The sequence below is a fragment of the Pseudomonas sp. Nvir genome (assembly GCF_963778085.1).
GTDB classification, from domain to species: domain Bacteria; phylum Pseudomonadota; class Gammaproteobacteria; order Pseudomonadales; family Pseudomonadaceae; genus Aquipseudomonas; species Aquipseudomonas juntendi.
Genome location: NZ_OY970405.1, coordinates 976773 through 1034443 on the forward strand (window position 1 = coordinate 976773; position 57671 = coordinate 1034443).

Below are 57671 nucleotides of genomic sequence, written 5' to 3' on the forward strand. Positions count from 1 at the left end.
GCGCACAGCGCTTACGAGAAAGCCAAGGCTGCGTTGTCCGATGACGCCGCAGTCGGTGGCCTGCAATTGAAGCTGGATGACCTGGCTAAAGGGGACGCGTAAGTGATCGGTTGGAAACATGCAGCAGTGCTGACCCTGGCCGTACTGGCCGCAGGTTGCAGCAGCAACAGCAAGAAGGAACTGCCCCCGGCCGAGCTGACCAAGTTCACCGAGGAAGTGGTGCTGAAGAAGCAGTGGAGCCGTTCGATCGGTGACGGCCAGGGTGAAACCTACAACACCCTGGTACCGGCCATCGAGAACGACCGCATCTACGCCTCCGACGTTCACGGTGACGTCTATGCCCTTGATCGCATCACCGGCGACGTGGTCTGGAACAAGGACCTGGAGCTGCCGGTTTCCGGCGCAGTGGGCGTGGGTTATGGCCTGGTCATGCTCGGCACCCTCAAGGGTGAAGTCATTGCCCTGGATTCCAGCACCGGTGAAGAGCGCTGGCGATCCCGCGTGACCAGCGAAGTGCTGGCCCCGCCTGCCAACAACGGTGACGTGGTCGTGGTGCAGACCCAGGACGACCGCCTGATTGGCCTGGACGCCGCTACCGGCGACCGCCGCTGGATCTACGAAAACACTCCGGCCGTACTGACCCTGCGTGGCACCGGTGCGCCGATCGTCACCAACCGCCTGGCCATTGCCGGTCTGTCGACCGGCAAGGTGGTGGCGGTGGACATCAACAACGGCGTGCCGGTGTGGGAAAGTCGCGTGGCCATTCCCCAGGGCCGTTCCGAGCTGGAGCGCGTGGTCGATATCGATGGCGGCCTGCTGCTGTCTGGTAAAACCCTGTATGTCAGCACTTACCAGGGCCGCGTAGCGGGCCTGGACCTGGAAAGCGGCCGTGTGCTGTGGCAGCGTGATGCCTCCAGCTACGTGGGTGTCGCCCAGGGCTTCGGTAACGTTTACGTCAGCGAAGCTTCAGGCACTGTCGAAAGTGTCGACGAGCGCACTTCCAGCGCCCTGTGGTCCAACGACAGCATGGCCCGTCGCCAGCTCTCTGCGCCGGAAGTGTATTCCAGCTACGTGGCCGTGGGCGACTTCGAAGGTTACCTGCACCTGCTGAGCCAGGTCGATGGGCGCTTCGTGGGCCGTGAGCGTATCGACAGCGATGGCCTGCGCGCCCGCCCACTTGTGGTCGGTGACACCATCTATGTCTTCGGCAACAGCGGCAAGCTCGAGGCACTGACCATCCGCTGAAGCTATGCTTGAAGCCTTGGCGGGCTTCAAGCCGCGGCGCAGGAAGCGCCGCCCGTACTCCGGCCGCTGCCTTGCAGCGGCCTTTGCATTTTCAAGAATTCGAGAGTGGAGAGCCGATGGTTCCCGTAATTGCCCTGGTGGGCCGCCCGAACGTCGGCAAATCCACCATGTTCAACCGCCTGACCAAGACCCGCGATGCCATCGTCGGTGACCTGTCGGGCCTGACCCGTGACCGCCAGTATGGTGATGCCAGCTGGCAGGGTCGTTCCTTCATCCTGATCGACACCGGCGGTATCACCGGTGACGAAGTGGGCATGGACGAGAAAATGGCCGAGCAGTCGCTCATGGCCATTGAAGAGGCCGACTACGTCCTGTTCCTGGTCGATGCCCGCGCCGGCATGACCGCCGCCGACCAGATGATTGCCGAGCACCTGCGCAAGCGCAACAAAGAGGCGATTCTGGTCGCCAACAAAATCGACAACATCGACGCCGACGTGGCTCGCGCCGAGTTCTCACCGCTGGGCATGGGCAACGCCATTCCGGTAGCCGGTTCCCAGGGCCGCGGTATCAACGCGCTGATGGAGGCCGTACTCGGCCACCTGCCGCGCGACCAGGTCGAGGAAGCCCTGGACGCCGATGTCGCCGAAGGCGAAGAGGCTGTGCGCATTCCGGGCCCGAGCGAAAAGGATGGCATCAAGATCGCCATCATCGGCCGCCCGAACGTCGGCAAGTCGACCCTGGTCAACCGCATGCTCGGTGAAGAGCGTGTGGTGGTGTACGACCAGCCGGGCACCACCCGCGACAGTATCTATATTCCGTTCGAGCGCGATGGCGAGAAGTACACGTTCATCGACACTGCCGGCGTGCGCAAGCGTGGCAAGATTCACGAGGAAGTCGAAAAGTTCTCGGTGGTGAAGACGCTGCAGGCGATCAAGGACGCCAACGTGGTGATCTTCGTCATGGACGCCCGCGAAGGTGTGGTCGACCACGACTTGAATCTGCTGGGCTTTGCCCTGGAAGCCGGGCGCGCGATCGTCATTGCCCTGAACAAGTGGGACGGCATGCAGCCGGGCGAGCGTGACTACGTCAAGACCGAGCTGGAGCGCCGGCTGTTCTTCGTCGACTTCGCCGACATCCACTTCATTTCCGCCTTGCATGGCACTGGCGTGGGCAACCTGTACAAGTCGGTGCAGGCTGCCTTCAAGTCGGCGGTCACCCGCTGGCCGACCAGCCGCCTGACGCAAATCCTCGAAGATGCGGTGAGCGAGCACCAGCCGCCGCTGGTCAACGGTCGTCGCATCAAGCTGCGCTATGCCCACCTCGGCGGGGCCAACCCGCCGCTGATCGTGATCCACGGCAACCAGACCGAGAAGATTCCGAAGTCGTACTCGCGCTACCTGGAAAACACCTACCGCCGTGTGCTGAAGCTGGTCGGCACGCCGATCCGCATCGAATACAAGGGCGGTGAGAACCCGTACGAGGGCAAGAAGAACACCCTCACAGACCGCCAGGTCAACAAGAAGCGCCGGCTGATGTCGCACCACAAGAAGGCCGAGAAGAAGCGCCGCGACAAGCGCTGAATGCGCGTCGACTGCTTCGCGGGCTTGCCCGCTCCCACAGGTACAGCGCTGGCTTCAAGGGTCGCTATCTGTGTGGAGCGGGTTCACCCGCGAAGAGGTCTTTTAATCCAAAGCCTCCCTTAGTGTTCAACCTGTTCCTGATGGCGCGATCCGCTACGCTACAGCACTACAGTTTTCTCACGGCCATAGCCAAGTGCTGTTACTCGCCCTGCCTGGTAAAAATGCCAGTTGTCGCTTGCTGTGAGACTTGAAAGACTCGTGCTCAATTGAGTCGTCTGTCGCTCAGGAGTCGAACGTGAAAATTCAGCGTGAGTCTATGAAGCTTTTCTACAAAGGCGGTTACATCCATACGAGCCTTTGCACTCAAGGCAGTCGCACTGTGTTTCGGGGCGCAGGGCAATTATTAGCCGAGCTGAGAGTAGGGCGTGTAAAATGCGTCGGCCTGTTGTCGGTTGATTATGCTGGCTCTGTCCTTGGCGTGGCACAGGAGCGTAAGCGGGAGCAGTATGCTTATACTACTTATGGCCATTGTTCATCTCTCCCTTCGGGGCACTCTTTGCTGGGGTTCAATGGTGAGCATCTTGATGATCTGTCCCAAGGCTATCTGCTGGGAAATGGCTACAGATTATACAAGACTATGAGATTCAATTCCCCAGACAGTTTTGCACCTTTCAGGGTGGTGAACGCATATGGTTATTGCAATGGAGATCCGATTAACTACACCGACTCAAGCGGTCACATGCGAAAAAATTGGTTCCAACGGTATGCCTCTTCAAACAGAACGCTGGGTGTGGTCCGTAAAGTGATAGCGAGTTTTGAAGCAGAGATTGATGCTAGCTACCACCCGATAATGGGGGATCCTAGAGAACTGAAAAGCACCTATCGTACTAAGTTACAGGACACCAAAAGAAAAGTCAGTTTAGAATTGTCATATATTGATGAGACTATAGGAAACCATTCCAGAGGTTTCGGGCGCGTGATAAAAAAACGGAATGAGCTCAGTCAGCATGCGAACGAGGTATATTCGAATTTCGATTCAAAAATGAAATCTAAATTTGAAGGTGCGCTGGAAAAGTATGAAGAATGGTCGAAAGTTGATGAGCAGCGTAAAATAATCACAGATCGTAATATATTATTAGAAAAACAGGCCGTTGCTCTAGAGGAGGAAAGTCAAAGCGCGCTTGACCAATTCCTTCGTGCCAACAATATCTGGCACAGATTACAATATTCCAACGAAATGTCTTATCTGCGGCGACAAGTTGTTGAATTTCGTAGTGGCATAACGCCCTTGTCAGAGTACCCACAGTACCCAAAGTACCCAAAGTAGAAGCTCTGCACTGCGGCCCGTGTAGCGCCTCAATTTGATCTGATGCTCTGCTCAGGTTGGTGCAATGAACCAATGAGCGGGCAATCAGACAGTTAAAATAGGCGAGCGCTGGTCAAGGCCGCGCTGAGGTTTTCTGGCTGGATATCAACAGCCGTGCCTGCCGCTTCATCGTGTCGCGGGGCGCTTTTAATGCCTTGCTGCTTGAAAGTATCGTTACGTGAGTCCAAGCCCGCGGCCCCGTCGCGCCTTTTGATCCAGCGCATCCCCTCATGGTTTCAACCTTTTTCCTGACCGCTCGATCCGCTATGCTCGGATTCCACCCCGTGCCGGATACACCCCAGGAAAGAGGGCTCCATGATCCGCAGCAAGCTGCCGAATGTCGGCACGACCATCTTCACCACCATGTCCCAGCTCGCCGTGCAAACTGGCGCGTTGAACCTGTCGCAGGGGTTTCCCGATTTCAATGGCCCACAGGCACTGCTCGATGCAGTAGGCCGGCATGTGGCCGCCGGGCATAACCAGTACTCGCCGATGACCGGCCTGCCGGCGCTGCGCCAGCAAGTGGCGGCCAAGGTGGAGCGCTTGTACGGGGCGAAGGTGGATGCCGACCAGGAAGTGACCATCACCCCCGGCGCTACCGAGGCGATCTTCTGCGCCATCCAGGCGGTGGTGCATGCCGGTGACGAGGTGATCGTCTTCGATCCGTGCTACGACAGCTACGAGCCTTCGGTGGAACTGGCCGGTGGCCGTTGCGTGCATGTGCAATTGAGCGATGGCGACTTCCGTATTGACTGGCAGAAGTTCAGCGATGCCCTGAGCCCGCGCACGCGCATGGTCATCCTTAATTCACCGCACAACCCCAGCGGCGCCCTGATCACCCGCGAGGACCTCGACCATCTGGCGCAGCTGATCGCCGACCGGGATATTTACCTGGTCAGCGACGAGGTCTACGAGCACCTGGTCTACGATGGGGTACGCCACGCCAGCGTGCTGGCCCATGCACAGCTGTACCCGCGCGCCTTCGTGGTCAGTTCGTTCGGCAAGACCTACCACGTCACCGGCTGGAAGACCGGTTACGTGATCGCCCCGCCGGCGCTGAGCGCCGAACTGCGAAAGGTGCACCAGTACGTCAACTTTTGCGGCGTCACCCCGCTGCAGTGCGCGTTGGCCGACTTCATGGCCGAGCACCCGGAGCACATCGATGAGTTACCGGCCTTTTACCAGGCTAAGCGCGACCTGTTCTGCGGCTTGCTGGAGGGTTCGCGATTGCGCTTTACCCGCACGGCGGGCACTTATTTCCAGCTGGTGGACTATTCGCACATACGCCCGGACCTGAATGATGTCGACATGGCGCTGTGGCTGACCCGTGAGCACGGCGTAGCGACCATTCCGGTTTCGGTGTTCTACCAGCAACCCATCCCCGAGCAACGCCTTGTGCGCCTGTGCTTTGCCAAACGAGAGGAGACGCTGCGCCAGGCAGCGGAAAAACTATGCGCGATCTGAGCACATTGCCGAACCTGAAAATCGCCCTGGTGCAGACTACCCTTGCCTGGCATGACCGCGAGGCCAATTACGCGCACTTCGAGGTACTGCTTGAGCAGGCCGGTGAAGTGGACCTGGTGATCCTGCCAGAGATGTTCACCACGGGGTTTTCCATGCAATCGGAAAGCCTGTGCGAGCCTGAGAATGGCCCCACCTACAAATGGCTCAAGGCGCAGGCGAAAAAACACAACGCGGTGATTACCGGAAGCGTGATCGTGCAGGCGGCCGATGGCAGCCACCGCAACCGGCTGCTGTGGGCGCGCCCGGATGGCGAGATTCTGCACTACGACAAGCGCCATCTGTTCCGCATGGCGGGCGAGCACAAGCATTACACCCCGGGCGAGCGCCAGGTGCAGTTCGAGCTCAAGGGCTGGCGGATTCGCCCGCTGATCTGCTACGACCTGCGCTTCCCGGTATGGAGCCGCGACGCCCAGGACACCGACCTGCTGCTGTACACCGCCAACTGGCCGGCCGCTCGCCGCCAGCACTGGAACCGCCTGTTGCCGGCGCGGGGCATCGAGAACCTGTGCTACGTGGCGGCGGTGAACCGGGTGGGTACGGACGGCAAGGGCTTTGCCTATTCCGGTGACAGCCAGGTGCTGGACTTCCAGGGTGAGAGCCTGCTGAGTGCCGGCGAGGCGGACGGGGTGTTTACCGTGGTGCTGAGTGCGGCGGAACTGGCGGCGTACCGCACCAAGTTCCCAGCCAACCTGGATGCCGATACCTTCGAGCTGCATTGATTGCAAGACCGGCCCTATCGCCGGCGAGCCAGCTCCCACCTGTGGGAGATTCTATGGTTCCTGGCAAGGGTAGCCGGAGCATCTTCAGCGCCTGTGAGATCGAGCGCCGCCCGCGCGGCGCAATCGCGAGCTGCGCTCGCTCCTACGTTTGTTTCGGGCCAGTAACCCCTGTGCCAGATGCGCGCGGACGCCTTGTTAGTACGACGCGATTTTGAGGCATGCGCCAAGGCGTTCGCGCGCAAATCCCCCAGGAATAATTGGCCCGAAACAAACGTAGGAGCGAGCGCAGCTCGCGATGCGCCGCGCGGGCGGCGCTCGCTCCAACAGGCGCTGCATACCTTGTGGCAAACACCTGTCAGCCCTGATGCGATCCCCGTGGGAGCTGGCTTGCCAGCGATAGGGCCCGTGCCGGCTACATCAAAGGCTGATCAGTACACATCCCGCCGATACCGCCCATCCTCGATCAGCTGCTGCACAGCGGCCTCCCCAAGAATGCCATTGAGCGCGGCATCCACCCCCGCAGCCATGCCTTGCAGGCTGCCGCAGACATACACACACGCACCCTCTGCCAGCCAACGCTTGAACGCCTCGGCCTGCTGCAGCAACACATCCTGCACATACACCTTTTCGGCTTGATCGCGAGAGAACGCCAGGTCCAGCCGTGCCAGGTCGCCGTTGGCCAGCCAGCCTTGCAGCTCTTCACCACACAACAGGTCATGGGTGCGGTTACGCTCACCGAACAGCAGCCAGTTGCGCTGCTCCCCCGCATTCACCCGCGCCCGTATCAGGCTGCGCAGGCCGGCCAAGCCAGTGCCGTTGCCGATCAGGATCATGGGTGCGGCGTGGCCCGGCAGGTGGAAGCTGCTGTTGCGGCGCAGGCGCAGGCTCAGCGTGCCATTGAGCGGCAGGTATTCGGTCAACCAGCCGGAACCCAGGCCCAGCTGCCCATCGGCGTGGCGCTCCTGGCGTACGATCAACTCGAGCACGCCATCGCTGGCAATCGAGGCGATGGAGTATTCACGGCTGCCAATCGGCACCAGGGCATCGACCAGCGCCTGCGGCTGCAGGCCGATCAGGTGATCACGGCGCGTGGGCAACTGGCGACCGGCCAGCGCCTGGGCCAGGGTTTCACTCAGGCCATTGACCTGCACCGCTGTGGTTGCATCGACCGCCATGCCCTTGAGGAACGCGGCGACCCGCGGTGGACCATTGAGTGGCAGCACTTCCACCAGGTCGCCAGCCTCCCAACTGACCGGGGTTTGCGGTTGCAAGCCGAGCAGGTAGACCGGCCGGCCCTGGCTGCCGGGGTTGAGCAGCTTGCGCTGCGTCAGTGTCCAGTTGGCGAAACTTGGCGGTTGCCAGGCGGCCACCGGCTGGGCCCCGGTCAGCTGCGCCAGCGCTTGCTGCCACTGCTGCAGGGCAGCCTGGTCGGCATTGTCCACTTCCACCGGGCTGAACGCGCTGTTGGCCCCGCGCTCGGCGAGCCACGCTTGCAGGCGGCGGGCGAAACCGCAGAAGTGCGGGTACTGGCGATCGCCAAGGGCGAGCAGGGCGTAGCTGAGGTTGTTCAGCGCCCAGGGCTGCCCGAGCACTTTGCGCTCGAAGGCGCGCGCGCTGTCGGGGGCTTCACCGTCGCCGAAGGTGCTGACCACAAACAGTGCGCGGCGGGCCTGGCACAAGTCTTCCTCACCCAGTTCGGCCAGGGCGCGGACCTGCACCGGCAGGCCGGCTGCCTGCAACTGGCCGGCGCTCTGCCAGGCCAGTTGCTCGGCCAGGCCGCTCTGGCTGGCGAAACCGATCAGCCAGCTGTCGCCGTTGCCACTGTTGGCGGCAACGCTGCCGCGAGCGGCGCGCACCTGGCGCTTCTTGCGGCGGCGGTCGAGGTACAGCAGCCAGCCGGTGACGAAGAACAGCGGCATGGTCAGGCTGGCGATGGTGACGATGATGCGGCCCGGCAGGCCAAAGTATTCACCCACATGCAGGGCGTAGACGCTTTGCAGCAGTTGGGCCTTGAAGGATTTGTCGGTATAGCGCTCCTGGCGCCTGACCTGGCCGGTGGCCGGGTCCAGCACCAGGGTGTTGAAGGCCCGTGGGTGGTCGGCGCTGTCCAGCAAGTAGAACAGGTTGGCCGGCTGACCGCCTGCCGCTGGCAGGCGCAGGTTGTACGCCGCAAGGCCGGGCCCGGCAGCCTGTTTGAGGCTGGCCCAGATGGCATCGTAGTCGACCACCCGTGGCGGCGCATTGGGGTCGACCTTTTGCGGCCCGTGGCGGCCGCGGCCCTCACCGCGTTTGTGCTGCTGGGCAGCGGCCGGGGCGTCGGCCAGCAGCCTGTTCAGGCCTTCGCGGTACCACTCGTAGGACCAGAACAGCCCGGTCAGGGCAAACAGCAGGTAGAACAGCAGGCACCAGGTGCCGGCCACGGCGTGCAGGTCCCAGTTGAAGGCGCGGCCCTTCTTGGCCCAGTCCAAGGTCAGCCATGTGCGCCAGTTCAGCGCCTTGCGCGGCCAGCGCAGGTACAGGCCGGACAGGCAGAAAAACACCAGCAGCAGGGTGCAAGCGCCCGTGATCTGCCGGCCGGTATCACCCATCGCCAGGAAGCGGTGCAGCGTGAGCATGAGGTTGAAGAAGCCCTGCCCGGCCACTTCGCCCTTGAGCTCGCCGGTGTACGGGTCGGCGTAGCGCAGCAGGCCACGGCGTTCGCCCGGTGCGGGCATGAAGAAGATACGCGCGGCATTGCCTTCGCGCACATCCACCCACAGCATCGATACCTTCTCGTGTTGCTGGTCTTCGACCCGTTGCACCAGCTCGGCTGGCGGCAGTACGCCTTCGGCGCGCACCTCGACCTTCAGCACGTCGGCATTGAAGGCGCGCAGCAGTTCTTCCTGGAACGAGTACAGCGCTCCGGTAATGCCCATCAAGGCCAGCACCAGGCCAGCGGTGATGCCAAAGAACCAGTGCAATTGGAACAGCGTCTTCTTCACCACATCATCACCTTGTGTTTCTGCCGCATGCTGCGCGGCGTGCATTATGCCTTGATACGCAAAAGCCCCGCTCACGGAGATGAACGGGGCCGGGGTGGGTGGTTTTTAGCGTGTTGCGTTTTACCAGCGCCGCCCGGTCAACCCAACCCCTGTCAGAAGTGCACGCTGGTGGTCAGCAATGCCGTGCGCCCAGCCGCCTGGTTGGCGAAGTGGGTGGAGAAGGTCTTGTCGTAGTAAACCTCGTTGGTCAGGTTCTGCACGTTCAATTGCAGGTCGATGTTCTTGGTCAGCTTGTAGGCAGCCATGGCGTCGTAGCGTACGTAGCTGTCGACCATGGTGGTGTTGGCTACGCTGCCGTACACGTCATCCACGTAGAACGCACCGCCGCCCACGGTCAGCTTTGGTGTAATCGCGTAGGTGGTCCACACGCTGGCGCTGTTGTTCGGGGTGTTCGGCAACTGGTTGCCGTCGTTGGCCTTGCCCAGCGGGCCGCCGTCGATCTGGCGGGCCTGCATGTAGGTGTAGCCAGCGAACACTTGCCATTTTGCGGTGATCTTGCCGCTGGCCGACAGTTCGATACCCTGCACGCGGGTTTCGCCGACGTTCTCGTAGCTTGTGGTATCGACCTGAACGCGCGCGTTTTCCTTCTCGGTGCGGAACAGCGCGGCGGTCAGCGACAGGCGCTGGTCGAGCAGGTCCCACTTGGTGCCGATTTCGTAGTTGGTGGTTTCTTCCGGCTCCATGTCGCTGCTCAACAGGTTGCCGGCACGGTCGGTGGTGTTGCCCAGTGGGTTGGCCTCCATGCCTTCGCCCAGCATTGCCCCCGGTGGGGTAGCAGAGGTGGCGTAGGACACGTAGACGCTGCCGTTGTCGGCCGGTTTCCATACCAGGCCCAGCTGGCCGGTGACGAACTCGCTGGTATCCTTGCCTTTGGCGGCTACGCCCTTGGCATTGACCACGGTGGCGCCAGCAGCGTCATAGGTGCGGTACTGGGTATCGAAGTGGTCGTAACGCAGGCCCATGTTCACCAGCCATGCAGGCGACAACTCAAGGGTGTTGAATACATACAGGGCGCGGGTGTCGCTCTTGGTGTCGGTGCCGGCGTAGTTGCGGGCGATGCTGCCGTTCCACGGGTCATCCGGGTTCGGGTTGCTCAGCGAGGTGCAGTTGTAGCCGCTGTTGGCGCCGATCAGGCCGGGGTTGCACACGGATGCGTTCAGCCCGGTGTTGGTGTTGACGGTGTAGCTGGAGCGGTCGCTTTCTTCGCGGCTCAGCTCGATGCCGGTGGAGAAGCTGTTCTTCATGCCGCCCAGGTAGAACTCGCCAAACAGGTCGGTCTGGTTGGTGGTGGTGGCGGTGTTGCCAACGCGGGTGTTGGCCCGGCGCCAGACGCTGCCGTTGTTGACGTTGCCCTTGCTGTCGTCCGGTTGGGTGAGGATGTAGTCCTGCATGCTGTTGCCGTGGCGCAGGGTGTTCTTCACGGTCAGCGCGTCGGTCAGGTCGTGTTCGATGGCGAAGGTGGCGATATCCACCCGGCTCTTGCGGAAGTCGCGACCGCTCAGGCCATAGAAGTTGTCGCTGTCGCCGCCATCATCCGGCTTGCTCGGGTGGGCCGAAGTACGGGCGGCGCTGCCAGCCAACGGGATGCTGTACGGGATGCCCGAATCCGGCAGGTCGTCGCTTTCCAGGTGGTAGTAGTCGAGGTTGACGCGGGTCGGCGTGCCCAGGCCGAAGGCCAGCGACGGGGCGATGCCCCAGCGGTCGTAGTTCACCTTGTCGCGGCCGGCAACGTTGCTTTCATGGGTCATCAGGTTCAGGCGGCCGGCCACGGTATCGCTGAATTGGTAGTTACCGTCGAAGGTATAGCGTTGGGTCTGGTCGCTGCCCCAGGTCCAGGCACCGTCCAGCGAGTTGCCCAGGTGCGCGCGCTTGCTCACCAGGTTGATGGTACCGCCCGCTGCCCCGCGGCCACCTACGGCGGAGTTCGGGCCCTTGGCCACTTCAACCGACTCGATGGCGAAGATTTCGCGGGTTTGTGCGCCAGTGTCGCGCACGCCGTCCAGGTAGGTGTCGCCCTGGGCGTCGAAACCGCGAATGAACGGGCGGTCGCCTTGCGGGTTGCCACCTTCGCCGGCGCCGAAGGTAATGCCTGGCACGGTGCGCAGCGCGTCTTGCAGGGTCAGGGCGTTGGTATCCTTGATCACCTGTTGCGGGATCACCGTGACCGAGCGCGGGGTGTCCACCAACGGTGCAGTGTACTTCTGCGAAGCAGCGCGCTCGGTTTTGTAGTCGCTGCTGGCCTGCTCAGCCTTGCCGTTCACGCTGGTGGCATCCAGGGTGATGGCACTGCTGGCAGCCGGGTCGGCGGCGTAGGCCGACGATGCGCCAAGCGCGATGCCTATGGCGCTAACGATCAGACGCGGTGAGCTTACTGCAGATGGTACGGACTGGCGCATTGCTGGAAACCTTCCCCAAGGTGGTGAGGCGGCGGATACTAATGTAAGCGATTGTGACTAACAATTGAGATTCGTTACCATTCGTGAAGAATTTACAATCTTTACAATTTGCCCTTAAGTTTCCAATCGGCTGAAACGTCGTAAGCGGCGAAAAGGCTTGTGTAGCGCAAAAGGGAATCAATATCATTGGGCCTTTACAGTTCCCGACGGTAACCTTGCCATGCTGCTGCACATCCCAGGCCTGTTCGCCGCTGACGAACTGGCCCGTATTCGCGAGGCCCTGGAGCAGGCTGACTGGGCCGATGGCAAGGTGACTGCCGGCTACCAGTCGGCCAAGGCCAAGCACAACCTGCAACTGCCAGAAGGGCACCCGCTGGCCAAGGAAATCGGCACCGCGCTGATCGACCGCCTGTGGAAGACCCCGCGCTTCCTGTCGGCGGCGTTGCCGCACAAGGTGTTCCCGCCACTGATCAATTGCTACCGCGAGGGCGGCAATTTCGGCTTTCACATCGACAATGCCCTGCGCCAGCCCAAGGGCAGCCCGGAGCGCGTGCGTACCGACCTGTCGTCCACGCTGTTTCTCAGCGACCCGGGCAGCTACGACGGGGGGGAACTGGTCATTCAGGACACCTATGGTGAGCAGCAGGTCAAGCTGGCGGCCGGAGACCTGGTGCTGTACCCCGGCACCAGCCTGCACAAGGTCAACCCGGTCACCCGCGGGCAGCGCTATGCCGCCTTCTTCTGGACCCAGAGCCTGGTGCGTGAGGACAGCCAGCGCGCGCTGCTGTTCGAAATGGACAATGCCATCCAGCAACTGACGGCCGATGTGCCAGAACACCCTGCGTTGCTGCAATTGACGGGCACCTACCACAACCTGCTGCGCCGCTGGGCCGAGGTCTGACCGTGGGCTATCAGTTGCGGCGTGAGGAAGTGCTGGACGTGGCCGGGTTGCGGGCCATGCTTGAGCAAAGCCCGGGCAAGGCGGCGCAGGCCATCCTGGCAGCGGCGGGGCAGGGCGTTGTCGAAGCGCAGTTGCTGCTCGGGCAGATCCTGCTCGATGGGCGCGGGATAGAAGCCGACGCCGAGGTTGCCCGGCGCTGGTTTGCCATTGCCGCGCAAGGTGGCAACGCCATGGCGCATAACATGCTCGGGCGTTGCCTGGAGCATGGCTGGGGCGGTGCGGTAAACCTGGCTCAAGCCGCCGTGCACTATGCCCGCGCCGCCGATGCCGGGCTTGCCTGGGGGCTGTACAACCTGGGTAACCTGCTGGCGACCGGGCGTGGTGTGCCGGCCAACCAGGCGCAGGCGCTGATGTGCTACGAGAAGGCCGCACAGCAGGGGCATGCCAAGTCGATGAACCTGTACGGGCGCTATCTGGAGCAGGGCATTGCCACCGCGCCCAGCCCCGCGCGTGCGGTGCGCTGGTATCGCCGGTCGGCCGAGGCAGGGGATTTTCGCGGCATGTTCAGCCTGGGGCTGGTGCTGGTCGAGCGTGGCCAGGTAGCCGAGGCTGCGCCTTGGCTGGAGCGTGCGCGGGTCGAGGGTAACCTGAATTTCCTGCGTGCAGCGCTGGTGACCCTGCAGGGCGCGGGGCCGGTGCTCATGGCGTTTGCCGCGCGCTATGCCGAGGAAATCGAACGGCGCGAAGCTTGAAGTTGCCTGTGCTGGCCCAATCGCCGGCAAGCCGGCTCCCACCTCGACAGCGCTGATCTCGGCATCTGCACACATGAAAACGGGGCCTCGCGGCCCCGTTGTGCATTACAGGTAGTAGGCCTTCAGCGGCGGGAAGCCGTTGAATTCCACTGCGCTGTAGCTGGTGGTGTAGGCACCGGTCGACAGCCAGTACAGGCGGTCACCAATGGCCAGGTTCAGCGGCAGGCCGTACTTGTAGTTCTCGTACATGATGTCGGCGCTGTCGCAGGTAGGGCCGGCGATGACCACTTCTTCGGTTTCGCCTTTCTTCTCGGTCCAGATCGGGAACTTGATGGCTTCGTCCATGGTTTCGATCAGGCCGGAGAACTTGCCCACGTCGGTGTAGATCCAGCGCTCGACGGCGGTACGCGACTTGCGTGCAACCAGCACCACTTCGCTGACCAGGATGCCGGCGTTGGCGATCAGCGAACGGCCAGGCTCGAGGATGATTTCCGGCAGCTCGTCACCGAAGTCTTCCTTGAGGAAGCGAATGATTTCTTCGGCGTAGGTTTCCAGGCTGTTAGTACGGGTGATGTAGTTGGCCGGGAAGCCACCGCCCATGTTGATCAGCTTCAGTTCGATGCCGTCTTCTTCCTTCAGGCGCTCGAAGATCACCTTGACCTTGGCGATGGCAGCGTCCCACACGCTGATGTCGCGCTGTTGCGAACCGACGTGGAAGGAGATGCCGTAGGGCACCAGGCCCAGGTCGCGGGCCAGGATCAGCAGGTCCATGGCCATGTCGGTCTGGCAGCCGAATTTGCGCGACAGCGGCCAGTCGGCAGTGGTCGAGCCTTCGGTGAGGATACGTACGTACACTTTCGAGCCCGGGGCGGCCTTGGCGATGTTGCGCAGGTCGGCTTCGGAGTCGGTGGCATACAGGCGCACGCCCTTCTCGTAGAAGTAGCGGATGTCCTTGGACTTCTTGATGGTGTTGCCATAGCTGATGCGGTCAGCGCTGACGCCGCGGCCCAACACCTTGTCCAGCTCGTAGATCGAGGCGATGTCGAAGCTCGAACCTTTCTCCTTGAGCAGGTCGATGATCTCGACAGCCGGGTTGGCCTTCACCGCATAGTAGACCTTGGCGAATTCGAAACCCGCGCGCAGGTCGTCGTAAGCCTGGCTGATCATCTGGGTATCGATGAGTACGAACGGGGTTTCCTGCTTGTCGGCGAACGCCTTCATTTTCTGGAAGGTATCACGCGCGAAATAGTCTTCGACCTGGATCGACATGCTCAGGGACTCCATGGGCAAACTGAAAGATTAAGTGGCTGCAAACTGAACGTCCTCCGTATCCCCACTTTGGTTCGCCTACTCAGTACTTGAGCCGGATGGATCGTTTCCAGCATGGACGTTCGGCGCGCACTTTAGGGCGTGAAGAATGCAGAATCAACAGGCAATCCTGGCGTGATCGGCGTTGATCGGCCACCTGTCGTTTGAATAAACGACTCATATGACCGGCTGATGTTCCCGGTGGTGTTTCAAGCGTAAAAAATTGTGGAATGGACCACGCCGGCCCATGTGCGGGTGAGGCCGCTGCTACAGGGTTTTGACCTACCCTGTGGCAGCAGCTTGATGCCCGATGGCACTGGAGGTGTTCATATTTATGGCCACGCTTTTCTGGTACCCACGTACCGAAAATCGCGCATAAATTTTTTGTTACCGACCAACGGATGCGACGTTTCAGGTGCGGGAAACCCGTATCCGCACCTTGCTGCGCATCACTGGGCAGCGCTCCTCAGGATGCCACCGCCTCGGCCGGGGAGACGATGCTGGTCTTGGCGCCGCGCGAGCGGCCGGAACTCAGGTACGCCGCAATCGACTCCTGTGTCACCTCGCCGAGGAACACCTGCTCGGCATCCAGCACCGGCAGCCACGCCCGGTTGAACTCGTACATGCGCGACAGCAGGATGCGCAGGTGCTCGTCGTGCGAGGCGGTGGCGTTGAACGGGCGCAGGAAGTCACCACAGGTGCCCTGCTGGCGGTGCATGTCCCGCCGGCGTACATAGCCCAGGGCCTTATTCTGCGCGTCGGTGACCACCACGTAGCGGCGGTCGTGTTCGTCGAGCAGTTCCAGCGCATCGCTTACCGGCGTTTCCGGGCTGACCGCCGGGGCGTTGTCTGCCGCATCTTCGGCGCGCACCAGCAGCAGGCGCTTGAGGGTGCTGTCCTGGCCTACGAAGTTACTCACGAACTCGTCTGCCGGGTGCGCCAGCAGGGTGTCCGGGTGGTCCAGCTGCAGCAACTTGCCGGCCCGGAAGATGGCAATCTTGTCGCCAAGCTTGATCGCTTCGTCGATGTCGTGGCTGACCATGATCACGGTCTTGTTCAGCGCCCGTTGCATTTCGAAGAATTCGTTCTGGATCATTTCACGGTTGATCGGGTCGACCGCGCCGAACGGTTCGTCCATCAACAGCACCGGCGCATCGGCCGCCAGCGCGCGGATCACGCCGATACGCTGCTGCTGGCCACCGGAAAGCTCGCGCGGGTAGCGTTGCAGGTACTGTTTGGGCTCGAGCTTGATCATGTGCATCAGTTCGCGGGCACGCTCGTGGCATTTCTGCTTGTCCCAGCCGAGCAGGCGCGGCACCACGGTGATGTTCTCTTCGATGGTCATGTTGGGGAACAGGCCGATCTGCTGGATCACGTAACCGATGTGGCGGCGCAGGGTCACTTCGTCCAGCCCGGTGGTGTCCTCGCCATTGATGAACACCTGGCCCGAGGTTGGCGTGATCAGACGGTTGATCATTTTCAGCGTGGTGCTTTTGCCGCAGCCCGATGGGCCGAGGAACACGCAGATTTCCCCTTCGTTGACGGTGAGGCTTACCGCGTCGACGGCTTTGACGTCCTTGCCGTTGACGTTGAAGGTTTTGCTGAGGTTCTTCAGTTCGATCATGAGCGCAGTCCTTCTGGAGTCAGGGCACGTTGCAGGGTTTGCAGCAGCAGGTCGGCGAGGATGGCCAGCAGGCTGACCAGTACCGCGCCGACCAGCAGCATCGACATGTCGCTGCGGCTGATGGAGGTCAGGATCAGCACGCCAAGGCCGCCGGCGCCGATGGTGGCGGCAATGGTCATGACGCCGATGTTCATCACTACGGCGGTACGCACGCCGGCGAGGATCACCGGCACGGCGATGGGCAGCTCGACCATGCGCAGGCGCTGGCCGAAGGTCATGCCGATGCCGCGCGCGGCTTCGCGGATGCCGGGTTCGACATTGGTCAGGGCCAGGTAGGTGTTGCGCATGATCGGCAACAGCGAATACAGGAACACGGCGGTAATCGCCGGTAGCGGCCCGAGGCCTTGGCCGAATTTGGAGTAAAGCGGCAGCAACAGGCCGAACAGGGCGATCGACGGGATGGTCAGCAGTACCGTGGCGCTGGCCTGCAGCGGGCCGGCCAAGGCCGGGAAGCGGGTCATGAGGATGCCCAGCGGCACGCCCACCAGAATCGCCAGGCCCACGGCCACACCGACCAGCATGATGTGTTGGCCGGTCAGGTTCAGTACCTGGGTCCAGTCGAGGTGGTTGAAGGTATCGATCAGGTTCATGGCTGGCCCTCGCTGGTCAGTGGGTGATCGCGCAGGAAGGCGGCGGCCACGGCGGTCGGGTTCTGGTGCTCGACATCGACCTTGGCGTTGAGCTGGCGCATGGTTTCATCGTCCAGTTGCTCGGCCAGCGGTTTGAGCAGCCCCGCCAGCTGCGGGTTGGCGTCGAGCACGGCCTTGCGCACCACCGGCGCGGCCGTGTAGTCAGGGAAGTAGTGCTTGTCGTCTTCCAGCAGCTTCAGGTTGAAGGCGCTCAGGCGGCCATCGGTGGTGTACACCAGGCCGGCGAACACCTGGTTGTTGCGCATGGCGGTGTAGACCAGGCCCGCGTCCATCTGGCGGATGTTGGCGCGGCCCAGTTGCAGGTCGTACATCGCTTTCAGGCCGACCAGGCCATCGGGGCGGTTGGCGAACTCGGTGTCCAGCGCCACCAGGTGCTTGCGCTCGCTTTCGTCACGCAGTACCTGGTTGAGGTCGCTGATGCTGTTGACCTGCGGATAGGCCTCGGCCACTTGCTTGGGCAGGCCCAAGGCGTAGGTGTTGCTGAACTTCGACGGGGTCAGCCAGACCAGGCCCTTTTTCGCGTCCAGCGCCTTGACCTTGGCGTAGGTGGCTTCGGCGCTGGGCATGCGTTCTTCGATGTGGTTGTACGACACCAGCGATACGCCGGTGTATTCCCACATCAGGTCGAGCTGGCCGGTTTCCTGGGCCTGGCGCGCGATGTTGCTACCCAGGCCGGTGGTGACGCGCACGTCGAAACCATTGGCACGCAGGTACTGCGCGGTGATTTCGGCCAGTACGGTCTGTTCAGTGAACACCCGCGCGCCGATGCGGATCTGGGGCTTTTCCGCTGCCTGGGCAACTCCTGCGAACAGCAGGGCCGCGCCCAGCAGCAAGGCGATTGTTTTCTTCATGCGTTCCCTATCCTTAGTGGGCCAGGCCACGTTCCAGCCAGCGCTTGCTGGAGAAACTCACCGCCGCGTCCAGTAGCAGGGCCAGCAGTGCGGTACAGGCGGCCCCCAGCAGCAGCTGGGGCTGGTTGTTCAGGGCGATGCCGGGGAAGATCAGGCTGCCCAGGCTATTGGCGCCAATCAGGAATGCCAGCGGTGCGGTGCCCACGTTCAAGGCCAGGGCCACGCGAACACCGCCGACAATGATTGGCACGGCGTTGGGCAGCTCGACCTGCCACAGTTGCTGGCGTGGGGTCATGCCAATGCCCGTGGCGGCTTCCTTGAGCGAGGCGGGGACGTTTTTCAGGCCTTCGTAGGTGTTGCGCACGATGGGCAGGAGGGAGGCGAGGAACAGTGCGAAGATCGCCGGCCCGGCGCCGATGCCCAGGATACTCAGGGCGATGGCCAGAACGGCCAGCGGAGGAATGGTATTGCCAACGTTGAAGAACTGCATGAAGCGCTCGGCTTTGTCGACCCGGTGCGGCCGACTGAGCGCAATGCCGGCGGGGATGCCCACGGCCAGTGCCGCCGCCATCGAAGCCAGCACCAATACCAGGTGCGCTTGCAGGTAGAACCCAAGATCGTCGCGATACCGCGCGATCGTGTCGATGCCGATCCAGTGGACCAGCAGGGCCAGGATGACGAGCACGGCGGCCCATCCCAACAGCCCTTTACCGTAGCGTTTAGCCACAGGCGGACTCCTTGTGTTGTCGGCGAGCACACTTCTTGGTTGCCGGCCAGGGGTGGCGGCGGGTGGTGTGTTCGCGAGTAGCAGCCAGATGCAAACCGCAGGCTGCGATCTGGCCATGAGCCGAACCCCGTCGGGCCCGAAAATGCTGATGAAACCAGCCCTCAACCGAAGCGGGTTGCAGGGGAGTGGACGTCTCCAAGGCCCTAAAGGTTCCCATTTGAGGCGGCATTTGGCCAGCGTTAATCACTGGGGGAATGCAAATCTGGCGAGAGAAAACAGCGGCTTAGCGCGCTGCAGGCGTTGAAATAACCGCCCTGTGGCCATTTGCCGTGATAAAGCGATTGTGTGGTGAATCTGCTGTGGCAGTGCTGGCCCTATCGCTGGCAAGCCAGCTCCCACAGGGATCGCCTTAGGGCTGACAGGTGTTTGCCACAAGGTATGGCAGCGCCTGTTAGAGCGAGCGCCGCCCGCGCGGCGCAATCGCGAGCTGCGCTCGCTCCTACGTTTGTTTCGGGCCAATTATTCCTGTGGGATTCGCGCGCGAACGCCTTGGTGCATGCCTCAATATCGCGCCGTACAAACAAGGCGGCCGCGCGCGCCTGTCACAGGCGTTACTGGCCCGAAACAAACGTAGGAGCGAGCGCAGCTCGCGATTGCGCCGCGCGGGCGGCGCTCGATCTCATAGGCGCTGAAGATGCAGCGGCTACCCTTGCCAGGAACCATAGAATCTCCCACAGGTATTACACAGGGCTGGAGTACTGTGTAATACCTGTGGGAGCTGGCTTGCCAGCGATAGGGCCAGACCTGCAACCCCTGCATCAGCAGATTTTGGTCCCCGCCCAACTTCAGGTATGATATCGCCCCTTTCAAATCCCCCAGTCAGGCGATTTCCCATGACCAACCAGGCCGCCGAAGTCGCGAAGCGCCGCACTTTCGCAATCATTTCCCACCCCGACGCCGGTAAGACCACCATCACCGAAAAGCTCCTGCTGATGGGCAAGGCCATTGCCGTCGCCGGTACCGTGAAGTCGCGCAAGTCCGACCGCCATGCCACCTCCGACTGGATGGAAATGGAGAAGCAGCGCGGCATCTCCATCACCACCTCGGTGATGCAGTTCCCGTACCGCGAGCACATGATCAACCTGCTCGACACCCCCGGCCACGAAGACTTTTCCGAAGACACCTACCGCACCCTGACCGCAGTGGACTCGGCGCTGATGGTGCTGGACGGCGGTAAAGGTGTAGAGCCGCGGACCATCGCCCTGATGGACGTCTGCCGCCTGCGCGACACGCCCATCGTCAGCTTCATCAACAAACTCGACCGTGACATTCGCGACCCGATCGAACTGCTCGACGAGATCGAGGCGGTGCTGAAGATCAAGGCCGCGCCGATCACCTGGCCGATCGGTTGCTACCGTGACTTCAAGGGCGTGTACCACCTCACCGGTGACTACATCGTGGTGTACACCCCTGGCCACGGCCATGAGCGCACCGAGGCCAAGATCATCCAGAAGCTGGACTCCGACGAGGCCCGCGCCCACCTGGGTGACCAATACGATTCGTTCGTCGAGCAACTGGAGCTGGTGCAGGGTGCTTGCCACGAGTTCAATCAGGAAGAGTTCATCAATGGCCAGCTGACCCCGGTGTTCTTCGGTACGGCACTCGGTAACTTCGGTGTCGACCACGTGCTCGACGCGGTGGTCGACTGGGCGCCGCGGCCGCTGGGGCGTGTGGCCCACGAACGTACCGTAGAGCCGGTCGAAGAGAAGTTCACCGGTTTCGTGTTCAAGATCCAGGCGAACATGGACCCGAAACACCGCGACCGTATCGCGTTCATGCGCATCTGCTCGGGCAAGTACGAAAAGGGCATGAAGATGCGCCACGTGCGCCTGAACAAGGACCTGCGTATCGGCGATGCGCTGACCTTCTTCTCCTCCGAGCGTGAGCAACTGGAAGAGGCCTTTGCCGGCGACATCATCGGCCTGCACAACCACGGCACCATCCAGATCGGTGATACCTTCACCGAAGGCGAGGCCCTGGGCTTTACCGGTATCCCGCACTTCGCCCCGGAGCTGTTCCGCCGTGTGCGCCTGAAGGACCCGCTGAAGTCCAAGCAGCTGCGCCAGGGCTTGCAGCAGCTGGCGGAAGAGGGTGCCACGCAGGTGTTCTTCCCTGAGCGCAGCAACGACATCATCCTGGGTGCGGTCGGTGTGCTGCAGTTCGACGTGGTCGCCAGCCGCCTGAAGGAAGAGTACAAGGTCGAGTGCGCCTACGAGCCGATCACCGTGTGGTCGGCCCGCTGGATCAGCTGCGACGACAAGAAGAAGCTTGAGGAATTCCAGACCAAGGCCATGGAAAACCTGGCCATCGATGGTGGCGGCCACCTCACTTACCTGGCGCCGACCCGGGTCAACCTGGCGCTGATGGAAGAACGCTGGCCGGACATCAAGTTCCGCGCTACCCGCGAGCACCACTGACTATTGGATTTGGGGCTGCCTTGCAGCCCTTCGCGGGCACGCCCGCTCCCACAAGGCTATCACTGCCCTCAGCTCTGGTGATATCCCTGTGGGAGCGGGCGTGCCCGCGAAGGGCCGCAAAGCGGCCCCATTTCAATTCCCGGCCTTGATACTGGTCCAGATCCGCGTCCTGATACGGTCGATCTTGGCCGGCATCGCCTCCAGCGCATACAGCTTGCCCATCACGGCCTCGCTCGGGTAAATCATCGCATTGCCTTTCAGCGCAGGGTCCACCAGGCCGTCCGCCTTGAGGTTGCCGTTGGCATACTGCACATGGTTGCTGATGTTGGCCATCACCTCCGGCTGCAGCAGGTAGTTCATGTAGGCATAGCCAGCCTTTTCATCCGGCGCATCGGCCGGCATGGCCACCATGTCGAACCACAAGGGCGCGCCTTCCTTGGGTATCGAATAGCCCACCTTGACGCCGTTGTGCGCCTCTTCGGCGCGGTTCTTCGCCTGCAGCACATCCCCCGAGAAGCCCACCACCACGCAGACATCGCCGTTGGCCAGGTCGCCAGTGTATTTCGAGGAGTGGAAGTAGCTGATGTAGGGCCGTACCTGCATCAACAGCGCCTTGGCCTTGTCGTAGTCTGCCGGGTTCTGGCTGTGGTGCGGCAGGCCCAGGTAGTGCAGGGCAATCGGCAGCAGTTCGGGGCCGTTGTCCAGCACCGCTACACCGCAGCTTTTCAGCTTGCTCATGTACTCGGGCTTGAAGATCAGGTCCCACGAGTCCAGCGGCGCGTTGTCGCCCAGTACCGCCTTGACCTTGTCGATGTTGTAGCCGATTCCGGTGCTGCCCCACAGGTAGGGGAAACCGTACTGGTTGCCCGGGTCATTCACCTCCAGCGCCTTGAGCAGCACCGGGTTGAGGTTCTGCCAGTTGGGCAGCTGCGACTTGTCCAGGCGTTTCAATGCCTTGCCCTGGATCTGCCGGGCCATGAAGTGGTTGGAGGGGAACACCACGTCGTAGCCAGAGTTGCCGGTCATCAGCTTGCCGTCGAGAGTTTCGTTGCTGTCATACACGTCGTAGGTGGGCACGATGCCAGTGGCTTGCTGGAAATTTTTCAGCGTGTCGGGTGCCACGTAGCTGGACCAGTTGTAGATTTTCACCGTTTCGGCGGCACTGGCCACACTGGCGGCCAGCATCAAGGGTGCAAGAAGGCGTGTGCGCATGTCGGAGTTACCTTGCTTTGTCTGTCGTTATCGAAGGCAGGCGATCAGCGGATCAGAAAATCAGTACGTAGGTCTTGCGTACGGTCTCCTGGATGTCCCAGGTGCCGGTGCTATTGGCCGGTAGCATCAATGCGTCTCCGGCTTCTATAAGCAGGGGCTCGCCACCGTCGGGGGTGAAGGTGCAGCGGCCCTTGATGAAATGGCAGAACTCCTGTTGCACGATCTGCCGCCGCCAACGCCCGGGGGTGCACTCCCAGATACCGGTTTCGACGCCGTCGTCGCGTTCCACGCTGGTGACCGAAGCCACTGCCACGGGTTCGCCGAGCGGCACCGCTACCGGGCTGGCGCTAGCCAGTGCGACGCTGTCGGTATTCTTGAACTGGGTGATGCGCATGACCGGTGGATCCTGTGTTGGGGAAAGGGAATCAGTGCATGAAGCCTTCCATGAAGTCCGCGAGCGAGCTGGCCAGGCGCCGCCGCCAGGGCGCGCTGGCGGGGTTGGCGAGGGTCCGGTCCTCGTGGACGAAGCTCTGGATGATTGCGTTGTAGCCCAGCCAGCGGCAGGGCTCGGGGGGCCAGCTGGCCAGGCTTGAAACCGGGCGGTTGTCGAGCACCCACGGTTGCGCCGTCAGCGCGTTGTGCTGGTTGAGGATCAGGGCCGCCAGGGTCCGCCCGCCCAGGTTGGTGGCGCCAACGCCTTCGCCGCCGTAACCGCCGGCCAGGGCGATGCCGCGCTGGCGGTCGCAGAGCATGTGTGGGCGGAAGCGCCGCGCCATGCCAAGGTTGCCACCCCACGAATGGGTGATACGCGCATGCTTTAGCTGTGGGAAGAGTTCGCTGAACAGGTAGCGGCGCAGCTCGATTTCATGTTCGTCGAGGTTGAAGTTTTCACGCAGGCGGCCGCCGAAGCGGTACCCGCCCCGGGCGCCGAATACCAGCCGGTTGTCGGCCGTGCGCTGGCCATAGGTGACCTGGCGGCTGCTTTCGCTGAAGGCCTGGCCCTGGCTCAGGCCGATCTGTTCCCAGGTCGCCTCGGGGAGTGGTTCGGTGGCCACCAGCAGGCTCTGCACCGGCAGTTGATGTTTGCCTAGCGGTGGCAGGCTGGCGGCGTAGCCTTCCACGGCGGGCACCACCCATTGGCAGCGAATGCGCGCCAGCGGTGTACGCACCTCACCCGGTTGCCAGTCGATGGCTGGGGTATTTTCGTAGATCGGTACACCCAGCGCTTCCAGCGCCCGGGCCAGGCCACGGGCGAGCATGGCCGGCTGAATGGTCGCCGTGTGCGGGCTGTAGATCGCGCCATAGGCGTTGCTGACCCGTAGCTGCGCGTCCAGCTGTTCGGGGCGCAACCAACGGTAGTCGTCTTCGGTCATGCCCTGGCGGTACAGGTCGTCGAGGTAGGCGCGCAGGCTGCGTTCCTGTTCCGGGTAGCGCGCGGCGCAATACAGCACGCCCCCTTTGCGGTAGTGGCAGTCGATGCCTTCGCGCTGCAGCACGCTGTGCACCTCGTCCGGAATCCCGTGCAGCAGGTCGATGCTGGCGCGGCGCTGCTGCGGTGACAGGCTGGCGAGCAGGCGGTCTTCGCCGAGCAGGTTGCCCATCAGCCAGCCACCGTTGCGCCCAGAGGCGCCGAAACCGGCAATGTTGGCATCGATCAGTGCAATGTTCAGCTGGGGTGCCTGGCGCTTGAGGTAGTAGGCGGTCCATAGCCCGGTGTAGCCCGCGCCGATGATGCACACATCCGCGTCCAGGTCGTCGCGCAGGGCCGGGCGGGCGCACAGCGGCTCGTCGAGCTGGTCCATCCACAGGCTGAGCGTGCGCAGGGGTTGCATCGGGTTCGGCTCCACGTCCGTCAAGGTCTGTGGCCGATCCTAGTCGGGCGAGTGGGCGGCTGTCTTACGTGCGTGCACGCAGGGAAATTTGCTTCAGGTAGGCCTTGGGTGTGAGCCCGGTGTGTTCACGGAAGCACTTGTAGAACGCCGATAGCGAATTGAAGCCAGCGTTGAACGCCAGGTCATCGATGGGTGTTCCGGCGCTGTTGTCATCAAGGCTGGCCATCAGGTGCTGCAGGCGCGCCTGGTTGACGTAGCGGTAGAAGCTTTGCCCAAGCACCTGGTTCAGCAGGTAGGAAATCTGGTTGCGGCTGTAGCCACTGGCATCGGCAACTTGCTGCAGATCCAGTTCAGGGTCCAGGTAGGGGCGCTGGCGCTGAAAATAGTGTTCCAGGTCCTGGGCCATGGTCGACAGCTGCCGCGGTGACAGGCCCAGGCGGCTGGTGGCTGGCCGCGCGCCGCCGGTGCCCGCGGCGTTGCCGTGCTGGCGCACCAGGGTGGCGTATTCGTTGACCCGCCAGATCAGGCCGTCCCTCACGGTAATTGCCTCGCTGGACTGAAACGCCACCAGGCCATCGCCGCCCTGCACCGTAACCTGGTACTGGATAAACGCGGTGCAGCCATCGACGCGGATACGGTCACTGTGGACGATGTCTTCGCCGGCTTCGTGGGGTAGGCAGGCGCGCACGTAGTCGCGCAGTTCGCGATAGCCCAGCACGCGGTTCTGGAAGAAGTCGTGATACTGGACATCGGGGTGATAAAGCGCCATCACGCCGTCGAGGTCACGGTGCTTCCAGCACAGGTGGTAGCGCAGCACGGTCTCGGCGGTGAGTGGGGTCTGGGCGGGGTCATCGGGGAGCGTCATGGCTGGATCATGCCTTGCCGGCCAGGCCATCACAAGAATGCAGAACACCTGATGGATAGGGCGCTTTCGCGCATTTTGCACGGTTCAGCAGGCAACCAGCGAGCTAAGCCACTGATTTATATGGGCGTCATTTTTTGTCACAGCTGGCACAGCTACTGCAAAGGTTACTGCGCGAATGGAATTCTCGCTAACAACATAAGGCGCACACATCATGATCACCTCTGCCGACTACCCCGCTGTCGATACGCAAAGCCGTTCAGGTGTTTCCTGGGCGGCCATCTTCGCTGGCGCGGCTGCTGCCGCATCCGTTTCCCTCATCCTTGTGGTACTGGGCGCGGGATTGGGCTTCGCCGCAACCTCGCCTTGGGCTGACGAAGGGGCGAGTGCCAAAGCCCTGGGCGTTTCTACCATTGTCTGGCTGCTGCTCACGCAGATCATCGCATCGGGCATGGGCGGCTATATTGCCGGCCGGCTGCGGGTGAAGTGGGCGAACCTGCACGGTGACGAGGTGTACTTCCGCGATACCGCGCATGGCTTCCTGTCGTGGGCAGTGGCCACCCTGGTCGCCGCCATGCTGGTGCTGGGTGCGGCGGGCAACCTGGTAGGTGCCGGGGCCAGCGCTGCATCGCAAGCGGCCACGGTGTCTGCTGCCGCAGGTGCATCGGCGGCTACCGGTAGCAACAATGACTCGATGGGGTACTTCGTCGACAGCCTGTTCCGCGGTGACGGCCCGGCGCCAGTCAGCGAGGACGCCGCCAATGGGGTTGCCGCGCGCATTCTGGCCAAGGGCATTGCCGGGGACGGCGCATTGCCTCCTGAGGACCGTACCTACCTGGCCCAGTTGGTGGCGCAGCGTACCCGCCTGACCCAGGCCGAAGCCGAAGCCCGTGTGGACCAGGTAATGGCTCAGGTGCAGCAGCTGAAAACCGATGCCAAGCAAGCGGCCGATACTGCCGCCAAGGTAGCTGCCTGGACTGCCCTCTGGACCTTCGTCGCGCTGCTGTGCGGCGCCTTCATCGCCAGCGTCGCGGCCCTGTATGGCGGTCGCCTGCGCGACCGCGTGCAGTGGCTGGAAGGCGACTACGTCACTACCCGCACCGTTCAACGTTAAGCAAGGAGAATTACCATGCGCTCGATATTGCTGTGGATGCTTGGAGTACCGATTCCCGTGATCATCCTGATTGCACTGTTCATGCACTGACAGTAAGGGCGGCCCAGGCCGCCCTTTGCTATTGCCACCATTGACGGAGGTTGAACATGCGCTCGATATTGCTGTGGATGATCGGCGTACCGATACCGGTGATTATACTCATCTGGATATTCATGCATTGAGCGGCTGGGGGCCGCGGGGCGGCCCATCGCGGCGCAAGGCCGCTTCTGCAGAGGTCGCGTGAACCTCACGCCAGCGCAGACCGCTCTGGCAACTGATTAAAGAAACTGCTCCGCGTAATGACAGGCCACTTGCCGGGTACCGACTTGCCTGAACGCCGGCACGTCCTTGGCGCAGCGCTCAGTGGCATGTGGGCAGCGCTTGTGGAACGCGCAGCCGTCCGGCGGGTTCAGCGGGTTGGGCAACTCCCCGGCAATTCTGATTTTCGGCTTCAGCGGGTCGGGATGAATCGCCGGCGTCGCTGACAGCAGTGCCTGGGTGTACGGGTGCAGCGGCTTCTCGTAGATGTCCTCCTTGGGCCCCATTTCTGCGGGCCTTCCCAGGTACATCACCAGCACTTGGTCGGCCACGTGCCGCACCACCGCCAGGTTGTGCGAGATGAACACGTAGGCGGTGTTGAACTCCTTCTGCAAGTCCATGAACAGGTTCAGTACCTGTGCCTGGATCGACACGTCCAGCGCGGAAGTCGGTTCGTCTGCAACCAGTACCTTGGGCTGCAGCATCATCGCCCGGGCCAAGGCGATGCGCTGGCGCTGGCCGCCAGAGAACATGTGCGGGTAGCGCTGATAATGCTCGGGGCGCAGGCCGACCTGCTCCATCATCTTCTGCACCTTGTCTCGCCGTTCGGCCTTGCTCAGCGAGGTGTTGATCAGCAAAGGTTCGGCCAACTGGTCGCCAATCTTCTGCCGCGGGTTGAGCGAAGCGTAGGGGCTCTGGAATACCATCTGCACGTCGCGGCGCAGTTGCTTGCGCTGGGCCTTGCTGGCGCCAGTGACTTCGGTGCCGGCAATTTGCAGGGAGCCGGAAGACGGCTCTTCGATCAATGTCAGGGCGCGGGCCAGGGTCGACTTGCCGCAGCCAGACTCACCCACCACCGCCAGGGTCTTGCCGGCCTCCAGCTCGAACGACACGCCGTTGAGCGCGCGGACCAGTGCGTGGCCTTTGAACAGCCCGCGGGATACTTCGTAATGCCGGGTCAATTCCCGGGCAGTCAGAACCACGGCCATTACGCCACCTCCTGGTTCAGCGGGTAGAAGCAACGCACCAGGCTGTGCGCCTGAGGGTCGAGGGGCGGGCGCTGGCGCCGGCAGTTGTCCTGTACATAAGGGCAGCGCGGCGACAGCAGGCAGCCCACGGGCCGGTCGTAGCGGCCAGGCACGATGCCGGGCAGGGTAGCCAGGCGTTCGGCGCCAAGGCTGTGTTCGGGGATGGCCGCCAGCAGGGCTTCGCTGTAAGGGTGGGCCGGCAGGTCGAACAGCTCCGGAACCTGGCCAACTTCCACCGCCTGGCCGGCATACATCACGCACACCCGCCTGGCCGTTTCGGCGACTACGGCAAGGTCGTGGGTGATGAGGATCAGCGCCATGTTGCGCTCTTTCTGCAGGTTCACCAGCAGTTCCATGATCTGCGCCTGGATCGTCACGTCCAGCGCGGTGGTGGGCTCATCGGCGATCAGCAGCTTGGGTTCGCCGGCAATCGCCATGGCAATTGCCACACGCTGGCTCATGCCGCCGGACAACTGGTGCGGGTAGGCATCCAGGCGGCTTTCCGCCGCCGGGATCTCGACCTTTTTCAATAGCTCAAGGGCGCGTTGGCGCGCGGCCTTGCCCCTCAGGCCCAAGTGTTGGCGCAGCACCTCCTCGATCTGGAAGCCTACCGTGTAGCTGGGGTTCAGTGCGGTCATCGGGTCCTGGAAGACCATGGCGATGTCCTTGCCCACCACCTTGCGCCGTTGCCGGCCGCTGAGCTTGAGCATGTCGGTGCCGTCGAACGTCAGGGCGTCGGCGGTAATGCGCCCAGGCGCATCGATCAGGCCCATCAGGGCCATCATGGTGACCGATTTACCCGAGCCGGACTCGCCGACGATCGCCAGGATCTCGCCAGCGTCCACCGCCAGGTCCAGGCCATCGACCACCGGTACGGCAGTGGCGTCGCCGAAGCGCACGTTCAGGTTGTTGATCTGTAACAGTGACATGGCGTTCTCCTCAGGCGGCGTTCTTGAGTTTCGGGTCCAGCGCATCGCGCAGGCCGTCGCCCATCAGGTTGATTGCCAACACACTGAGCAGAATGGTCAGGCCGGGCAGGCTCACCACCCACCAGGCACGCTCGATGTAGTCACGCGCCGAAGCCAGCATGGTGCCCCACTCGGGGGTGGGCGGCTGCACGCCCAGGCCAAGGAAGCCCAGGGCGGCGGCGTCGAGGATCGCCGAGGAAAAACTCAAGGTGGCCTGCACGATCAACGGTGCCATGCAGTTGGGCAGCACCGTGACGAACATCAGGCGTGGCAAGCCGGCGCCGGCCAGGCGTGCGGCCGTGACGTAGTCGCGGTTCAGCTCGCCCATCACGGCGGCGCGGGTCAGGCGCACGTAAGAGGGCAGCGACACGATGGCGATCGCAATCACCGTGTTGATCAGGCCTGGGCCGAGAATGGCGACGATCGCCACCGCCAGCAGCAGCGACGGCAGGGCCAGCATCACGTCCATCAGGCGCATGATCGACGGGCCCAGCAGTCGCGGGAAGAACCCGGCCAGCAGGCCTAGCAGGATGCCCGGGATCAGCGACATCACCACCGAGGACAGGCCGATCAGCAGCGACAGCCGCGCGCCCTGGATCAGGCGTGAAAGCAGGTCGCGGCCGAGTTCGTCGGTGCCAAGGATGAACTGCCAGGTGCCGCCCTCCAGCCACACCGGTGGGGTCAACAGGAAGTCGCGGTACTGCTCGCTGGGGTCATGGGGGGCGACCCATGGCGCGAACAGCGCGCAGAACACCACCAGGCACATGAACGCCAGGCCCATCACCGCGCCTTTGTTGCGCGCGAAGGCTTGCCAGAATTCTTTGTACGGCGAAGGGTAGAGCAGGCTTTGGTCCACCGGGCTGGCCGGCGACACGGATTTCGGAATCGGGCTAGTCATGGCAAGGGCCTCAGCGCTGATGACGGATGCGTGGGTTGGCCAGGCCGTAGAGAATGTCCACGACGAAGTTGACCAGGATTACCAGGCAGGCGATCAGCAGGATGCCGTTCTGGACCACGGGGTAGTCACGGGCGCCGATGGCTTCGATCAGCCATTTGCCGATGCCCGGCCAGGAGAAGATGGTTTCGGTCAGCACCGCACCGGCCAACAGCGTGCCGACCTGCAGGCCGAACACGGTGAGCACCGGGATCAATGCGTTGCGCAAGCCATGCACGAACACTACCCGGGCCGGCGACAGGCCTTTGGCACGGGCTGTACGGATGTAGTCCTCGCGCAGCACTTCAAGCATCGATGAGCGGGTCATGCGCGCGATTACCGCCAGCGGGATGGTGCCGAGCACGATGGCAGGCAGAATCAGGTGCATCACCGCGTCCTTGAATGAGCCTTCCTCATCGCTGAGCAGGGTATCGATCAGCATGAAGCCGGTTTTCGGCTCGATGTCGTAGAGCAGGTCGATGCGCCCGGACACCGGGGTCCAGCCCAGGCTCACCGAGAAGAACATGATCAGGATCAGGCCCCACCAGAAGATCGGCATCGAATAGCCCGCCAGGGATATGCCCATTACCCCGTGGTCGAACAGCGAGCCGCGTTTGAGCGCCGCGATCACCCCGGCCAGCAGGCCGACCACGCCAGCGAACAACAGTGCGGCGAAGGCCAGTTCCAGGGTGGCCGGGAACAAGGTCAGGAACTCGCGCCACACGCTTTCGCGGGTGCGCAGCGATTCACCCAGGTCGCCCTGGGCCAGCTTGCCGACATAGTCCAGGTACTGGACCGGCAGGGGTTTGTTCAAGCCCAGGCGCTCCATGGCCTGGGCATGCATTTCGGGGTCGACCCTGCGCTCGCCCATCATTACTTCCACCGGGTCGCCGGGGATCAGGCGTATGAGCGCGAAAGTCAGCAACGTGATGCCGAAAAAGGTCGGTATCAGCAGGCCAAGGCGCCGGGCAATAAAACTCAACATTGTCGGGGTTACCTCATCAGACCGTACGGCCAGCAGCACGCTACGGCAGTGCCGCCGGTTCCCTGCTGGGCGCCGGCGGTCGTCGTTGTTCTACTTCACCCGGGTGGTGGCGAAGTTGTTTTTGGCCAGAGGGCTTATCACGTAGCCCTCTACATTGTCACGCATGGCGGTGAACATCTTCGGGTGGGCCATGCTGATCCACGGTTGGTCGTCATCGTACACCTTCAATGCCTCGCTATAGAGCCTTGCCCGTTCGTCATTGTCGACCACCTCGCGGGCTCGGCTGATCAGCTCCTGGAACTTAGGGTTGCACCAGCGCGCATAGTTCTCGCCGGTCTTGGCCGCCTCGCAACTGAGCAGGGGGGTGAGGAAGTTGTCCGGGTCGCCGTTGTCGCCCGCCCAGCCGGTGGACACCAGGTCGGCTTCACCGCGCTTGGCGCGGCGCAGCATCTCGGCCCACTCCATCACACGGATATCCAGCTTCAGGCCGATCTGGCCGAGGTCGGCCTGCAGCATCTCGGCCGACAGGCGCGGGTTGGGGTTGGTCATGCCACCGCCGTTGCGGGTGAACAGGGTGATGACGGTGCCCTCCGGCACACCCGCCTCCTTGAGCAGGGCGCGCGCCTTGGCAAGGTCACGCGGCGGGTTCTGGTTGGCCGGGTTGAAGCCCATCATGCTGGGCGGGTAGGGGTTCACCCCGACCAACGCATTACCTTTGCCGAACAGCTGGTCGACGTGGGTCTGGCGGTCGAATGCCATGTTGATGGCTTTACGCACACGCACGTCGCTGAGGTACTTGTGCTGGGTGTTCATGGCAACATAGCCGGTCACCAGCGCTTCGGTTTCGGCCACCTTGAGGGTGCGGTCGGCCTTGATCGAGGGCACGTCGTCCGGCTTGGGGTACAGCGCCACCTGGCACTCGTTGGCGCGCAATTTCTGCAGGCGCACATTGCTGTCGGTGGCAATGGCGAAGATCAGGGCGTCAGCCGGCGGTTTGCCGCGGAAGTAGTCGGGGTTGGGTTTGAAGCGGACCTGCGCGTCCTTGTTGTAGCGCTGGAAGATGAACGGCCCGGTGCCGATGGGTTTGCTGTTCAGCTCGGCGGCCTTGCCGGCCTTGAGCAACTGGTCGCCGTATTCTGCCGAATAGATAGAGGTGAAGCCCATGGCCATGTCATGCAGGAACGGTGCTTCGGGGCGGGTGAGGGTGATCACCACGGTATGGTCGTCGGTCTTGTCCACCGCCTTGAGCAACTGACTGAAGGCCATGCTCTCGAAGTACGGGTAGCCGACGCTGGTCTTGTCGTGCCACGGGTGCGCCGGGTCCAGCTGGCGCAGCAGGCTCCACAGCACATCGTCGGCGTTGAATTCGCGGGTGGGTGTGAAGTAGTCGGTGCTGTGGAACTTCACGCCCTTGCGCAGGTGAAAGGTGTAGGTCAGGCCATCTGCTGAAATGTCCCAGCGCTCGGCCAGGGCCGGCTCGATGTCGGTGGTTCCGGGTTTGAAGTCCACCAGGCGGTTGAACAGTGTTTCAGAGGACGCATCGAAGGTGACGCCGGTGGTGTACTGGACCACGTCGAAGCCCTCCGGGCTGGCTTCGGTGCAGACCACCAGCGGCTTGGCCGCCAGTTGCGTGGCACTGCCGAGCACCAGCGCAGCCAGGGCCAGGCGTAGCGGTCGCGACTTAATGAAAACTCTGTGCATGGGTTGAAGACTCCCTGCGTGCATTGATTCCAGCGTAGCCGCCAAGGCCCGCCGTGCAGCGGGCCGTGGCGCAAACGGTCAGAGAATGTTGAATGGGATGGTGGTGACCACGCGGAACTCGTCCAGGCTGCCATCGGCCTGCGCCTTGCTGGCGCGGTGCGTGGTGTAGGTGGCGCGGATACTGGTGTCCTTCAGCGGCCCGCTCTGCACCGCGTAGCTGGTGCCGATACCCCACTCGTAGTGGGTTTCGCCATCCAGGCCCCCCACGTCATAGGCGGTGCCACGGTAGTGGGTGCCATCGATGCCCCAGCCACGGGCGTTGTACAGGTTGAACTTCAAGCCTGGCACGCCGTAGGGCGCCATGTTCAGCACGTAGGAAATCTGCAGGGATTTCTCGTTCGGGCCGTTGAAGTCCGACAGCAACGAGTTGGCCAGGAAAATGCCGTTGGTTTCGTGCAGGTAGTCGAAGTATTCGTTGCCGTTGACCTGCTGCCACGAAGCGCTGAGGGTGTGCGCCTGGTGGGTCAGGCCGAACGACAGGCTGTAGGTGTCGTTGTCGATCTTACCCATTTTCTGGCTGCCGGCGTCGACTGTCTTGTAGTAGTTCAGGCCAGTGGTCAGGCTGAGCACCGCACTGTCGCCAAGCACGTGGTTGGCGCCGAAGTAGTACTGGTTCCAGAAGTCATCGACTTTGGTGGCGTACAGGCTGGTGCTCAGGCTCTTGAACGGCTGGTAGTTGATGCCGGCAGTGCTGGCACGGTCGGTTTCCACGCCAGTGGCGCTGTACTCGCTGCGGAACTTGCTGAGGCTTTGCTCGGTACGCGGCGAGACGCGGTCGAAGGTGCCCAGGTCGAAGTTGAGGTTGTCGAACTCGGCACTGTGCAGAAACACGCCCTGGAAGCTCGACGGCAGGGCACGGTTGCCGATGTAGGCGATCATGGGTGTGTCCACCGATTGCCGGCCCAGGGTGAGGGTGGTGTTGGACACGCGTGCCTTGATGTTGCCCAGGCCCAGCTTGCTCCACTGGCCGATGGGGTCGCCGTCGCTGTGGGTGAGGGTGCGGTTGTTGGGGCCGGCTACGGCCTGGCGGCTCTGCTGCAGCGCAATCGCATTGTAGCCGGCAGCCTCGACGGCGATGCCGACGGTACCTTCGGTAAAGCCGGAGCTGTAGTTGAGGATGGTGCCCTGCACCCAGTTCTCACGGCTGTGGGTGTCGTGGCGGGTGCCGTCGTTCTTGTAGTACTTCCACAGGGGGGCGCGCGCTGCGCGTTCGCGGGCGTACCAGTTACGGGTGCTGCCGGACAGATTCTGCCCCTCGATAAAACCGCTGGCCTGGGCTTGCTCGCTGGTGCTCTTGAGGGTGATGGGAATGAACGCCTGGCTTTGCGGGTCAGCCTGGGCCACGGTGGTCACTGCACTGATGGATAAGGCCAGTGCGCTCAAGGTGAATAGTTTCAAGTTGAAGCTCCCTTTCTTTTCTAGTTATGGCCGGCCTTGTGGGCCGGGTGCTTGCTGCGGTGTTGCCAGGGTTGCCGCGGGGTTGCCGGGCTTGATCCGGACGCTGTGTTGCCTGTACCGGCGAAGCGGCCGGTGCAGGTTGGCCATCAGTCAACACTCACACCGGAGAAATCATTGCGCCCAAACGGGCTGACCTTGAATTGGGAAACCTTGACGCTGAGCGGCTGGTTGACGGTGGAATGGGCCACCGGGGTGATCGGCACCTGCTGCTTGAGGCGCTGCTGTGCCTGCTGGTACAGGGCGCTGCGTTGCACCGGGTCGCTCACGCGCTTGGCCTGCATGACCAGGCTGTCGTACTGCGGATCGCACCACTGCGAGTAGTTGTTGCTGCCAATGGCGGCGCAGCTGTAGAGGGTGCCCAGCCAGTTGTCGGGGTCGCCGTTGTCACCGGTCCAGCCGATCAGGGCGATGTCGTGCTCGCCGTTTTTCATGCGCTTTATGTATTCCCCCCACTCGTAGCTGACGATGCGCACCTTGAGGCCGAGTTTGTTCCAGTCGGCCTGCAGCATTTCGGCCATCAGCTTGGCGTTGGGGTTGTACGGGCGCTGCACCGGCATGGCCCACAAGGTGACCTCGGTACCTGGCGCTACGCCGGCCTGGCGCAGCAGTTGGCGGGCCTTTTCCGGGTTGTAAGGGGCATCCTTGAGGCTGTTGTCGTAGGACCATTGGGTCGGTGGCATGGCGTTGACTGCCAACTGGCCGGCGTCCTGGTACACCGCCTGGATGATGGCTTGCTTGTTCACCGCCATGTCCAGCGCCTGGCGCACTTCCAGGCGGTCGAACGGTGCATGGCGGGTGTTGTAGGCGATGTAGCCGAGGTTGAAGCCCGGCTGCTGCAGCACCTGCAGCTGGCTGTCGGCGCGAAGGGCCGGCAGGTCGGCGGGGCGCGGGTGCAGGGTGACCTGGCATTCGTTGCGGCGCAGTTTCTGGATGCGCACCGAGGGGTCTACGTTGATCGAAAACACCAGGTTGTCGAGCTTGACCTGCTCGGGGGCCCAGTAGGCCTTGTTGCCCTTGTAGCGGATCTGCGAGTCCTTCTGGTAGCGCTGGAACACGAACGGGCCGGTGCCGATCGGGTGCTGGTTGATGTCACTGGCACGCCCGCTGGCCAGCAGCTGCTCGGCGTACTCGGCAGAGAGGATCGAGGCGAAGCTCATGGCCAGGTTCTGAATGAATGCGGCATCCACCGCGTTCAGGGTGAACACCACGGTCAGAGGGTCGCGTTTCTCGACCCAGGCGATGTTCTTGTCCAGGCCCATGCTGATGAAATAGGGGAACTCGGTGGGGTAGGCCTGGCGGAACGGGTGGCCTTTGTCGAGCATGCGGTTGAAGGTGAACAGCACGTCGTCGGCATTGAAGTCGCGGCTGGGCGTGAAGGCCTTGTTGCTGTGGAACCTGACCCCTTCACGCAGGTGGAAGGTGTAGTTCAAGCCGTCGTCGGACACCTCCCAGCGGGTAGCCAGGGCAGGGTGCACGGCGGTGCCGCCACGTTCGAACTCGACCAGGCGGTTGTAGATCGGTTCGGCGGCGTCGTTGTCGGTGGCGGTGGTGTACTGGGCGGTGTCGAAACCGGCAGGGCTGCCTTCGGAGCAGAACACCAGGCTGTTGGCGTACAGGTGGGGGGCCTGGCTGATCAGGCCCAGGGCCAGCAGGGCAGCAAGTCGGGTGGCGTGGCGCATGGCAAGTCCTTTTCCTCTGTTTGCACCGCCTACGGGTACGAATGGCGGCAACAGTGTGCCGACCCCGCAGCGGATAGCTGCAGGCCGACAGAAATCAGTGATTGGAGGGGAGGGCACCCACCGCCTGGCGGGTGCCGGGGCTACCCTATTTGTCCACGCTGACGCCGTAGAAGGCGTTCAGCGCGAACGGGCTGATCTTGAAGTCCTTCACCTTGACGCTCATCGGCTGGTAGACGGTGGAGTGGGCGATCGGGGTGATCGGCACCTGCTCCTTGAGGATGCGCTGTGCCTGCTGGTACAGCTCGGTGCGCTTGGCTTGGTCGGAGGTGGCCTTGGCCTGTTTGATCAGGCTGTCGTAGGGCTTGTAGCACCACTTGGAGAAGTTGTTGCCGTCAATGGCATCGCAGCCGTAGAGGGTGCCTAGCCAGTTGTCCGGGTCACCGTTGTCGCCGCTCCAGCCAATCAGCATGGCGCCCTGTTCGCCGGCTTTGGAGCGCTTGATGTACTCGCCCCACTCATAGCTGACAATTTTTGCCTTGATGCCGATCTTGGCCCAGTCGGACTGCAGCATTTCGGCCATCAGCTTGGCATTGGGGTTGTACGGGCGTTGCACGGGCATGGCCCACAGGGTGATTTCGGTGCCTTCCTTGATGCCGGCTTCCTTGAGCAGTTGTTTGGCTTTTTCCGGGTCGAACGGTGCGTCCTTGATGCTGGTGTCATACGACCACTGCGTGGGCGGCATGGCGTTGACCGCCAACTGGCCGGCGCCCTGGTAGACCGACTCGATGATGCGCTTTTTGTCCACGGCCATGTCCAGCGCCTGGCGCACTTTCAACTGGGCCATGGGGTTGGGCTGGTTGCTGCCCTTGATCTGGTCCATCACGTTATAGGCGATGTAACCCAGGTTGAAGCCGGCCTGCTGGGGCATCTGCAGGTTCTTGTCGGCCTTCAGCGGCTCGATATCGGCCGGGCGTGGGAAGAGGGTGACCTGGCATTCGTTCTTTTTCAGCTTCTGCATGCGTACCGAGGCGTCGGTGGTGATGGCGAAGATCAGGTTGTCGATCTTCACGTCCTCGGGCTTCCAGTAGTCCTTGTTGCCCTTGAAGCGGATCTGCGCGTCCTTCTGGTACTTGCTGAACACGAACGGGCCGGTGCCGATCGGCTTCTGGTTGATGTCGGCGGCCTTGCCGTTCTTGAGCAACTGGTCGGCGTATTCGGCGGACTGGATCGAGGCGAAGCTCATGGCCAGGTTCTGGATGAACGCTGCATCGACCTCGTTGAGGGTGAACTTGACGGTGTGCTCGTCAAGCTTCTCCAGCTTGGCGATGTTCTTGTCCATGCCCATGTCGGTGAAGTACGGGAACTCGGTCGGGTAGGCCTTGCGGAAGGGGTGGTCCTTGTCGAGCATGCGGTTGAAGGTGAACAGCACGTCGTCGGCGTTGAACGGGCGGGTCGGCTTGAAGTAGTCGGTGGTGTGGAACTTCACCCCCTCGCGCAGGTGGAAGGTGTAGGTCTTGCCATCGTCGGACACGTCCCAGCGGGTGGCCAGGCCGGGTATCACTGCAGTGCCGCCGCGTTCGAACTGCGTCAGGCGGTTGAAGACGGTTTCGGCCGAGGCGTCGAAGTCGGTGCCGGTAGTGTATTGCCCTGGATCGAAGCCGGCCGGGCTGCCTTCGGAGCAGAACACCAGGTTGGACGCGGCAAGTGCCGACGGAGCACCGGTGAGCAAGCCTGCACCGAGCAGGAACGGTATGACTGCGTGTTTGAGCATGGTGGCCTCATTTTTGTCATTTTTCGAGTGAGGTGGCCTCGTGAGCCGACCTGCGGATACTTATGCAGGGGATGTTCCCAATGCAACAGGTACAAGGATAGTTGGCGCCGGAAATGTGGCACGAACGTACATGGATGTCGCATCGCTATAACTTTCGGCGAAGTCAAACGTTTGCGTGGGCAAAATGATGGCTTTTTTCGAGGTGTTTCGAGGCGGGAATTTTGTAGGATGCACCTGAACGGTGCGTAAGAAAGGTCTGAAACGCTTTTTTCAGCCCCCACACGGCCCCTGTAGGAGCGGCCTTGCGTCGCGATGGGCCGCGCGCAGCGGCCCCCTGTGCAGCACACTGCTACAGCAGGGGAGCGCCCCCGGCCCGTCGCGACCCCAGGCCGCGGAGACCGGCGCTAGTTGCTTAAGGCATCTGCACTTCAATCAACCCATCAGCATTCATGCTCACCTCGCTGGTACCGGCTTCGATGTCGGGCGCCGGCGCCGCTTCATCTGCGCTCATGGCCTTCATGGCCATGGGGGCGCTGCGCAGGTACGGCCGTGGGTAGCCGCTGCTGTTCAGGTTCAGGCTGACCACTTTGTAGCCTGTGCCGCCCAAGGCTTGCGTGGCCAGTTGTGCACGGGCCTTGAACGCATCGACGGCATCCTTGAGCAGCTCGTCTTCGCTGGACTTGCGCGTGGCCGGCGCGATGGAGAAGTCCATGCCACCCATTTTCAGCTCTTGCAGCAGGTCGGCGGTCAGTTGCGAGAGGGCCGGGAAATCGGCGCTTTCCAGGCGCAGCTCGGCGCGCTCACGCCAGCCGGTGATCTTCTGGCCTTTGCTGTCGTAAACGGGGTAGCTGTTGCGGCTGCCCTGGCTGATCTTCACATCCTTGACCTGGCGCGACTGCTGCACGGCCTTGTTCATGGTTTCTGTGATCTGCTTGGCGAGCTTGCCGGGGTCGCTGTTCTGCGCTTCGCTATACAAGGTCACGACCATCAGGTCGCGCGCCACTTCCTTGCTGACCTCGGCGCGCAGCGATACCTGGTTGTAGCGCGGTTCATCGGCCGCCAGTGCCGGCAGGCTGGCGAGCAGGCCGCAAGACATGATCAGGGCGGCGCCGTGACGTGGAATGTGCATGTGGTACTCCTTGGCAATAAAAGGCGTGGTCGCTGGTCATCCATGCCACGCATGGCCAATCAGACCGGCATCAGTGTAGTGGGTTCAACAGTGCCATCATGACAGTGTGACAAAGTGTGGCGCTTTGCCGCAGCGCTGCAGCAGGGGGCCCGGCTTCGGTATACTCCAGCCGATTTTCTGGAGCACTCATCAGGAGAGCTCATGCTCGCCGCCGTACAACCGTTGTCCGCTACCCGCCAGAACCTCTGGCGCCTGACCGTCATTCGTGTGCTGGTTCTGGCTGCCCAGGCCGGCTCGGTCGGTGTCGCCTACTGGACCGAACTGCTGCCCTTACCCTGGCTATCGCTGGCCGGTACCTTGGCCTTGTCGTCGCTGCTGTGTGCCTTCACCGCCCTGCGCCTGCGCTTGTCGGTGCCCGTCACCGAAATGGAATACGCCCTGCAGCTGGCCTGTGACCTGTTGATCCACAGTGCCTTGCTGTATTACTCCGGCGGCTCGACCAACCCGTTCGTGTCCTACTACCTGGTACCGTTGGCCATTGCCGCAGTGACCCTGCCGTGGCTGTATTCGCTGATCCTGTCCGGTATTGCCCTGACCGCCTACAGCTTGCTGCTGGTGCAGTTCTACCCGCTCGAAGGCCTGCCCATGGCGCGGGACAAGATGCAGGTGTACGGCATGTGGCTGAGTATTGCCCTGGCGGCGGCGGTGATCACCTTCTTCGCGGCACGCATGGCTGAAGAGCTGCGGCGCCAGGAGCAACTGCGCTCCGAGCGGCGTGAAGAAAGCCTGCGCGACGAGCAGTTGCTGGCCGTAGCCACCCAGGCCGCCGGCGCCGCTCATGAGCTGGGTACGCCGCTGGCCACCATGAGTGTGCTGATCAATGAAATGCGCCAGGACCACACCGACCCGCTGTTGCAGGAAGACCTGCAAATCCTTCAGGACCAGGTGAAGCTGTGCAAGGAAACCCTGCAGCAACTGGTACGCGCCGCTGAAGCCAACCGCCGCCTGGCGGTGGTCGAGCAGGATGTCACCGCCTGGCTGGACGAAGCGCTGAACCGCTGGCACCTGATGCGCCCGGAAAGCAGCTACCGCTTCCAGCGCCTGCGTGACGGCCAGGTGCCGCGCCTGACCCCGCCACCGGACCTGACCCAGGCGCTGCTGAACCTGTTGAACAATGCGGCCGATGCCTGCCCCGATGACCTTGAAGTGCGCCTTGACTGGGACGCTCAGGATATCGTGATCAGCATCCGCGACCATGGCCCTGGCGTGCCGCCGGCCATTGCCGAAGCCATCGGCAAACCCTTCATTACCACCAAGGGCAAAGGTTTCGGCCTGGGCCTGTTCTTGAGCAAGGCCAGCGTGACCCGTGCGGGCGGTTCGGTAAAACTTTATAGTCATGAGCAGGGTGGCACCCTGACCGAACTGCGCCTGCCCTATGGCAAGCGAGGAGATGAATGATGAGCGAAGAAAACCAGGTCGAGAGCGAAGAGCTGCCGCACCTGCTGCTGGTGGATGACGATGCCACCTTCACCCGGGTCATGGCGCGCGCCATGAGCCGTCGCGGGTTCCGCGTGAGCATTGCCGGTTCCGCCGAAGAGGGCTTGATCCTGGCCCAGCAGGACCTGCCGGATTACGCCACGCTGGACCTGAAGATGGACGGCGACTCCGGCCTGGTGCTGCTGCCCAAGCTGCTGGAGCTGGACCCGGAAATGCGCGTGGTGATCCTGACCGGTTATTCGAGCATTGCCACAGCAGTGGAGGCGGTCAAGCGCGGCGCCTGCAACTACCTGTGCAAACCGGCTGATGCCGACGACGTGCTGGCGGCGTTGCTGTCGGAGCACACCGACCTGGACGCGTTGGTGCCGGAAAACCCGATGTCGGTCGACCGCCTGCAGTGGGAGCATATCCAGCGTGTGCTGACCGAGCACGATGGCAATATCTCGGCCACCGCACGGGCGCTGGGCATGCACCGGCGGACCTTGCAGCGCAAACTGCAGAAGCGTCCGGTTCGGCGCTGATTCATATTGCCTGTACCGGCCTCATCGCTGGCAAGCTGGCGATAGGGCCGGTGTGGACAGAAATTTATCTGTAACACCCCGCGATCCCCGCAAATCCCGGCTGTTGGCGTATCATTGCCACCTGACGGCAACCCCTCCAGGATCGCTAGCGCATGCTCGCCCTTCTCATCCAGACGCTGAATATCACGGCACCGGTTTTCGCCATGCTGTTCATGGGCGTGCTGCTCAAACGCATTCGCCTGATCGACGATAACTTCAACCAGGTCGCTTCGCAGCTGGTGTTCAACGTGTGCATGCCGGCCCTGCTGTTCCTGGGCATCTACCACGCTGACCTGGCTACGGCGGTCCAGCCCGGGGTCATCCTGTACTTCATCGCAGCGACCCTGATCGGCTTCGCCCTTGCCTGGGGCATGGCTATCTGGCGCAGCCCCATGGCCGACCGCGGTATCTATGCCCAAGGCGCCTTTCGCGGCAACAACGGCGTCATTGGCCTGGCCTTGGCCGCCAGCCTGTACGGGGACTATGGTATTTCCCTGGGGGCGGTACTCGCCGGCGTGGTCATCCTCATGTACAACTCGCTGTCCGCGGTGGTGCTGGCGGTGTACAGCCCGGACCTCAAGTCCGACCCCTGGAGCATCTGCAAGAGCATTTTCAGCAACCCGCTTATCATCAGCGTATTGGTGGCCACCCCGATGGCCTACGGCCAGGTGCCGCTGCCCAACTGGTTGCTCACTTCAGGCGACTACCTGGCGCAGATGACCCTGCCACTGGCGCTGATCTGCATCGGCGGCACCCTGTCGCTGGCGGCACTGCGCGACAGTGGCCGCCTGGCCATCGATGCCAGCCTGGTGAAGATGGTGTGGTTACCGCTGCTCGGCACCTTGGGTGCCTGGCTGTGTGGTTTTCGCGGTGCCGAGCTGGGCATTCTGTTCCTGTACATCGGTAGCCCGACGGCGGCCGCCAGCTACGTGATGGCGCGCGCCGCCAACGGTAACCACCAATTGGCGGCGTCGATCATCGTGATCACCACGTTGATGGCAGCAATCACCACCAACATTGGTATTTTCATCTTGCAGTGGGGCGGATGGATCTAGATCCTTGACTGCAAACAACAGCAACAGCACTGCCTCACTGAGCTAAAGGACACTTCATGCAAGACCAGAGCACGCCCGAGCGGTTACAGCGCGGGCTGAAGAATCGCCACATCCAGCTGATTGCGCTGGGTGGGGCCATCGGTACCGGGCTGTTCCTGGGCATCGCCCAGACCATCCAGCTGGCTGGCCCATCGGTACTGCTGGGTTACGCCATCGCCGGCCTGATGGCCTTCCTGATCATGCGCCAGTTGGGTGAAATGGTGGTGGAAGAGCCGGTTGCCGGCAGCTTCAGCCATTTTGCCCACCAATACTGGAGCGAGTTCGCCGGGTTCGTCTCGGGCTGGAACTACTGGGTGGTGTACGTGCTGGTCGGCATGGCCGAGCTTTCGGCTGTGGGTATCTACGTGCAGTACTGGTGGCCGGAATTTCCGACCTGGGCCACCGCGGCGATCTTTTTCGTGGTGATCAACCTGATCAACCTTACCCAGGTCAAGGTCTATGGCGAAATGGAGTTCTGGTTCGCCCTGGTCAAGGTGGTGGCCATCGTCAGCATGATCGGCTTCGGTGCCTGGTTGCTGAGCAGCGGGCAGGGCGGCGCCGATGCCAGCGTAGCCAACCTGTGGCAGTACGGCGGGTTCTTCCCCAATGGCGTCAGCGGCCTGGTGATGGCGTTGGCGGTGATCATGTTCTCGTTCGGCGGCCTGGAGCTGGTGGGCATTACCGCTGCCGAGGCCGACAACCCGCGCCAGAGCATTCCCAAGGCCACCAACCAGGTGGTGTACCGTATCCTCATTTTCTACATCGGCGCGCTGGCCGTGCTGCTGTCGTTGTACCCGTGGCAGAAGGTGGTGCAAGGCGGTAGCCCGTTCGTGATGATCTTCCACGAACTGGACAGCGACCTGGTGGCCACCATTCTCAACATTGTGGTGCTTACCGCGGCGCTGTCGGTGTACAACAGCTGCGTGTATGCCAACAGCCGCATGCTGTTCGGCCTGGCCAGCCAGGGCGATGCGCCGCGCCAGTTGCTGAAGGTCAGCCGCAGCGGCGTGCCCCTGACCGCACTGGGGGTATCGGCGTTCGCCACCGGCTTGTGCGTAGTGATCAATTACCTGATGCCGGGTGAGGCCTTTGGCTTGTTGATGGCCCTGGCGGTATCGGCGCTGGTGATCAACTGGGCGAGCATCAGCATCACCCACCTGAAGTTCCGCAAAGCCAAGCTGGCCGCGGGCATCACCCCGTTCTACAAGAGCCTGGGGCACCCGCTGACCAACTACCTGTGCCTGGCATTCATCGTGTTGATCCTGGTGGTGATGTACCTGACCCCGCCGATTCGCATTTCAGTGATGCTGATACCGGCATGGATTGCCGCGCTGTGGGTGGCCTTCAAGCTGAAGAAGGCTCGCCAGGCGAAGTACTGAGTCGGGCTTGTGCGTGAGGGGCAGGCCGCCAGCCTTTCGCCGGCTGGTGGCCCTGGCGCGCTGCCTATCCATGCCCCTCAATGCTGCCGCCGCCAGGCGCGCACGGTGGTGTACAGCAGCACCAGGGCCAGTACCGGCAGCACGTAGAACAGCATCAGCCGCTCAAGGCGGCCGGCCAGCGGCAGCCCCATGGTGAAGGCCGCGACGTGCAGGCCATAAGCCAGGTACAGGCACAGGAAGACCAGCCCTTCGGCGCGGGTAATGCGGTAGCCGGAATAGAACACCGGCATACTCAGTACGGCAACGCCGAGCATCACGGGCAGGTCGAACGACAGTGCATTGGGTGAAATCGACAGCGGCTGTGGGGTCACCAGTGCGGTCAGGCCCAGCACCGCCAGCAGGTTGAACAGGTTGCTGCCGATGACCGTGCCCACGGCGATCTCCCGCTCGCCCCGCAGGGCCGCAATCAAGGCGGCGGCCAATTCCGGCAGGGAGGTGCACACAGCGACCACGGTCAGCCCGATGACGCGCTCGGACAGGCCCAGGTCGGTGGCCACCTCGACGGCGGCTTCAAGCAGCAAGTGGCCTGCCAGGGTCAACAGGCCAAGGCCGAACAGCACCTGCAGCACGGTGGCTGGCCAGAAGCGCCCGGCGCTGGCCTGGGCGGCATCGGGGGCAGGATAGGTGCGTGCGTAATGGCGCGACTGGTGCCAGAGCATGGCCAGGTAGCCGGCCAGGCCCAGCAACAGCAACCCGCCTTCGAATCGGCCCAGCTGGCCGTTGGCGCACAGTGCGTAGACCAGGCCGCTGGCGAGGATCATCAGCGGTATGTCCAGACGTACCAACTGGCGCGAAACCCGCAGTGGGATGATCAATGCGGCCAGGCCGAGCACTACCAGCACATTGAAGATATTGCTGCCGACCACGCTGCCGACCGCTACATCCGGCGCGCCCTGGTAGGCCGCCTGCAGGCTGACGGTCAACTGTGGTGCGGTGCTGCCGAAGGCGACCAGGCTCAGGCCGATGATCAGCGGGCGCACGTGCAGGCGCTGCGCCAGGCGCAGGGCGGCGCGCACCAGCAATTCGGCGCCGCCTACCAGCAACAGCAGGGCTGTGCCCAGTTGCAGCAGGCTGAAGGTGGGAAGGGTGGCCAAGTCGAAAATGGTCGAACTCCTGTCGCGTCAGTCGCTAAGCCCTTGTACCCGCACCCGCGCTGTGCCGCTACGCAGCATGCCGATTTTTTCGGCGGCGGCGCGTGACAGGTCGATCAGCCGGCCGCGGGTATGCGGGCCACGGTCGTTGATGCGTACCACCACACTGCGCTGGTTGGCCATGTTGGTCACCAGAACGCGGCTGCCAAACGGCAGGCTGCGGTGGGCGGCGGTAAGGCCGTGCTGGTTGAACGGTTCGCCGCTGGCGGTGCGTTTGCCGTGGTGGCGCGAGCCGTAATAGGAAGCGGTGCCGGTCTGGTCGTAACCGCGTGGGTCGATGTCATGGCTGGCGCAGCCGGCCAGGAACGAAAACAGGGCGAGGGTGCCGAGGGATCGTTTTAGCAAGTCAGGTGCTCTCCTAGTGCGACGCTCCCACAGGTCGGCGCTGTACCTGTGGGAGCGGGCATGCCCGCGAACGAGGGCGAAGCCCTCGCAGGACTACAGGGATAAAACAATCACCCTTCGAGCTTGGCCTTGAGCATTTGGTTCACCTGCCCCGGGTTGGCCTTGCCTTTGGAGGCTTTCATGGCCTGGCCGACGAAGAAGCCGAACATCTTGCCACGCTTGGCTTCATCAGCCGCGCGGTACTGTTCCACCTGCTCGGCATTGGCGGCCAGCATTTCGTCGAGCATCTTCTCGATTGCGCCGGTGTCGGTGACCTGCTTCAGGCCTTTGCTTTCGATGATGCTGTCGGCATCGCCTTCACCGCCAGCCATGGCTTCGAACACGGTCTTGGCGATCTTGCCGCTGATGGTGTTATCGCGGATGCGCAGCAGCATGCCACCCAGTTGCGCAGCGCTGACCGGTGCCTGGTCGATCTCCACGCCCAACTTGTTCAGCAGGCTCCCCAGTTCGACCATGACCCAGTTGGCGGCCAGCTTGGCGTCACCGCCAATTTTCACCACTTCTTCGAAGTAGTCGGCCTGTTCGCGGCTGGAGGCCAGCACGTTGGCATCGTAGGCCGACAGGCCGTACTGGCGCTGGAAGCGCTCGACCTTCTGCGGCGGCAGCTCGGGCAGGGCAGCGCGGATGCTGTCGAGGTAGCTGTCTTCGATCACGACCGGCAGCAGGTCCGGGTCGGGGAAGTAACGGTAGTCGTTGGCTTCCTCTTTGCTGCGCATGGAACGGGTTTCATCTTTGTTCGGGTCGTACAGGCGGGTTTCCTGCACCACCTTGCCGCCATCCTCGATCAGGTCGATCTGGCGCTGGATCTCGCTGTTGATGGCACGCTCGATGAAGCGGAACGAGTTGACGTTCTTGATCTCGCAGCGGGTACCGAATTCAGCCTGGCCTTTCGGGCGGATCGACACGTTGCAGTCGCAACGCAGCGAGCCCTCGGCCATGTTGCCGTCGCAGATGCCCAGGTAGCGCACCAGTGCGTGGATCGCCTTGACGTACGCCACGGCCTCCTTGGCGCTGCGCATGTCAGGCTCGGACACGATCTCCAGCAGCGGTGTGCCGGCGCGGTTCAGGTCAATGCCGGTAGAGCCGCTGAAGTCTTCGTGCAGGCTTTTGCCTGCGTCTTCTTCCAAGTGCGCGCGGGTGACCCCGATGCGCTTGATGGTGCCGTCTTCCAGGGCGATGTCCAGGTGGCCCTTGCCGACGATCGGCAGGTCCATCTGGCTGATCTGGTAGCCCTTGGGCAGGTCCGGGTAGAAGTAGTTCTTGCGCGCGAACACGTTGCGCTTGCCGATCTCGGCATCGATGGCCAGGCCGAACATGCAGGCCATGTGCACGGCTTCCTGGTTCAGCACCGGCAAAACGCCCGGCATGCCCAGGTCAACCAGGCTGGCCTGGGTATTCGGCTCGGAGCCGAAGGTGGTAGCGCTGCCGGAGAAGATCTTCGACTGGGTGGCGAGCTGAGTGTGGATTTCCAGCCCGATCACAACTTCCCATTGCATGTGTGAACTCCTCAGAAGCCGTTGGGGGCACGGGTGTGCCAGTCGGTCACTTGCTGGTAGCGGTGCGCGACGTTGAGCAACCGGCCTTCCTGGAAGTACGGCGCCAGCAGCTGTACGCCGACCGGCAGGCCGTCGACGAAGCCCGCGGGCATCGACAGGCCCGGCAGGCCCGCCAGGTTGGCGGTGATGGTGTAGATGTCTTCGAGGTAGGCGGCGACCGGGTCGCTGCTCTTGGCGCCCAGCTTCCAGGCCGGGTTCGGCGTGGTCGGGCCAAGGATCAGGTCAACCTCGTTGAAGGCGGCCATGAAGTCGTTCTTGATCAGGCGGCGGATCTGTTGCGCCTTCACGTAGTACGCGTCGTAGTAGCCGGCCGACAGGGCGTAGGTGCCGACCATGATGCGGCGCTGGACTTCAACGCCGAAACCTTCGCCACGCGAACGCTTGTACAGGTCGGTCAGGTCCTTGGGCGCTTCGCAGCGGTAGCCGAAGCGCACACCGTCGAAACGCGACAGGTTGGACGAGGCCTCGGCAGGTGCGATCACATAGTACGCGGCAATGGCGTGCTGCATGTTCGGCAGGCTGATTTCCTTGACCACGGCACCGAGCTTTTCCAGCTCCTTGACGCTGGCCTGGACCAGGTCGGCAATGCGTGGGTCCAGGCCTGCACCGAAGTACTCCTTGGGCAGGCCGATGCGCAGGCCCTGCAAGGAGGCGCCGAGGTTGGCGCTGTAGTCCGGCACCGGCTCCTCGATGCTGGTGGAGTCCTTGGCGTCGAAGCCGGCCATGCCTTGCAGCAGCAAGGCGCAGTCTTCGGCGGTGCGCGCCAGTGGGCCACCCTGGTCGAGGCTGGAGGCGTAGGCGATCATGCCCCAGCGCGAAACACGACCGTACGTCGGTTTCAGGCCGGTGAGGTTGGTCAGCGCCGCCGGCTGGCGGATCGACCCGCCGGTGTCGGTGCCGGTGGTGGCTGGCAGCAGGCGCGCCGCCACGGCCGCGGCAGAACCGCCGGACGAGCCGCCTGGCACGTGTTCCAGGTTCCACGGGTTCTTCACCGCGCCGTAGTGGCTGGATTCGTTGGCCGAACCCATGGCGAACTCGTCCATGTTGGTCTTGCCCAGGGTGACCATGCCGGCTTCGGCCAGCTTGGCGACCACGGTGGCGTCATACGGCGCCTTGAAGTTGTCGAGCATCTTCGAGCCGCAGCTGGTGCGCACGCCGTTGGTGCAGAACAGGTCCTTGTGGGCGATGGGCGCCCCCAGCAGCGCGCCGGTCTCGCCAGCGGCGCGACGGGCGTCGGCGGCACGCGCCTGGCCCAAGGCCAGTTCGTCGGTGACGCTGATGAAGCTGTTGAGCTGTGGGTCGAGCTGCTTGATGCGCGCCAGCAGCGCGCCGGTCAGCTCTTCGGAAGAAAACGACTTGTCGGCGAGTCCGCGGGCGATCTCGGCCAGGGTCAATTGGTGCATGGCAGGCTCTATCCCTTACTCGATGACTTTGGGAACCAGGTACAGACCGCTTTCGGTCGATGGCGCGATGGCCTGGTAGGCGTCGCGCTGGTTGCTTTCGGTGACCTGGTCGGGACGCAGGCGCTGGCTGGCCTCCAGCGGGTGAGCCAGAGGCTCGATGCCAGTGGTGTCGACAGCTTGCATCTGGTCGACCAGCCCAAGAATGCTGTTGAGGGCGTCGGTAATGCGTGGCAGTTCGCCATCATTCAGGCCCAGGCGGGCCAGATGGGCGATCTTTTCCACGTCGCAGCGTTCAAGCGCCATGGGGATCTCCAAGGGAAACAAAGAACGGAATTTAGGTCCGCAGTGAGGAACATGTCAGCTTTTTGGCGGTCTAACAGCCGCGAATTTCTGCTGGCGTGCTCGGAAAAACAGCCAATTTAACATATTGGCTCCTTGCCCAAAATCCCTGCCATTGTTAGAGTTTGCCGCACTTTTTTACCCACGCTTTCCCCAGGGTCACTTTCCCATGTTCAAGAAACTGCGTGGCATGTTTTCCAGCGATCTTTCCATCGACCTGGGTACTGCCAACACCCTTATTTACGTGCGTGAGCGCGGTATCGTCCTGAATGAGCCCTCGGTTGTTGCCATCCGTACCCATGGCAACCAGAAAAGCGTCGTCGCCGTCGGTACCGAAGCCAAACGCATGCTGGGCCGTACGCCTGGCAACATTGCAGCCATTCGTCCGATGAAGGACGGCGTGATCGCCGACTTCAGCGTTTGCGAAAAAATGTTGCAATATTTCATCAACAAGGTTCACGAGAACAGCTTCCTGCAGCCAAGCCCGCGCGTGCTGATCTGCGTACCGTGCAAATCGACCCAGGTAGAGCGCCGCGCCATTCGCGAGTCGGCCCTGGGTGCCGGTGCCCGTGAAGTGTTCCTGATCGAAGAGCCAATGGCTGCCGCCATCGGCGCCGGCCTGCCGGTAGAAGAGGCCCGCGGTTCGATGGTCGTCGATATCGGTGGCGGCACCACCGAAATCGCCCTGATCTCGCTCAACGGTGTGGTCTACGCCGAGTCCGTGCGTGTTGGCGGTGACCGCTTCGACGAAGCCATCGTGACCTACGTGCGCCGCAACTACGGCAGCCTGATCGGCGAGTCCACCGCCGAGCGCATCAAGCAGGAAATCGGCACTGCCTACCCGGGCGGCGAAGTGCGCGAAGTCGACGTGCGTGGCCGTAACCTGGCCGAAGGCGTGCCGCGTGCCTTTACCCTGAACTCCAACGAAGTGCTCGAAGCGCTGCAGGAGTCGCTGGCGACCATCGTTCAGGCAGTGAAGAGCGCCCTCGAGCAATCGCCGCCCGAGCTGGCCTCCGACATCGCCGAGCGTGGCCTGGTGTTGACCGGTGGTGGTGCGCTGCTGCGTGACCTCGACAAGCTGCTGGCCCAGGAAACCGGCCTGCCGGTGATCGTCGCCGAAGACCCGCTGACCTGTGTCGCCCGTGGCGGTGGTCGCGCCCTGGAGATGATGGACAAGCACGCGATGGACCTGCTCTCCAGCGAGTGATCCTGCTCGCGGTTCATGAGCGCCCGGTTTACAGGTAGTACGCACAGTGCTACCTGTATGTGCTGGGCTGGCGCCCACACGGGCGCCGTATCCGTCAACCCGCAACCAGGCTGGTGCGTTGTCCCATGTCCAATGACCTCCTGAGTCGTCCACGAGGAACGGCCCATTAAACCGCTTTTCTCCAAGGGCCCTTCGCTGGGCGTTCGCCTGCTCGTTCTGGTGGTGCTGTCAGTCGCGTTGATGGTTGTCGACGCGCGCTTCGACGTGCTCAAACCGGTGCGCAGCCAGATGGGCCTGGTGCTGATGGAGTCGTACTGGATCACCGACTTGCCGCAGCGTGCCTGGCAGGGCGTGGCGGGCCAGTTCGGTAGCCGCACCGAACTGATTGCCGAAAACGAGAAGCTCAAGACCGAGGCCCTGCTGCTGCAGGGGCGCCTGCAGAAGCTGGCGGCCCTGACCGAGCAGAACGTGCGCCTGCGCGAACTGCTCAACTCCTCGGCGCTGGTCAACGAAAAGGTCGAAGTGGCCGAGCTGATCGGGGTCGACCCCAACCCCTTCACGCACCGTATCCTGATCAACAAGGGCGAGCGTGACGGCGTGTTCCTTGGCCAGCCGGTGCTCGATGCCCGCGGCCTGATGGGGCAGGTGGTCGAGTTGATGCCCTATACCTCGCGGGTGCTGCTGCTGACCGACACCACCCACAGCATTCCGGTGCAGGTCAACCGCAATGGCTTGCGCGCGATCGCCAGCGGTACCGGTAACCCCGAGCGCCTGGAATTGCGCCATGTGGCCGATACTGCCGACATCAAGGAAGGCGACCTGCTGGTCAGTTCCGGCATGGGCCAGCGCTTCCCGGCCGGCTACCCGGTGGCCACCGTCAATGAAGTGATCCACGACTCCGGGCAGCCGTTCGCTATCGTGCGTGCCATCCCCACCGCCGCGCTCAACCGCAGCCGCTACATGCTGCTGGTGTTCAGTGACCGGCGCACCCCAGAGCAGCGTGCCACCGATGCTGCCATGGCCCAGGAAGAAGCCGACCGCAAGGGCACCGCGCCCGCCGGCCAGCCAGCCACAACCGGCGAGCAGGCCGCACCGGCCACGGGTACCCCTGCAGCGCCGGCCAGCCCGGCCACGCCAACGGCCCCGGCCGCGCAGCCTGCGGCCCCAAGTGCTGCCCCGGCGGCAGCGCCGGCTGCCCCCGCCCACACCCGGAGACAATGATGGCTGCATCGCGCCGCAACAACGGCTGGGTGATCTGGCTGACTTTCGCCATCGGCCTGCTGCTCAGCGTCTCGCCCATGCCGCAGTTCATGGAAGTGTTCCGGCCCATGTGGCTGGCCTTGCTGGTTTCGTTCTGGACCCTGGCCATGCCGCACAAGGTGGGCATGACCACAGCGTTCGTGCTGGGCCTGGCCGAGGATGTGCTGTACGGCACCTTGCTGGGGCAGAACGCACTGATCCTTACCCTGATCACCTTCCTGGTGCTGTCCTTGCAGCAGCGCCTGCGCATGTTCCCCATGTGGCAGCAAAGCCTGGTCATTCTGGTGATCTTCGGCATTGCCCAGCTGATCCAGCTGTGGCTCAGCGCCCTGACCGGCAACCGTCTGCCCACCCTGGCACTGGTCTGGTCGGCGGTGATCAGCGCCTTGCTCTGGCCGTGGATCAGTTTCGCCCTGCGCGACCTGCGTCGCCGCTTGCGTATCAACTGACGGCGATGCGCCGCTGACAGGGAGATGTCTGCATGAACCCGCTTTACCTGGCCTCCGGCTCGCCTCGCCGCCGTGAATTGCTGACCCAGATCGGCGTGCCGTTCAGCGTCATCAGCGCCCCCATCGACGAAACCCCGCTGGCCGATGAAAGCGCCCAGGCTTACGTCGAGCGTCTGGCCCGGGCCAAGGCTGCCGCCGGCCTGGCCTGCCTCGCCCACCCTGACAACGCCACGGCCCCCGAGCGCCGTGCTGTGGTGCTTGGTGCAGACACGGCAGTGGTGCTCGAGGGGCGTATTCTGGGTAAACCGCAAAGCCGCGAAGATGCCTTGGCCATGCTGGCTGATCTGGCTGGCCGCGAGCACCAGGTGCTGACCGCCGTCGCTTTGACCGATGGCCTGCGCGTGCGCAGCCTGTGCGTGGCCAGCAGCGTGCATTTTCGCCCGATCGGTGCCGACGAAGCGCAACGTTACTGGGCCAGCGGCGAGCCGGCGGACAAGGCAGGCGGTTATGCCATCCAGGGCCTGGGTGCGGTGTTCGTCACCGGCCTGGCCGGCAGCTATTCGGCAGTGGTCGGTTTGCCGCTGTGTGAAACCGCAGAATTGCTCGGCCAGTTTGGCATTGCCTGCTGGCAGCCGCTCGTGCCTGCAACAGAGGTAACAAACCCGCGGTAGCCAGCTCTGCCTTCGCCATCCATCATTACAAGAAACTTTTGACGAGAGCCTGCCATGAGTGAAGAGATCCTGATCAACATCACCCCGATGGAGTCACGCGTGGCGGTGGTGGAAAACGGGGTGCTGCAGGAAGTGCACGTCGAGCGCACTCAGCGCCGTGGCATCGTCGGCAATATCTACAAGGGCAAGGTGGTGCGTGTGCTGCCAGGCATGCAGGCCGCCTTCGTCGACATTGGCCTGGAACGCGCGGCGTTCATCCATGCTTCGGAAATTTCCCAGCGCGAAGGCTCGGCGGTCGAGAACATCACGGCGCTGGTGCACGAGGGTCAGGCGCTGGTGGTACAAGTGACCAAGGACCCGATTGGCACCAAAGGCGCGCGCCTGACCACGCAGTTGTCGATCCCTTCGCGTTATCTGGTGTACATGCCGCGCAGCAGCCACGTTGGCATTTCCCTGAAGATCGAAGACGAAGCCGAACGTGAGCGCCTCAAGCAGGTGGTCAGCAACTGCATGGAGAGCGAGAACATCAAGGATGCCGGCGGGTTCATCCTGCGCACTGCCGCCGAAGGCGCGCGGGCCGAGGAAATCCTGCAGGACATCCGCTACCTGCGCCGCCTGTGGGAGCAGATCGGCAGCCAGATCAAGACCTGCGGTGCACCGACGGTCATCTACGAAGACCTGGGCCTGGCCCTGAGAACCCTGCGGGACCTGGTCAACCCGAAGATCGAGAAGATCCGCATCGACTCGCGGGAAACCTTCCAGAAAACCATGCAGTTCGTGAGCGAACTCATGCCGGAAATCGCCGACCGCCTCGAACACTACCCTGGCGAGCGGCCGATCTTCGATCTGTATGGCGTCGAGGACGAAATACAGCGCGCGCTGGAGCGCAAGGTGCCGCTCAAGTCGGGTGGCTATCTGGTGGTCGACCCGGCCGAGGCGATGACCACCATCGACGTCAACACCGGGGCTTTTGTTGGGCATCGCAACCTTGAAGAAACCATCTTCAAGACCAACCTCGAGGCCGCTACCGCCATCGCCCGGCAGCTGCGCCTGCGCAACATCGGCGGCATCATCATCATCGACTTCATCGACATGGAAGATGAAGAGCACCAGCGCCAGGTTCTGCGCACCCTGGAAAAACAGCTGGAACGCGACCATGCCAAGACCAACATCATCGGCATCACTGAGCTGGGCCTGGTGCAGATGACCCGCAAGCGCACGCGCGAAAGCCTGGAGCAGGTGCTGTGCGAGCCCTGCCTGGCTTGCCAGGGGCGTGGCAAGCTGAAAACCCCCGAGACCATCTGTTACGAAATTTTCCGCGAGATCCTGCGTGAGGCCCGTGCTTACCAGGCCGAAGGCTACCGTGTGCTGGCCAACCAGAAGGTGGTTGACCGCCTGCTGGACGAAGAGTCGGGCAACGTTGCCGAACTGGAAGCCTTCATCGGTAGAACCATTCGCTTCCAGGTCGAGTCGATGTATTCGCAGGAACAATACGACGTGGTGCTGCTCTGAGGCCCTCAGCAACACGTCGCTGCCTCGTCGCGCTGGCGAAACCCGTGCGACGGGCCATCATGGATAAACGACTTGGAGGGCCACGGCCATGGGACGTCTGACCCGCGTTCTTGTTGCCTTGACCCGTTGGGGGCTGGGCATATGCGCCTTGTTGGCGGTATTGGTGGCGCTGTATGTCAGCCTCGGCCGTGCATTGATACCCCTGGTAGCCGAGTACCGTGCCGACGTGCAGAGCAAGGCCGAGCAAGCGCTTGGCATGCCGGTACATGTGGGCGCCCTGGAGGGGCGCTGGAGCGGCCTGGCGCCGGTATTGCGGGTGCGCGACCTGCAACTGGGCGAAGGTGCCAAGGCGTTGCGCCTGGATGAGGTCATGGTCGTGCCTGATGTATGGGCCAGCCTGCTGGCGCGTGAGGTACGCCTGTCGCGTATCCAGCTCGGTGGCCTGCAATTGATCGTGCGCGAGAACGGGCAGGGCGCCTGGAACCTTGAGGGCCTGCCGCAGCAGGACGATACGCCGCTGAACCCTGCCGAGTTGCTGCAGCGCCTGCGCCAACTGGGCCGCGTCGATGTGTTCGACAGCCAGGTCACCTTGCACCCGTGGCAGCGTGACCCGCTGACCCTGACGTATGTGAGTGCCGGCTTGCAGGCCGGCCCCTCGCGGCAGGCCCTGGACCTGCGGGCGACGCTGCCCGATGGCCAGCCCCTGGCGATGAACCTGCGCAGTCGTGTTTCTGCCGAGGCTTGGCGTGACGGCCAGGTCGAGGCCTACCTGAGCCTGCCGCAAAGCGACTGGTCGCAGTGGTTGCCGCCCAGCCTGCTGGGCCAATGGCATGCCGACGCACTGCGTGCAGGCGGCGAGTTCTGGGTCGATTGGGGCAAGGGGCAGTTGCAGAAGGCCGTGGTGCGGCTCAATGCTCCTGAGCTCAAAGGCGCCTACAGCGGGCGCAAGGCCGCCATGTTGAGCAACCTGGCCATGGGCGCCTGGTTCCAGCGCCGCGACCAGGGCTTCGACGTTGTGGTCGACTCGCTGGCCATGGACCTCGGTAAAAGCCGTTGGGAGACGCACCTGCAGGTGCAGCAGCGCCCCGGTGAGCAGGCGGCCGATGAGAGCTGGCAGGTGCAGGCCGACCGGCTCGACCTCACGCCCCTGACCCCGCTGATCGAGGCCCTGGCACCGCTACCCGACGCAGCCATGGCGGCGGTCACTGGCCTGAAGGTGACCGGTGGTCTGCGCAACGTGCGGCTGCAGGCCCGGCCCAAGGCCGAAGGCGACCAGCGCCTGCAGTTCGAGGCCAACCTGGACAAGGTCGGTTTCAATGCTTATCACAGTGCCCCGGCTGCGGGTAACGTCAGCGGCAGTATCAGTGGCGACCTGGGCCACGGCGAGCTGCGCCTGGACACTGAAGCCTTCATGCTGCACTTGTACCCGATCTTCGCCAAACCCTGGCACTACCAGAAGGCCAACGCGCGCTTGACCTGGGTGCTGGACAAGCAGGGCTTCACCCTTGTCGCGCCCTACCTGAAGGTGCTGGGCGAAGAAGGCAAGATTGCCGGCGATTTCCTGATTCGCCTGCTGTTCGAGGAAGGCCGCGAGGACTACATGGACCTGCGCGTCGGCTTGACCGACGGCGATGGCCGGTATACCGCCAAGTATCTGCCCGAAGTGCTCAGCCCGGCCCTCGACGAGTGGCTGCGCAGCGCCATCGTCAAGGGCGCGGTGGACGAAGGCTATTTCCAGTACCAGGGCTCGCTGAACCATGGCGCGGCGCCAGAGGCACGCAGTATCAGCCTGTTCTTCAAGGTGCATGACGCCGCACTGGACTTCCAGCCGGGCTGGCCGCAAGTCCAGCATGTGGATGGCGACGTCTTCATCGAGGACAGCGGCGTGCGGGTCAAGGCCCGGCGCGGGGTGCTGCTGGACACCCAGGTCAGTGACGTCGACGTCGACATCCCGCATGTCGACGAGGGCCAGCAGAGCCACCTGTTCCTGACGGGCAATTTCGATGGCAGCCTGGGTGATGGCCTGAAGATCCTCAAGCAAGCGCCTATCGGCACCGGTGAGATCTTCGCCGATTGGGAGGGTGAAGGGCCGCTGAAGGGTAAGCTCAAGCTCGATATCCCGCTGGCTCACGGGCAGCGGCCCAAAGTGCAGGTAGACTTCGCCACCCATGACGCGCGCCTGAAGGTCGCCCCGCCCACCCTTGAGCTGAGCCGCTTGAAAGGTGACTTCAGCTTCGATTTCGACAAAGGCCTCAGCGGCAAGGGCATCAGCCTGCAGGCCTTCGGCAAGCCCGTCACGGCGCAGATAACGGCCGAGGGCCAACCCGGGCAGATGCAGACCCGCATCGATGCCAATGGCCAGGTAGCGCTCAAGGCGTTGACCGACTGGCTGCAGTTCAAGCAAGCCCTGCCGGCTTCCGGCGACCTGCCTTACCAGTTGCAACTGAGCCTGGGCAGCCGCGACAATCGTTTGAGCGTCAACTCCAACCTCAAGGGGCTGGCGGTCGATTTGCCAGCGCCATTCGGCAAGGCGGCCGCGGAAACCCGCGACAGCCGCTTCAGCATGACGCTACAGGGCCCGGAGCGGCGTTTCGACGCCGGCTACGGTGACCTTGTCCGTGCTGCCTACGCCGCGCCGGCCGACAAGCTCGGCCAAGGCCGGGGCGAGTTGTTGCTGGGCACCGGTGACGCCCAACTGCCCGCTGCACAGGGCCTGCGCGTGCGTGGGCGCCTGGAAACGCTGGACCTGGCCCCTTGGCAAGAGCAGGCCTCACGGCTGGGCGGAGACGACCCAGGTGGCAGTGCGCGGCAGATGCTGCAAAGCGTGGACCTGAGCATTGGCCAGCTCAAGGCGTTTGGCACCGAGCTGAACCAGGCCCTGGTACGGTTGAGCCGAGGCGGCCCCGCCTGGGACCTGCGCCTCGACAGCCAGGAAGTCATCGGCGATGCCCGCGTGCCGGATGCCAAGGGTGCGCCGATGGTCGTGCGCCTGCAGACGCTGCGGCTGCCAGCGCCCAGCCCTGCGGAAAAACAAGCCCAGGAGCGCGCCGAAGATGGGCCGGACCCGCTTGCCACCTTCGACCCACGCAAAGTCCCGGCGCTGGACCTGAGCATCGACAAGCTGTACCGCGGTGACGACCTGTTCGGCAGCGCTTCGATCAAGCTGCGGCCCACTGCACGCGGGGTTGCCGCCAGCGATATCGCTCTTGACTTCAAGGGCCTGCGCATTGGCGGTGGCGGTGGCTGGGAGGGCGAAACGGGCAAGACCAGCAGCTGGTACAAAGGCCGCCTGCAAGGCAAGAACCTGGGCGACGTGCTCAAGGCCTGGGGCTTTGCCCCGACCGTCACCAGCCGCGACTTCCGCCTGGACGTGGACGGCCGCTGGCCAGGCTCGCCGGCTGCCGTCAGCCTGACGCGCTTCTCGGGCAGCATGGACGCGGCGTTGCGGTCTGGCCAGTTCGTCGAGGTCGATGGCAGTGCCCAGGCGTTGCGGGTCTTTGGCCTGCTCAACTTCAATTCGATTGGCCGACGCCTGCGGTTGGACTTCTCCGACCTGTTCGACAAAGGCCTGGCCTATGACCGGGTCAAAGGCCTGCTGGCGGCCAGCAATGGCGTGTACGTGACCCGCGAACCGATCACCATGACCGGCCCGTCGAGCAGCTTCGAGCTGGAGGGCACGTTGGACCTGGTACGTGACCAGGTCAATGCCAACCTGCAGGTGAGCCTGCCGGTGACCAACAACCTGCCGCTGGCCGCGTTGATCGTGGGGGCGCCAGCCGTGGGCGGGGCGTTGTTCCTGGTCGACCGGCTGATCGGTGACCGCGTCTCGCGTTTTGCCAGCGTGCATTACCGTGTCGAAGGGCCGTGGAAAGAGCCTAGAATCACCTTTGTGAAACCCTTCGAGAAATAGTGCCAGGAGTGCCCATGAAGGCAGCGGTGATCCAGATGGTCAGCCAGGACGACGTGCTGGCCAACCTGCAGCGTGCCTGTGCCTTGCTGGAGCAGGCTGCACAGGGTGGTGCGCGGCTGGCGGTGCTGCCGGAAAACTTCGCTGCCATGGGCCGCAAGGACGCCGCTGCCATCGGCCGAGCCGAGGCATCGGGGAACGGGCCTATCCTGCCATGGTTGAAACGTACCGCCCGCGACCTCAGGTTATGGATAGTCGCCGGTACCATGCCCTTGCCACCGGTCGGCCAGCCCGACGCAAAGGCACATGCCTGCTCGCTGCTGATCGATGAGCACGGTGAAGTGGCTGCGCGCTATGACAAGCTGCACTTGTTCGACGTGGACGTTGCCGATAACCGCGGCCGCTACCGTGAATCGGATGATTTTGCCCCTGGCGCACACGTGGTGGTGGCGGACACGCCGGTCGGGCGGCTGGGGTTGAGCGTATGTTACGACTTGCGCTTCCCAGAGTTGTACAGCGCGTTGCGTGCCGCTGGCGCGGAACTGATCAGCGCACCGGCGGCCTTCACTGCGGTAACCGGCGCAGCACACTGGGACGTGCTGGTGCGCGCCCGGGCCATCGAGACCCAGTGCTACCTGTTGGCGGCAGCGCAGGGCGGTACCCACCCAGGCCCACGGGAAACCCATGGCCATGCGGCGATCGTCGACCCTTGGGGGCGGATCGTGGCACAACAGGCGCAAGGCGAAGCGGTATTGCTTGCCGAGCGCGACATTGAAGAACAGGCGTCCATCCGGGCGCGCATGCCGGTGGTATCGCACCGGCGCTTTTTTTCGCAGGACGCATTGCGGCCTGCGCCCACCTTGGAGTGACTATGAGCCAGATGTTATCCACCGTCAGTGAGCAGCTCCTGGCCCCAGGCGGCTTGACCCTGGACAGCCTGCAAAGCGTGCTCGGTGAATTGGCCGGCCCC

At 63.1% G+C, this 57671-nt stretch carries 47 protein-coding genes (2 of these 47 cut by a window edge); 22 read left to right on the top strand and 25 right to left on the bottom strand.

Going from position 1 to position 57671, the window contains the following annotated elements:
- The 6 genes from AACG97_RS04810 to AACG97_RS04835 form a co-directional block, all read left to right on the top strand.
- Window positions 1-102: the 3' end of a tetratricopeptide repeat protein gene (locus AACG97_RS04810; protein ID WP_054890343.1), read on the top strand. 540 nt of this gene lie to the left of the window's left edge; only the last 102 of its 642 coding nucleotides appear in the window; the start codon falls outside the window, past its left edge; it ends in the stop codon at window positions 100-102.
- Window positions 103-1245, top strand: coding sequence for an outer membrane protein assembly factor BamB (gene bamB / locus AACG97_RS04815; RefSeq protein WP_197885753.1), 1143 nt, complete (start codon window positions 103-105; stop codon window positions 1243-1245).
- 116 nt (window positions 1246-1361) lie between these two features.
- Window positions 1362-2825, top strand: coding sequence for a ribosome biogenesis GTPase Der (der, locus tag AACG97_RS04820; RefSeq protein WP_009682028.1), 1464 nt, complete (start codon window positions 1362-1364; stop codon window positions 2823-2825).
- A 295-nt stretch (window positions 2826-3120) separates the two neighbouring features.
- Window positions 3121-4152: an RHS repeat-associated core domain-containing protein gene (locus AACG97_RS04825; protein WP_225786117.1), complete on the top strand. Its 1032-nt coding sequence runs from the start codon at window positions 3121-3123 to the stop codon at window positions 4150-4152.
- 354 nt (window positions 4153-4506) lie between these two features.
- Window positions 4507-5655: a pyridoxal phosphate-dependent aminotransferase gene (locus tag AACG97_RS04830; protein ID WP_115293413.1), complete on the top strand. Its 1149-nt coding sequence runs from the start codon at window positions 4507-4509 to the stop codon at window positions 5653-5655.
- Window positions 5643-6434 carry an amidohydrolase gene (locus tag AACG97_RS04835; RefSeq protein WP_009682026.1) on the top strand — a complete coding sequence of 264 codons (792 nt, stop codon included), beginning with the start codon at window positions 5643-5645 and terminating at the stop codon, window positions 6432-6434. Before AACG97_RS04830 ends, AACG97_RS04835 begins: the two co-directional genes overlap by 13 nt.
- A 428-nt stretch (window positions 6435-6862) precedes the next feature.
- Here AACG97_RS04835 and AACG97_RS04840 read toward each other — a convergent pair whose 3' ends face one another.
- Together AACG97_RS04840 and AACG97_RS04845 are read right to left on the bottom strand one after the other, a co-directional pair.
- The gene (locus AACG97_RS04840; RefSeq protein WP_225786172.1) at window positions 6863-9418 is read right to left on the bottom strand and encodes a PepSY domain-containing protein; all 2556 of its coding nucleotides are present in this window, start codon (window positions 9416-9418) and stop codon (window positions 6863-6865) included.
- Window positions 9419-9567: 149 nt separating this feature from the next.
- Window positions 9568-11871, bottom strand: a complete 2304-nt coding sequence (locus AACG97_RS04845; RefSeq protein WP_197886452.1) for a TonB-dependent receptor — start codon at window positions 11869-11871, stop codon at window positions 9568-9570.
- A gap of 220 nt (window positions 11872-12091) precedes the next feature.
- Here AACG97_RS04845 and AACG97_RS04850 point away from each other — a divergent pair, with 220 nt between their 5' ends.
- Entirely contained in the window at window positions 12092-12772 is a 681-nt protein-coding gene (locus AACG97_RS04850) for a Fe2+-dependent dioxygenase (RefSeq protein WP_029885073.1), read from the top strand.
- A gap of 2 nt (window positions 12773-12774) precedes the next feature.
- Window positions 12775-13524, top strand: a complete 750-nt coding sequence (locus AACG97_RS04855) for a tetratricopeptide repeat protein (RefSeq protein ID WP_029885072.1) — start codon at window positions 12775-12777, stop codon at window positions 13522-13524.
- A 105-nt stretch (window positions 13525-13629) separates the two neighbouring features.
- On the opposite strand, the gene AACG97_RS04860 is transcribed toward AACG97_RS04855, so the two are convergent.
- The 5 genes from AACG97_RS04860 to AACG97_RS04880 all read right to left on the bottom strand — a co-directional run bounded on the left by AACG97_RS04860 (window position 13630) and on the right by AACG97_RS04880 (window position 18744).
- Complete coding sequence (locus tag AACG97_RS04860) at window positions 13630-14793, bottom strand: type III PLP-dependent enzyme (protein WP_029885071.1); 1164 nt, start codon at window positions 14791-14793, stop codon at window positions 13630-13632.
- Window positions 14794-15298: 505 nt separating this feature from the next.
- Entirely contained in the window at window positions 15299-16456 is a 1158-nt protein-coding gene (locus tag AACG97_RS04865; RefSeq protein ID WP_054911402.1) for an osmoprotectant ABC transporter ATP-binding protein OsmV, read from the bottom strand.
- Entirely contained in the window at window positions 16453-17106 is a 654-nt protein-coding gene (locus tag AACG97_RS04870) for an ABC transporter permease (protein ID WP_054890523.1), read from the bottom strand. The genes AACG97_RS04865 and AACG97_RS04870 overlap by 4 nt, the downstream gene beginning before the upstream one ends.
- On the bottom strand, window positions 17103-18017 hold the full coding sequence (locus tag AACG97_RS04875; RefSeq protein WP_029885068.1) for a glycine betaine ABC transporter substrate-binding protein: 915 nt from the start codon (window positions 18015-18017) through the stop codon (window positions 17103-17105). Before AACG97_RS04875 ends, AACG97_RS04870 begins: the two co-directional genes overlap by 4 nt.
- A gap of 13 nt (window positions 18018-18030) precedes the next feature.
- Window positions 18031-18744, bottom strand: a complete 714-nt coding sequence (locus AACG97_RS04880; RefSeq protein WP_009685140.1) for an ABC transporter permease — start codon at window positions 18742-18744, stop codon at window positions 18031-18033.
- An 893-nt stretch (window positions 18745-19637) separates the two neighbouring features.
- On the opposite strand from AACG97_RS04880, the gene AACG97_RS04885 reads away from it, so the two are divergent.
- Window positions 19638-21221: a peptide chain release factor 3 gene (locus tag AACG97_RS04885; protein ID WP_003248481.1), complete on the top strand. Its 1584-nt coding sequence runs from the start codon at window positions 19638-19640 to the stop codon at window positions 21219-21221.
- Between the two features lie 132 nt (window positions 21222-21353).
- Here the strand turns inward: AACG97_RS04885 and AACG97_RS04890 are convergent, their stop codons facing one another.
- From AACG97_RS04890 to AACG97_RS04905, 4 genes are all read right to left on the bottom strand, one after another.
- Complete coding sequence (locus AACG97_RS04890) at window positions 21354-22433, bottom strand: polyamine ABC transporter substrate-binding protein (protein WP_054890027.1); 1080 nt, start codon at window positions 22431-22433, stop codon at window positions 21354-21356.
- Window positions 22434-22485: 52 nt separating this feature from the next.
- Window positions 22486-22827: a cupin domain-containing protein gene (locus AACG97_RS04895; RefSeq protein WP_009685143.1), complete on the bottom strand. Its 342-nt coding sequence runs from the start codon at window positions 22825-22827 to the stop codon at window positions 22486-22488.
- A 31-nt stretch (window positions 22828-22858) separates the two neighbouring features.
- The gene (locus AACG97_RS04900; protein WP_054890026.1) at window positions 22859-24265 is read right to left on the bottom strand and encodes an NAD(P)/FAD-dependent oxidoreductase; all 1407 of its coding nucleotides are present in this window, start codon (window positions 24263-24265) and stop codon (window positions 22859-22861) included.
- A 64-nt stretch (window positions 24266-24329) separates the two neighbouring features.
- Window positions 24330-25130 (bottom strand): AraC family transcriptional regulator, encoded by an 801-nt coding sequence (locus tag AACG97_RS04905; protein WP_054911632.1) that lies wholly within the window; start codon window positions 25128-25130, stop codon window positions 24330-24332.
- Window positions 25131-25341: 211 nt separating this feature from the next.
- Here AACG97_RS04905 and AACG97_RS04910 point away from each other — a divergent pair, with 211 nt between their 5' ends.
- Complete coding sequence (locus AACG97_RS04910) at window positions 25342-26241, top strand: hypothetical protein (RefSeq protein ID WP_047150133.1); 900 nt, start codon at window positions 25342-25344, stop codon at window positions 26239-26241.
- Window positions 26242-26558: 317 nt separating this feature from the next.
- Here AACG97_RS04910 and AACG97_RS04915 read toward each other — a convergent pair whose 3' ends face one another.
- The 9 genes from AACG97_RS04915 to AACG97_RS04955 all read right to left on the bottom strand — a co-directional run bounded on the left by AACG97_RS04915 (window position 26559) and on the right by AACG97_RS04955 (window position 38251).
- A complete protein-coding gene (locus tag AACG97_RS04915; RefSeq protein ID WP_009685148.1) occupies window positions 26559-27527 on the bottom strand; it encodes a peptide ABC transporter ATP-binding protein in 969 nt (322 codons plus the stop codon).
- Window positions 27527-28495, bottom strand: coding sequence for an ABC transporter ATP-binding protein (locus tag AACG97_RS04920; RefSeq protein ID WP_054890024.1), 969 nt, complete (start codon window positions 28493-28495; stop codon window positions 27527-27529). Before AACG97_RS04920 ends, AACG97_RS04915 begins: the two co-directional genes overlap by 1 nt.
- Before the next feature lie 10 nt (window positions 28496-28505).
- Entirely contained in the window at window positions 28506-29432 is a 927-nt protein-coding gene (locus AACG97_RS04925; protein ID WP_197885666.1) for an ABC transporter permease subunit, read from the bottom strand.
- A gap of 10 nt (window positions 29433-29442) precedes the next feature.
- The gene (locus tag AACG97_RS04930; RefSeq protein WP_009685151.1) at window positions 29443-30453 is read right to left on the bottom strand and encodes an ABC transporter permease subunit; all 1011 of its coding nucleotides are present in this window, start codon (window positions 30451-30453) and stop codon (window positions 29443-29445) included.
- Window positions 30454-30543: 90 nt separating this feature from the next.
- Complete coding sequence (locus tag AACG97_RS04935) at window positions 30544-32154, bottom strand: ABC transporter substrate-binding protein (protein WP_125854833.1); 1611 nt, start codon at window positions 32152-32154, stop codon at window positions 30544-30546.
- 78 nt (window positions 32155-32232) lie between these two features.
- Entirely contained in the window at window positions 32233-33612 is a 1380-nt protein-coding gene (locus tag AACG97_RS04940) for an OprD family porin (protein ID WP_144187594.1), read from the bottom strand.
- A gap of 146 nt (window positions 33613-33758) precedes the next feature.
- The gene (locus tag AACG97_RS04945) at window positions 33759-35351 is read right to left on the bottom strand and encodes an ABC transporter substrate-binding protein (protein ID WP_197885667.1); all 1593 of its coding nucleotides are present in this window, start codon (window positions 35349-35351) and stop codon (window positions 33759-33761) included.
- Between the two features lie 145 nt (window positions 35352-35496).
- On the bottom strand, window positions 35497-37122 hold the full coding sequence (locus tag AACG97_RS04950; RefSeq protein ID WP_009685156.1) for an ABC transporter substrate-binding protein: 1626 nt from the start codon (window positions 37120-37122) through the stop codon (window positions 35497-35499).
- A 412-nt stretch (window positions 37123-37534) separates the two neighbouring features.
- Entirely contained in the window at window positions 37535-38251 is a 717-nt protein-coding gene (locus AACG97_RS04955; RefSeq protein WP_009685157.1) for an SIMPL domain-containing protein, read from the bottom strand.
- 201 nt (window positions 38252-38452) lie between these two features.
- On the opposite strand from AACG97_RS04955, the gene AACG97_RS04960 reads away from it, so the two are divergent.
- The 4 genes from AACG97_RS04960 to AACG97_RS04975 all read left to right on the top strand — a co-directional run bounded on the left by AACG97_RS04960 (window position 38453) and on the right by AACG97_RS04975 (window position 42781).
- Window positions 38453-39709, top strand: a complete 1257-nt coding sequence (locus AACG97_RS04960; protein WP_009685158.1) for an ATP-binding protein — start codon at window positions 38453-38455, stop codon at window positions 39707-39709.
- Entirely contained in the window at window positions 39709-40269 is a 561-nt protein-coding gene (locus AACG97_RS04965) for a response regulator transcription factor (protein ID WP_009685159.1), read from the top strand. Before AACG97_RS04960 ends, AACG97_RS04965 begins: the two co-directional genes overlap by 1 nt.
- 152 nt (window positions 40270-40421) lie before the next feature.
- Complete coding sequence (locus AACG97_RS04970; RefSeq protein ID WP_029885057.1) at window positions 40422-41363, top strand: AEC family transporter; 942 nt, start codon at window positions 40422-40424, stop codon at window positions 41361-41363.
- A gap of 56 nt (window positions 41364-41419) precedes the next feature.
- The gene (locus tag AACG97_RS04975; protein ID WP_054890022.1) at window positions 41420-42781 is read left to right on the top strand and encodes an amino acid permease; all 1362 of its coding nucleotides are present in this window, start codon (window positions 41420-41422) and stop codon (window positions 42779-42781) included.
- A 77-nt stretch (window positions 42782-42858) separates the two neighbouring features.
- Here AACG97_RS04975 and AACG97_RS04980 read toward each other — a convergent pair whose 3' ends face one another.
- From AACG97_RS04980 to gatC, 5 genes are all read right to left on the bottom strand, one after another.
- Window positions 42859-43902: a calcium/sodium antiporter gene (locus AACG97_RS04980; protein WP_029888090.1), complete on the bottom strand. Its 1044-nt coding sequence runs from the start codon at window positions 43900-43902 to the stop codon at window positions 42859-42861.
- A gap of 60 nt (window positions 43903-43962) precedes the next feature.
- Entirely contained in the window at window positions 43963-44337 is a 375-nt protein-coding gene (locus AACG97_RS04985; protein WP_054881438.1) for a septal ring lytic transglycosylase RlpA family protein, read from the bottom strand.
- A gap of 110 nt (window positions 44338-44447) precedes the next feature.
- On the bottom strand, window positions 44448-45893 hold the full coding sequence (gene gatB, locus AACG97_RS04990; RefSeq protein WP_054890021.1) for an Asp-tRNA(Asn)/Glu-tRNA(Gln) amidotransferase subunit GatB: 1446 nt from the start codon (window positions 45891-45893) through the stop codon (window positions 44448-44450).
- Window positions 45894-45904: 11 nt separating this feature from the next.
- Window positions 45905-47356 carry an Asp-tRNA(Asn)/Glu-tRNA(Gln) amidotransferase subunit GatA gene (gene gatA / locus AACG97_RS04995; protein ID WP_054890020.1) on the bottom strand — a complete coding sequence of 484 codons (1452 nt, stop codon included), beginning with the start codon at window positions 47354-47356 and terminating at the stop codon, window positions 45905-45907.
- A 15-nt stretch (window positions 47357-47371) separates the two neighbouring features.
- Window positions 47372-47659 (bottom strand): Asp-tRNA(Asn)/Glu-tRNA(Gln) amidotransferase subunit GatC, encoded by a 288-nt coding sequence (gene gatC, locus AACG97_RS05000; protein WP_003255165.1) that lies wholly within the window; start codon window positions 47657-47659, stop codon window positions 47372-47374.
- Between the two features lie 205 nt (window positions 47660-47864).
- On the opposite strand from gatC, the gene mreB reads away from it, so the two are divergent.
- The 8 genes from mreB to tldD all read left to right on the top strand — a co-directional run.
- The gene (mreB, locus tag AACG97_RS05005) at window positions 47865-48902 is read left to right on the top strand and encodes a rod shape-determining protein MreB (RefSeq protein ID WP_003255163.1); all 1038 of its coding nucleotides are present in this window, start codon (window positions 47865-47867) and stop codon (window positions 48900-48902) included.
- 195 nt (window positions 48903-49097) lie between these two features.
- Window positions 49098-50123: a rod shape-determining protein MreC gene (gene mreC / locus AACG97_RS05010; RefSeq protein WP_154211449.1), complete on the top strand. Its 1026-nt coding sequence runs from the start codon at window positions 49098-49100 to the stop codon at window positions 50121-50123.
- The gene (mreD, locus tag AACG97_RS05015) at window positions 50123-50611 is read left to right on the top strand and encodes a rod shape-determining protein MreD (protein WP_029885529.1); all 489 of its coding nucleotides are present in this window, start codon (window positions 50123-50125) and stop codon (window positions 50609-50611) included. Before mreC ends, mreD begins: the two co-directional genes overlap by 1 nt.
- Window positions 50612-50643: 32 nt before the next feature.
- A complete protein-coding gene (locus AACG97_RS05020; RefSeq protein ID WP_029885528.1) occupies window positions 50644-51282 on the top strand; it encodes a Maf family protein in 639 nt (212 codons plus the stop codon).
- A gap of 54 nt (window positions 51283-51336) precedes the next feature.
- Window positions 51337-52794: a ribonuclease G gene (rng, locus tag AACG97_RS05025; RefSeq protein ID WP_009683058.1), complete on the top strand. Its 1458-nt coding sequence runs from the start codon at window positions 51337-51339 to the stop codon at window positions 52792-52794.
- A gap of 88 nt (window positions 52795-52882) precedes the next feature.
- The gene (locus AACG97_RS05030) at window positions 52883-56704 is read left to right on the top strand and encodes a YhdP family protein (RefSeq protein ID WP_125854837.1); all 3822 of its coding nucleotides are present in this window, start codon (window positions 52883-52885) and stop codon (window positions 56702-56704) included.
- A gap of 14 nt (window positions 56705-56718) precedes the next feature.
- Window positions 56719-57570 (top strand): carbon-nitrogen hydrolase family protein, encoded by an 852-nt coding sequence (locus AACG97_RS05035; RefSeq protein ID WP_197885672.1) that lies wholly within the window; start codon window positions 56719-56721, stop codon window positions 57568-57570.
- A 2-nt stretch (window positions 57571-57572) separates the two neighbouring features.
- On the top strand, window positions 57573-57671 hold the 5' portion of the coding sequence (gene tldD, locus AACG97_RS05040; RefSeq protein ID WP_009683053.1) for a metalloprotease TldD. The gene runs 1341 nt beyond the window's last position; 99 of the gene's 1440 nt are visible here — the first part of the coding sequence; it begins with the start codon at window positions 57573-57575; the stop codon falls past the right edge of the window.

What these genes read in the sequence shown, in the direction of transcription:
- rng (WP_009683058.1), top strand. Translation starts at nt 51,337, where the DNA reads ATGAGTGAAGAGATCCTGATCAACATCACCCCGATGGAGTCACGCGTG.
- AACG97_RS04925 (WP_197885666.1), bottom strand. Translation starts at nt 29,432, where the DNA reads ATGACTAGCCCGATTCCGAAATCCGTGTCGCCGGCCAGCCCGGTGGAC.
- mreB (WP_003255163.1), top strand. Translation starts at nt 47,865, where the DNA reads ATGTTCAAGAAACTGCGTGGCATGTTTTCCAGCGATCTTTCCATCGAC.
- AACG97_RS04930 (WP_009685151.1), bottom strand. Translation starts at nt 30,453, where the DNA reads ATGTTGAGTTTTATTGCCCGGCGCCTTGGCCTGCTGATACCGACCTTT.
- AACG97_RS04850 (WP_029885073.1), top strand. Translation starts at nt 12,092, where the DNA reads ATGCTGCTGCACATCCCAGGCCTGTTCGCCGCTGACGAACTGGCCCGT.
- AACG97_RS04875 (WP_029885068.1), bottom strand. Translation starts at nt 18,017, where the DNA reads ATGAAGAAAACAATCGCCTTGCTGCTGGGCGCGGCCCTGCTGTTCGCA.
- AACG97_RS04955 (WP_009685157.1), bottom strand. Translation starts at nt 38,251, where the DNA reads ATGCACATTCCACGTCACGGCGCCGCCCTGATCATGTCTTGCGGCCTG.
- AACG97_RS04905 (WP_054911632.1), bottom strand. Translation starts at nt 25,130, where the DNA reads ATGACGCTCCCCGATGACCCCGCCCAGACCCCACTCACCGCCGAGACC.
- AACG97_RS04935 (WP_125854833.1), bottom strand. Translation starts at nt 32,154, where the DNA reads ATGCACAGAGTTTTCATTAAGTCGCGACCGCTACGCCTGGCCCTGGCT.
- gatB (WP_054890021.1), bottom strand. Translation starts at nt 45,893, where the DNA reads ATGCAATGGGAAGTTGTGATCGGGCTGGAAATCCACACTCAGCTCGCC.
- AACG97_RS04960 (WP_009685158.1), top strand. Translation starts at nt 38,453, where the DNA reads ATGCTCGCCGCCGTACAACCGTTGTCCGCTACCCGCCAGAACCTCTGG.
- AACG97_RS05035 (WP_197885672.1), top strand. Translation starts at nt 56,719, where the DNA reads ATGAAGGCAGCGGTGATCCAGATGGTCAGCCAGGACGACGTGCTGGCC.
- AACG97_RS04920 (WP_054890024.1), bottom strand. Translation starts at nt 28,495, where the DNA reads ATGTCACTGTTACAGATCAACAACCTGAACGTGCGCTTCGGCGACGCC.
- AACG97_RS04870 (WP_054890523.1), bottom strand. Translation starts at nt 17,106, where the DNA reads ATGAACCTGATCGATACCTTCAACCACCTCGACTGGACCCAGGTACTG.
- AACG97_RS04860 (WP_029885071.1), bottom strand. Translation starts at nt 14,793, where the DNA reads ATGTCGATCCAGGTCGAAGACTATTTCGCGCGTGATACCTTCCAGAAA.
- AACG97_RS04915 (WP_009685148.1), bottom strand. Translation starts at nt 27,527, where the DNA reads ATGGCCGTGGTTCTGACTGCCCGGGAATTGACCCGGCATTACGAAGTA.
- AACG97_RS04865 (WP_054911402.1), bottom strand. Translation starts at nt 16,456, where the DNA reads ATGATCGAACTGAAGAACCTCAGCAAAACCTTCAACGTCAACGGCAAG.
- AACG97_RS04910 (WP_047150133.1), top strand. Translation starts at nt 25,342, where the DNA reads ATGATCACCTCTGCCGACTACCCCGCTGTCGATACGCAAAGCCGTTCA.
- AACG97_RS05020 (WP_029885528.1), top strand. Translation starts at nt 50,644, where the DNA reads ATGAACCCGCTTTACCTGGCCTCCGGCTCGCCTCGCCGCCGTGAATTG.
- gatC (WP_003255165.1), bottom strand. Translation starts at nt 47,659, where the DNA reads ATGGCGCTTGAACGCTGCGACGTGGAAAAGATCGCCCATCTGGCCCGC.
- AACG97_RS04890 (WP_054890027.1), bottom strand. Translation starts at nt 22,433, where the DNA reads ATGCGCACACGCCTTCTTGCACCCTTGATGCTGGCCGCCAGTGTGGCC.
- AACG97_RS04900 (WP_054890026.1), bottom strand. Translation starts at nt 24,265, where the DNA reads ATGCAACCCCTGCGCACGCTCAGCCTGTGGATGGACCAGCTCGACGAG.
- AACG97_RS04830 (WP_115293413.1), top strand. Translation starts at nt 4,507, where the DNA reads ATGATCCGCAGCAAGCTGCCGAATGTCGGCACGACCATCTTCACCACC.
- AACG97_RS04945 (WP_197885667.1), bottom strand. Translation starts at nt 35,351, where the DNA reads ATGCGCCACGCCACCCGACTTGCTGCCCTGCTGGCCCTGGGCCTGATC.
- AACG97_RS04970 (WP_029885057.1), top strand. Translation starts at nt 40,422, where the DNA reads ATGCTCGCCCTTCTCATCCAGACGCTGAATATCACGGCACCGGTTTTC.
- AACG97_RS04950 (WP_009685156.1), bottom strand. Translation starts at nt 37,122, where the DNA reads ATGCTCAAACACGCAGTCATACCGTTCCTGCTCGGTGCAGGCTTGCTC.
- gatA (WP_054890020.1), bottom strand. Translation starts at nt 47,356, where the DNA reads ATGCACCAATTGACCCTGGCCGAGATCGCCCGCGGACTCGCCGACAAG.
- AACG97_RS04975 (WP_054890022.1), top strand. Translation starts at nt 41,420, where the DNA reads ATGCAAGACCAGAGCACGCCCGAGCGGTTACAGCGCGGGCTGAAGAAT.
- AACG97_RS04845 (WP_197886452.1), bottom strand. Translation starts at nt 11,871, where the DNA reads ATGCGCCAGTCCGTACCATCTGCAGTAAGCTCACCGCGTCTGATCGTT.
- der (WP_009682028.1), top strand. Translation starts at nt 1,362, where the DNA reads ATGGTTCCCGTAATTGCCCTGGTGGGCCGCCCGAACGTCGGCAAATCC.
- AACG97_RS04835 (WP_009682026.1), top strand. Translation starts at nt 5,643, where the DNA reads ATGCGCGATCTGAGCACATTGCCGAACCTGAAAATCGCCCTGGTGCAG.
- AACG97_RS04965 (WP_009685159.1), top strand. Translation starts at nt 39,709, where the DNA reads ATGAGCGAAGAAAACCAGGTCGAGAGCGAAGAGCTGCCGCACCTGCTG.
- mreD (WP_029885529.1), top strand. Translation starts at nt 50,123, where the DNA reads ATGGCTGCATCGCGCCGCAACAACGGCTGGGTGATCTGGCTGACTTTC.
- AACG97_RS04895 (WP_009685143.1), bottom strand. Translation starts at nt 22,827, where the DNA reads ATGCGCATCACCCAGTTCAAGAATACCGACAGCGTCGCACTGGCTAGC.
- AACG97_RS05030 (WP_125854837.1), top strand. Translation starts at nt 52,883, where the DNA reads ATGGGACGTCTGACCCGCGTTCTTGTTGCCTTGACCCGTTGGGGGCTG.
- AACG97_RS04885 (WP_003248481.1), top strand. Translation starts at nt 19,638, where the DNA reads ATGACCAACCAGGCCGCCGAAGTCGCGAAGCGCCGCACTTTCGCAATC.